The sequence below is a fragment of the Acidocella sp. genome (assembly GCF_013044125.1).
Lineage (GTDB): Bacteria > Pseudomonadota > Alphaproteobacteria > Acetobacterales > Acetobacteraceae > Acidocella.
Genome location: NZ_JABEVC010000220.1, coordinates 1 through 57267 on the forward strand (window position 1 = coordinate 1; position 57267 = coordinate 57267).

53 protein-coding genes and 1 riboswitch (1 of these 54 only partly in view) are annotated in these 57267 nt (G+C 63.2%); of the genes, 20 read left to right on the plus strand and 33 right to left on the minus strand.

Annotated features, from left to right (window positions below; genetic code table 11):
• From HKL97_RS13190 to HKL97_RS13205, 4 genes are all read right to left on the minus strand, one after another.
• Positions 1 to 800, minus strand: an 800-nt coding sequence (locus tag HKL97_RS13190; protein WP_291426120.1) for a carbohydrate ABC transporter permease, incomplete at its 3' end; no start/stop codon positions are given.
• A 9-nt stretch (positions 801 to 809) separates the two neighbouring features.
• Positions 810 to 1706, minus strand: a complete 897-nt coding sequence (locus HKL97_RS13195) for a carbohydrate ABC transporter permease (RefSeq protein WP_291426122.1) — start codon at positions 1704 to 1706, stop codon at positions 810 to 812.
• 85 nt (positions 1707 to 1791) lie between these two features.
• A complete protein-coding gene (locus HKL97_RS13200) occupies positions 1792 to 3099 on the minus strand; it encodes a sugar ABC transporter substrate-binding protein (protein WP_291426124.1) in 1308 nt (435 codons plus the stop codon).
• A gap of 578 nt (positions 3100 to 3677) precedes the next feature.
• Complete coding sequence (locus tag HKL97_RS13205; RefSeq protein ID WP_291426127.1) at positions 3678 to 4577, minus strand: LysR family transcriptional regulator; 900 nt, start codon at positions 4575 to 4577, stop codon at positions 3678 to 3680.
• A 140-nt stretch (positions 4578 to 4717) separates the two neighbouring features.
• Here HKL97_RS13205 and HKL97_RS13210 point away from each other — a divergent pair, with 140 nt between their 5' ends.
• Genes HKL97_RS13210 through gabT form a run of 5 tightly spaced genes read left to right on the plus strand, consistent with a single transcriptional unit; the run spans position 4718 to position 10761 of the window.
• Entirely contained in the window at positions 4718 to 5914 is a 1197-nt protein-coding gene (locus HKL97_RS13210; RefSeq protein WP_291426130.1) for an acyl-CoA dehydrogenase, read from the plus strand.
• Positions 5915 to 5917: 3 nt separating this feature from the next.
• Positions 5918 to 7132, plus strand: a complete 1215-nt coding sequence (locus tag HKL97_RS13215; RefSeq protein ID WP_291426132.1) for a CaiB/BaiF CoA-transferase family protein — start codon at positions 5918 to 5920, stop codon at positions 7130 to 7132.
• A gap of 58 nt (positions 7133 to 7190) precedes the next feature.
• Positions 7191 to 7940 (plus strand): gamma-glutamyl-gamma-aminobutyrate hydrolase family protein, encoded by a 750-nt coding sequence (locus HKL97_RS13220; protein ID WP_291426135.1) that lies wholly within the window; start codon positions 7191 to 7193, stop codon positions 7938 to 7940.
• 38 nt (positions 7941 to 7978) lie between these two features.
• Positions 7979 to 9409, plus strand: a complete 1431-nt coding sequence (locus HKL97_RS13225; protein ID WP_291426137.1) for an aldehyde dehydrogenase family protein — start codon at positions 7979 to 7981, stop codon at positions 9407 to 9409.
• A 50-nt stretch (positions 9410 to 9459) separates the two neighbouring features.
• Complete coding sequence (gene gabT, locus HKL97_RS13230) at positions 9460 to 10761, plus strand: 4-aminobutyrate--2-oxoglutarate transaminase (RefSeq protein ID WP_291426139.1); 1302 nt, start codon at positions 9460 to 9462, stop codon at positions 10759 to 10761.
• 52 nt (positions 10762 to 10813) lie between these two features.
• Here the strand turns inward: gabT and HKL97_RS13235 are convergent, their stop codons facing one another.
• Positions 10814 to 13846: an efflux RND transporter permease subunit gene (locus tag HKL97_RS13235; protein ID WP_291426141.1), complete on the minus strand. Its 3033-nt coding sequence runs from the start codon at positions 13844 to 13846 to the stop codon at positions 10814 to 10816.
• Between the two features lie 10 nt (positions 13847 to 13856).
• A complete protein-coding gene (locus tag HKL97_RS13240) occupies positions 13857 to 14906 on the minus strand; it encodes an efflux RND transporter periplasmic adaptor subunit (RefSeq protein ID WP_291426143.1) in 1050 nt (349 codons plus the stop codon).
• Between the two features lie 68 nt (positions 14907 to 14974).
• Between HKL97_RS13240 and HKL97_RS13245 the strand changes: the two genes are divergently transcribed.
• From HKL97_RS13245 to metF, 3 genes are read left to right on the plus strand one after another with little or no spacing between them, the layout of a single operon-like run.
• Positions 14975 to 15199, plus strand: a complete 225-nt coding sequence (locus tag HKL97_RS13245; protein WP_291426145.1) for a hypothetical protein — start codon at positions 14975 to 14977, stop codon at positions 15197 to 15199.
• A gap of 36 nt (positions 15200 to 15235) precedes the next feature.
• Complete coding sequence (locus tag HKL97_RS13250; RefSeq protein ID WP_291426146.1) at positions 15236 to 16198, plus strand: metalloregulator ArsR/SmtB family transcription factor; 963 nt, start codon at positions 15236 to 15238, stop codon at positions 16196 to 16198.
• Positions 16195 to 17130 carry a methylenetetrahydrofolate reductase [NAD(P)H] gene (metF, locus tag HKL97_RS13255; RefSeq protein ID WP_291426148.1) on the plus strand — a complete coding sequence of 312 codons (936 nt, stop codon included), beginning with the start codon at positions 16195 to 16197 and terminating at the stop codon, positions 17128 to 17130. The genes HKL97_RS13250 and metF overlap by 4 nt, the downstream gene beginning before the upstream one ends.
• On the opposite strand, the gene thiC is transcribed toward metF, so the two are convergent.
• Positions 17094 to 18923, minus strand: a complete 1830-nt coding sequence (gene thiC / locus HKL97_RS13260; protein ID WP_291426150.1) for a phosphomethylpyrimidine synthase ThiC — start codon at positions 18921 to 18923, stop codon at positions 17094 to 17096. The genes metF and thiC overlap by 37 nt on opposite strands.
• 39 nt (positions 18924 to 18962) lie before the next feature.
• Positions 18963 to 19084, minus strand: a riboswitch (TPP riboswitch).
• A gap of 173 nt (positions 19085 to 19257) precedes the next feature.
• Between thiC and HKL97_RS13265 the strand changes: the two genes are divergently transcribed.
• Both HKL97_RS13265 and HKL97_RS13270 read left to right on the plus strand, forming a co-directional pair.
• Entirely contained in the window at positions 19258 to 19461 is a 204-nt protein-coding gene (locus HKL97_RS13265) for a hypothetical protein (RefSeq protein WP_291426152.1), read from the plus strand.
• Between the two features lie 158 nt (positions 19462 to 19619).
• Positions 19620 to 20405 (plus strand): SDR family oxidoreductase, encoded by a 786-nt coding sequence (locus tag HKL97_RS13270; RefSeq protein ID WP_291426154.1) that lies wholly within the window; start codon positions 19620 to 19622, stop codon positions 20403 to 20405.
• A 36-nt stretch (positions 20406 to 20441) separates the two neighbouring features.
• On the opposite strand, the gene HKL97_RS13275 is transcribed toward HKL97_RS13270, so the two are convergent.
• The 13 genes from HKL97_RS13275 to HKL97_RS13335 all read right to left on the minus strand — a co-directional run bounded on the left by HKL97_RS13275 (position 20442) and on the right by HKL97_RS13335 (position 37275).
• Positions 20442 to 20855, minus strand: a complete 414-nt coding sequence (locus HKL97_RS13275) for a nuclear transport factor 2 family protein (RefSeq protein ID WP_291426156.1) — start codon at positions 20853 to 20855, stop codon at positions 20442 to 20444.
• A 2-nt stretch (positions 20856 to 20857) separates the two neighbouring features.
• Positions 20858 to 21259, minus strand: a complete 402-nt coding sequence (locus tag HKL97_RS13280; protein ID WP_291426158.1) for a nuclear transport factor 2 family protein — start codon at positions 21257 to 21259, stop codon at positions 20858 to 20860.
• 5 nt (positions 21260 to 21264) lie between these two features.
• Complete coding sequence (locus HKL97_RS13285; RefSeq protein WP_291426160.1) at positions 21265 to 23727, minus strand: RND family transporter; 2463 nt, start codon at positions 23725 to 23727, stop codon at positions 21265 to 21267.
• Between the two features lie 6 nt (positions 23728 to 23733).
• Positions 23734 to 24795 (minus strand): YCF48-related protein, encoded by a 1062-nt coding sequence (locus HKL97_RS13290; protein ID WP_291426162.1) that lies wholly within the window; start codon positions 24793 to 24795, stop codon positions 23734 to 23736.
• Positions 24796 to 24903: 108 nt separating this feature from the next.
• A complete protein-coding gene (locus tag HKL97_RS13295; protein ID WP_291426164.1) occupies positions 24904 to 26310 on the minus strand; it encodes a DUF1329 domain-containing protein in 1407 nt (468 codons plus the stop codon).
• A 28-nt stretch (positions 26311 to 26338) separates the two neighbouring features.
• Positions 26339 to 27961: a DUF1302 domain-containing protein gene (locus tag HKL97_RS13300; RefSeq protein WP_291426166.1), complete on the minus strand. Its 1623-nt coding sequence runs from the start codon at positions 27959 to 27961 to the stop codon at positions 26339 to 26341.
• Positions 27962 to 28186: 225 nt separating this feature from the next.
• Positions 28187 to 29227: an NADP-dependent oxidoreductase gene (locus HKL97_RS13305; protein ID WP_291426168.1), complete on the minus strand. Its 1041-nt coding sequence runs from the start codon at positions 29225 to 29227 to the stop codon at positions 28187 to 28189.
• A gap of 19 nt (positions 29228 to 29246) precedes the next feature.
• Complete coding sequence (locus tag HKL97_RS13310; protein ID WP_291426234.1) at positions 29247 to 31325, minus strand: acetate--CoA ligase family protein; 2079 nt, start codon at positions 31323 to 31325, stop codon at positions 29247 to 29249.
• A gap of 17 nt (positions 31326 to 31342) precedes the next feature.
• On the minus strand, positions 31343 to 32653 hold the full coding sequence (locus tag HKL97_RS13315; protein ID WP_291426170.1) for a dihydrolipoamide acetyltransferase family protein: 1311 nt from the start codon (positions 32651 to 32653) through the stop codon (positions 31343 to 31345).
• Positions 32654 to 32665: 12 nt separating this feature from the next.
• The gene (locus tag HKL97_RS13320; protein ID WP_291426172.1) at positions 32666 to 33679 is read right to left on the minus strand and encodes an alpha-ketoacid dehydrogenase subunit beta; all 1014 of its coding nucleotides are present in this window, start codon (positions 33677 to 33679) and stop codon (positions 32666 to 32668) included.
• Between the two features lie 11 nt (positions 33680 to 33690).
• On the minus strand, positions 33691 to 34659 hold the full coding sequence (locus HKL97_RS13325; protein WP_291426174.1) for a thiamine pyrophosphate-dependent dehydrogenase E1 component subunit alpha: 969 nt from the start codon (positions 34657 to 34659) through the stop codon (positions 33691 to 33693).
• A gap of 376 nt (positions 34660 to 35035) precedes the next feature.
• Positions 35036 to 35740: a GntR family transcriptional regulator gene (locus HKL97_RS13330; protein ID WP_291426176.1), complete on the minus strand. Its 705-nt coding sequence runs from the start codon at positions 35738 to 35740 to the stop codon at positions 35036 to 35038.
• A 152-nt stretch (positions 35741 to 35892) separates the two neighbouring features.
• Positions 35893 to 37275 (minus strand): aromatic ring-hydroxylating dioxygenase subunit alpha, encoded by a 1383-nt coding sequence (locus HKL97_RS13335; RefSeq protein ID WP_291426179.1) that lies wholly within the window; start codon positions 37273 to 37275, stop codon positions 35893 to 35895.
• Between the two features lie 397 nt (positions 37276 to 37672).
• Between HKL97_RS13335 and HKL97_RS13340 the strand changes: the two genes are divergently transcribed.
• From HKL97_RS13340 to HKL97_RS13365, 6 genes are all read left to right on the plus strand, one after another.
• Positions 37673 to 38848 carry an aromatic ring-hydroxylating dioxygenase subunit alpha gene (locus HKL97_RS13340; RefSeq protein WP_291426181.1) on the plus strand — a complete coding sequence of 392 codons (1176 nt, stop codon included), beginning with the start codon at positions 37673 to 37675 and terminating at the stop codon, positions 38846 to 38848.
• 74 nt (positions 38849 to 38922) lie between these two features.
• Positions 38923 to 39642, plus strand: a complete 720-nt coding sequence (locus tag HKL97_RS13345) for an SDR family NAD(P)-dependent oxidoreductase (protein WP_291426183.1) — start codon at positions 38923 to 38925, stop codon at positions 39640 to 39642.
• A 33-nt stretch (positions 39643 to 39675) separates the two neighbouring features.
• On the plus strand, positions 39676 to 40425 hold the full coding sequence (locus tag HKL97_RS13350) for an SDR family NAD(P)-dependent oxidoreductase (RefSeq protein ID WP_291426185.1): 750 nt from the start codon (positions 39676 to 39678) through the stop codon (positions 40423 to 40425).
• A gap of 1 nt (position 40426) precedes the next feature.
• Positions 40427 to 41182: an SDR family NAD(P)-dependent oxidoreductase gene (locus HKL97_RS13355; RefSeq protein WP_291426187.1), complete on the plus strand. Its 756-nt coding sequence runs from the start codon at positions 40427 to 40429 to the stop codon at positions 41180 to 41182.
• 12 nt (positions 41183 to 41194) lie between these two features.
• A complete protein-coding gene (locus HKL97_RS13360; protein WP_291426189.1) occupies positions 41195 to 42376 on the plus strand; it encodes an acyl-CoA dehydrogenase family protein in 1182 nt (393 codons plus the stop codon).
• The gene (locus tag HKL97_RS13365; RefSeq protein ID WP_291426191.1) at positions 42373 to 43422 is read left to right on the plus strand and encodes a phosphotransferase; all 1050 of its coding nucleotides are present in this window, start codon (positions 42373 to 42375) and stop codon (positions 43420 to 43422) included. The genes HKL97_RS13360 and HKL97_RS13365 overlap by 4 nt, the downstream gene beginning before the upstream one ends.
• A gap of 19 nt (positions 43423 to 43441) precedes the next feature.
• Here HKL97_RS13365 and HKL97_RS13370 read toward each other — a convergent pair whose 3' ends face one another.
• Positions 43442 to 44182: an SDR family NAD(P)-dependent oxidoreductase gene (locus HKL97_RS13370; RefSeq protein ID WP_291426193.1), complete on the minus strand. Its 741-nt coding sequence runs from the start codon at positions 44180 to 44182 to the stop codon at positions 43442 to 43444.
• Positions 44183 to 44283: 101 nt separating this feature from the next.
• Here HKL97_RS13370 and HKL97_RS13375 point away from each other — a divergent pair, with 101 nt between their 5' ends.
• Positions 44284 to 44880: a TetR/AcrR family transcriptional regulator gene (locus tag HKL97_RS13375; protein WP_291426195.1), complete on the plus strand. Its 597-nt coding sequence runs from the start codon at positions 44284 to 44286 to the stop codon at positions 44878 to 44880.
• Positions 44881 to 44933: 53 nt separating this feature from the next.
• Here HKL97_RS13375 and HKL97_RS13380 read toward each other — a convergent pair whose 3' ends face one another.
• Genes HKL97_RS13380 through HKL97_RS13415 form a run of 8 tightly spaced genes read right to left on the minus strand, consistent with a single transcriptional unit; the run spans position 44934 to position 51765 of the window.
• Positions 44934 to 45707 carry an enoyl-CoA hydratase-related protein gene (locus tag HKL97_RS13380; protein ID WP_291426197.1) on the minus strand — a complete coding sequence of 258 codons (774 nt, stop codon included), beginning with the start codon at positions 45705 to 45707 and terminating at the stop codon, positions 44934 to 44936.
• Positions 45708 to 45748: 41 nt separating this feature from the next.
• Positions 45749 to 46537 (minus strand): enoyl-CoA hydratase/isomerase family protein, encoded by a 789-nt coding sequence (locus HKL97_RS13385; protein ID WP_291426199.1) that lies wholly within the window; start codon positions 46535 to 46537, stop codon positions 45749 to 45751.
• Positions 46534 to 47313, minus strand: coding sequence for a ThuA domain-containing protein (locus HKL97_RS13390; RefSeq protein ID WP_291426201.1), 780 nt, complete (start codon positions 47311 to 47313; stop codon positions 46534 to 46536). Before HKL97_RS13390 ends, HKL97_RS13385 begins: the two co-directional genes overlap by 4 nt.
• Positions 47314 to 47850: a VOC family protein gene (locus HKL97_RS13395; RefSeq protein ID WP_291426203.1), complete on the minus strand. Its 537-nt coding sequence runs from the start codon at positions 47848 to 47850 to the stop codon at positions 47314 to 47316.
• A gap of 37 nt (positions 47851 to 47887) precedes the next feature.
• The gene (locus HKL97_RS13400) at positions 47888 to 48640 is read right to left on the minus strand and encodes an SDR family oxidoreductase (protein WP_291426204.1); all 753 of its coding nucleotides are present in this window, start codon (positions 48638 to 48640) and stop codon (positions 47888 to 47890) included.
• Between the two features lie 19 nt (positions 48641 to 48659).
• Entirely contained in the window at positions 48660 to 49850 is a 1191-nt protein-coding gene (locus tag HKL97_RS13405; protein ID WP_291426207.1) for an acyl-CoA dehydrogenase family protein, read from the minus strand.
• Complete coding sequence (locus HKL97_RS13410) at positions 49847 to 51016, minus strand: acyl-CoA dehydrogenase family protein (protein ID WP_291426209.1); 1170 nt, start codon at positions 51014 to 51016, stop codon at positions 49847 to 49849. The genes HKL97_RS13405 and HKL97_RS13410 overlap by 4 nt, the downstream gene beginning before the upstream one ends.
• Before the next feature lie 11 nt (positions 51017 to 51027).
• Positions 51028 to 51765 (minus strand): ThuA domain-containing protein, encoded by a 738-nt coding sequence (locus HKL97_RS13415; protein ID WP_291426211.1) that lies wholly within the window; start codon positions 51763 to 51765, stop codon positions 51028 to 51030.
• 139 nt (positions 51766 to 51904) lie between these two features.
• On the opposite strand from HKL97_RS13415, the gene HKL97_RS13420 reads away from it, so the two are divergent.
• On the plus strand, positions 51905 to 52954 hold the full coding sequence (locus HKL97_RS13420) for an NADP-dependent oxidoreductase (protein WP_291426213.1): 1050 nt from the start codon (positions 51905 to 51907) through the stop codon (positions 52952 to 52954).
• A 34-nt stretch (positions 52955 to 52988) separates the two neighbouring features.
• On the opposite strand, the gene HKL97_RS13425 is transcribed toward HKL97_RS13420, so the two are convergent.
• Genes HKL97_RS13425 through HKL97_RS13435 form a run of 3 tightly spaced genes read right to left on the minus strand, consistent with a single transcriptional unit; the run spans position 52989 to position 54863 of the window.
• Positions 52989 to 53366: a Rieske (2Fe-2S) protein gene (locus HKL97_RS13425; RefSeq protein WP_291426215.1), complete on the minus strand. Its 378-nt coding sequence runs from the start codon at positions 53364 to 53366 to the stop codon at positions 52989 to 52991.
• A 38-nt stretch (positions 53367 to 53404) separates the two neighbouring features.
• On the minus strand, positions 53405 to 53755 hold the full coding sequence (locus tag HKL97_RS13430; RefSeq protein ID WP_291426217.1) for an EthD domain-containing protein: 351 nt from the start codon (positions 53753 to 53755) through the stop codon (positions 53405 to 53407).
• 4 nt (positions 53756 to 53759) lie between these two features.
• The gene (locus HKL97_RS13435; protein WP_291426219.1) at positions 53760 to 54863 is read right to left on the minus strand and encodes an acyl-CoA dehydrogenase family protein; all 1104 of its coding nucleotides are present in this window, start codon (positions 54861 to 54863) and stop codon (positions 53760 to 53762) included.
• A gap of 167 nt (positions 54864 to 55030) precedes the next feature.
• Here HKL97_RS13435 and HKL97_RS13440 point away from each other — a divergent pair, with 167 nt between their 5' ends.
• Both HKL97_RS13440 and HKL97_RS13445 read left to right on the plus strand, forming a co-directional pair.
• Positions 55031 to 55888, plus strand: coding sequence for a helix-turn-helix transcriptional regulator (locus HKL97_RS13440; protein ID WP_291426221.1), 858 nt, complete (start codon positions 55031 to 55033; stop codon positions 55886 to 55888).
• Between the two features lie 138 nt (positions 55889 to 56026).
• Positions 56027 to 57235: an acyl-CoA dehydrogenase family protein gene (locus HKL97_RS13445; protein ID WP_291426222.1), complete on the plus strand. Its 1209-nt coding sequence runs from the start codon at positions 56027 to 56029 to the stop codon at positions 57233 to 57235.
• A gap of 8 nt (positions 57236 to 57243) precedes the next feature.
• On the opposite strand, the gene HKL97_RS13450 is transcribed toward HKL97_RS13445, so the two are convergent.
• Positions 57244 to 57267, minus strand: partial view of a TetR family transcriptional regulator gene (locus HKL97_RS13450; RefSeq protein ID WP_291426225.1) — the end only. It continues 684 nt past the right edge of the window; only the last 24 of its 708 coding nucleotides appear in the window; the start codon falls outside the window, past its right edge — the gene reads right to left on this strand; it ends in the stop codon at positions 57244 to 57246.

A 57267-nucleotide genomic window follows, 5' to 3' on the forward strand; every position in this document is an offset into this window, starting at 1 on the left:
AGGCCACGCACGAGCTGGCGCTGGGTCATCCAGCCGAAAACCAGGATCGGGGCGACAGCCAGGGTGGAGGCGGCGGAAAGCTTGGCCCAGAACAACCCCTGCGGGCTGGAAAAGGCGACGATGAAGGCGGTGAGGGGGGCGGCGTGCACCGCGGTGAGGTTGAGCGACCAGAAGGCCTCGTTCCAGGAGAGGATGACGGCCAGCAGCCCGGTTGAGGCGATGCCGGGACCGGCGAGGGGCAGCAGCACGACGCGGATCTGCGCCAGGGCGCCCGCGCCGTCCATGCGTGAGGCCTCGATGATGTCCCCTGGAATTTCCTTAAAGAAAGTATAGAGCATCCAGATGATGATCGGCAGGTTGGCGAGCATCATGATCGCGACGAGGCCGGTTTTGGTGTCCAGCAGGCCGGTGGATTTGCAGATGAGATAGATCGGCATCAGCACGCCCACCGCGGGCATCATCTTGGTCGAGAGAATCCAGAGCAGCAGATCCTTGGTCCAGCGATTGGGGAAGAAAGCCATGGCATAGGCCGCGGGCATGGCGAGCGCGATGGCGATGGCCGTGGAGCCGAAGGAGATGATGACCGAGTTCCAGACCGCGCCGCTGTAGTCGCCCAGCTGATTGACCTGGAAATAGTTCTGCAGGGTTGGGTGGAAGAACAGCAGCGGCGGGGTGGCGACGGCCTCAATCTCGGTTTTGAACGAGGTCAGCACCATCCACGCCACGGGGAAGAACATGGCGAGCGCCGCGCCCCAGCCGAGCAGCGAGATCCAGATGCGAAAAGCAAGTGAAGCTTTCATGGGCGGCCCCTAGATGTTGACGTTGCGTGCGATTGTGCGCACCAGGAAGAAGGCCATGATATTGGCCAGGATGATGGCCAGGACGCCGCCGGCCGAGGCGCCGCCGACATCGAAATTCACCAGCGCGCGCAGGTAGATCAGATAGGTCAGGGTTGTCGTTGCATCGCCCGGGCCGCCGGAGGTGGTGATGAAAATTTCCGCGAAAATCGCCAGCAGGAAGATCGTCTCGATCATCAGCAGGATGGAGATCGGCCGGGCGAGATGCGGCAGAATGACAAAGCGCAGCAACTGCGGGCCGCGGGCGGCATCCATGCGCGCGGCTTCCATTTGTTCGCGGTCCAGCGACTGCATCGCGGTGAGCAGAATAAGGGTGGCGAAGGGGATCCACTGCCAGGCGACGATGATGACGATGCCGGCCATCGGATAATTGGTGAACCAGTCAATGGCGCCAAAGCCGAGCTTGGTGGTGACCCAGGCGAAAACGCCGCTCACCGGGTTCATCAGCAGGTTTTTCCAGATCAGGGCGCTGACCGTGGGCATGACGAAGAACGGCGCGATGACGAACAGGCGCGCGATGCTGCGGCCCCAGAACTCCTGATCAAAGAGAATCGCGAAGGCGACACCGAAGACGATGGTGATTGCCAGCACCGAGCCGACCAGCACGACCTCGTTGAAGAGGGCCGCGAGCATCGCCGGATCTTCAAGCAGGAATTTGTAATTATTGAAGCCGGCAAAGCCGGTGATGGTGGGGTCCACCAGATTGTAGCGCTGGAAGGAGAACCATAGCGTCATCAACAACGGCACGATGGACCAGACCAGCAGCAAAAAAACCACCGGCGTTAGCAGCGGCCAGGTACGCATGAGCTTGGTGCCGCGATGCGCCATGGGGGTTTGGGGCCCTGACATGTCTCACGTCTCCTTTAAGAAAGAGCGGGGAATGAGGTGGGAAGTACCGGGAAGAGGTTTGGCCTCTTCCCGGATTTGCCGGATTTTACTTCAGATAACCGGCCTGCTGCATCGCCGCCGTCGTGCTGTCCTGCGCGCTTTGCAGGGCGGCGCTCACGGTGCTGCGTCCGGTCAGCGCGCCGGCCATATCCTGGCCGACCACCGTGCCGATCTGCTGGAACGGCGGGATGGCAACGAACTGCACGCCGGTGTAGGGCACCGGGTTGAGCGTGGGATGGTTGGGGTCGGCCGCGTTGATCGCCGCAATGGTGGCTTTCGCGAAGGGCGCCGCCTTCAGATAATCCGCATTGTCATAGGTCGAGGTACGGGTGCCCGGAGGTGCCACGACCCAGCCTTCGGTCTTGCCGACGAGATCGATATACTTCTGCGAGGTTGCCCAGGCGATGAAGGATTCAGCGGTTTTCTCGTGCTTCGTCGTGGAGGGCACGGCCAGCGCCCAGGCCCAGAGCCAGCCGGCGCCATGGGTGGTGACGGCGATCGGCGCCTTGACGAAGCCGATTTCGCCCGCGACCTGAGACTGCGTGGGGTCCTCAAGCTTGCCGGCGGCCGCGGTGGAATCAATCCACATCGCGCAATGGCCGGTTGAGAAAAGCGCCTGGTTTTCGTTGAAACCATTGGAATCGGCACCCGGAGGACCGTCTTTCTTCATCAGATCGACATAGAAATTAATCGCGTTTTCCCACGGTGCGGTGGTCAACTGAGGCTTCCAGTCCATATTGAACCAGCTGCCGCCGTAGGTGTTAACCAAGGTGGAGAGATAGGCCATGTTTTCGCCCCAGCCGGGCTTGCCGCGCAGGCAAATGCCGTACTGCTGCTTGGATTTGTCGGTCAGCTTGTCGGCAAACTGTTCAATCTGCGCGTAGGTCGGCTGCTCGGGCATGGTGAGCCCGGCTTTTGCGAAAAGATCCTTGCGATACATCGTGAAGGAGCTTTCGGCATAGAACGGCGCGGCGTAGAGCGTGTTGCCGACGCTCAGCGCCGAGCGCACCTGCGGCAGCAGATCGTTGTAATCATAAGACGCGGGGAAATTGTTGAGCGGGGCCAGCCAGCCCTGCTTCGCCCAGATCGGGGTTTCGTAGGAGCCGATCGTGATGACGTCAAACTGGCCGCCGTGGGTTGCGATGTCAGTGGTCACACGCTGGCGCAGGACGTTTTCCTCCAGAACCACCCAGTTGATTTTGTTGCCCGTCTGCTTTTCCCACTGCTTGGACAGTTTCTGCATGATAATCATGTCAGAATTGTTCACCGTGGCGATTGTGATGGTCGTGGCCGACGCCGCGCAGGGCGTGGCAAGAAGAAATGCGGCGAAAGCCGCGTTTTTAAGCAGACGCATATTACGTTCCCTCTGTTTCATTGCTGTTTGTTCGTACCCCGGCGCGCCGGGATGAAGGCGTTAGGCTTTACTCATGCGGTTGGACGGCGCCTTGCGGCCTGGACCCAGCCACACCGCGGATGAGCTTGCCCCCACCCTGGCATGAACAACGAGTACACACTCTCAACCTCAATTAACCTCAATCAACATCAACCTCCCGGCATCCTGGGCGGGCGCTTTGATTGGCCGCCGCATTGGAATGACACCAGACCCATGCTCCGCCACGAACCTGCGGCGGAGCGGCATGAATTAAACACAAACCAATTATTAAAGCAAATAGAATTATTATTAGCCGTTTGGCTAAGCCTAACCTCAGTTAGTACGGGGGGCAGGCGGGGCAAAACTCAACCTGTTAACATTAAACGCCCAGCGGGGCCTGCCCGGGACGGCATCCGCGAACAAACCTGCTTTAACACATTACGCGCCGGTAATACCAGCTGACGCGGGCCTGACTCACTGGAGAATTTCCGCGCCAGGGCGGCTCTAGCGGGCTGGGCGGCGGCATGATGCGGAGCGGCGGATGGGCTGGCTCGCTGGCGTCAACCGGGGGCAGGCTTTAACTGGCCCAGCAGCGCCATGAACTGCCTGACCGCGGGGGAGGCTTCGGCGTGGCGGGAGGCGAGCACCAGATCGGAGCTGAGATCCAACCCGCGCACCGGGCGCAGCACCGTGCCGGGGATGCGTAGATTGCCCACCGAGACGGGTACCAGCCCGAAGCCCAGCCCGGCGGCGACCGTGGTGATGACGGTGAGAAAGTCGCGCACCGGCTCCATGATGACCGGGTTGAACCCCCCGGCGCGGCCCAGCTCCTGGATGCGGGTGAGAAACCCCGCTTCCTCGCCGAAATGGGGCACCAGCAAAGGGATGCCCGCGAGATCCGCCGGGATGATCGCCTCCTGGCGCGCCAGCGGGTGGCCGGCCGGCAGGGCGATCAGCAGAGGGTCGCGGCTGAGACGGAACACCCTGATCTCGACCGGGTATTGCTTGCGCGCGCGGATGAAGCCGATGTCCAGCCGGCCGGTGGCGATGTCCTCGATCTGGCGGGGGGTTTCCAGCTCGCGCAGATGCACATCCACGCCCGGCGCCACCGCGCGGTAGCGGCGCACGAAGTCTGACACGGTGCCGGCCAGCGCCGCCGAGGCGACATAGCCGATCTCGATCCGGCCAAGCTCGCCCCGCCCGGCGCGCCTGCCCACCGTCTCCCCGCGCTCAGCCTGGCGCAGGATCAGCTTGGCCTCGGGCAGAAACAGCGCGCCGGTGGTGGTGAGGGTGACGCTGGAGCGCTTGCTGCGGTTGAACAGGCGGGCGCCGAGCAGGGCCTCCAGCGCCATGACCGTGCGGCTGACGGCAGATTGGGTCATGCCCAGGCGGTCCGCCGCGCGGGCGAAATGCAGCTCCTCGGCAACCATCTCGAAGCAGCGCAGCTGATGCAGTTCCACGGCTTGACCTCCGGCATCTGGAGTTTAATGCTAAAATAACATTAAACTTCCATTTTAATTCCTTTGCGCCGGTTTTGAAGGTGCGGCAAGAGTAACGCCGCCACCCCGCAAGCCGGGCGTTTTTCAGCAAGGAATTCACCATGACGCAGCCGCAAGCCACCAAAGGGAAAATGGGTCCGTTCAAGTGGAGCGACCCGTTGCGGCTTGAGAGCCTGTTGAGCGAGGAGGAGCGCGCCATCCGCGACGCCGCGCATGATTATTGCCAGGAAAAATTGCAGCCGCGCGTGCTGAAAGCCTTCCGCGAGGAGCATTTTGACCGCTCGATCATGAACGAGCTGGGCGAGCTGGGCTTCCTCGGCGCGACGCTTGGCACCCATGGCTGCGCCGATGTCAGCTATGTCGCCTACGGGCTGATCTCGCGCGAGGTGGAGCGCGTGGACAGCGGCTACCGCTCCGCTTTCTCGGTGCAGTCCTCGCTGGTGATGTACCCGATCTATGCGTTCGGCTCGCAGGCGCAGAAGGATAAATATCTGCCCAGGCTGCGCACGGGTGAATTTGTCGGCTGTTTTGGCCTGACCGAGCCGGATGCCGGGTCTGACCCCGCCTCGATGCGCACCAAGGCGGTGAAGGTGGATGGCGGTTATGTGCTCAACGGCTCGAAAACCTGGATCACCAATTCACCGCTCGCCGATGTGCTGCTGGTGTGGGCCAAGGACGATGCGGGCGATATTCGCGGCTTCCTCATCGAGCGCGGCGCCGCCGGGCTGAGCACGCCCAAGATCGAGGGCAAGGTGAGCCTGCGCGCCTCCACCACCGGCATGATCATGATGCAGGATGTGTTCGTGCCCGAGGAGGCGCTGCTGCCCGGCGTGAAGGGCCTGCGCGGCCCGTTCTCCTGCCTCAACAACGCGCGCTACGGCATCGCCTGGGGCGCGCTGGGGGCGGCGGAGTTCTGCTGGCATGCCGCGCGCGACTATACGCTGGGGCGCAAGATGTTCGGCCGCCCGCTCGCCGCGACACAGCTGGTGCAGAAAAAACTGGCCGATATGCAGACCGAGATCACCCTTGGCCTGCACAGCGTGTTGCAACTGGGCCGCCTGCTCGATGCGGGCCAAGCCGCGCCGGAGATGATCTCCCTGCTCAAGCGCAACAACTGCGGCAAGGCGCTCGATATTGCCCGCGTTGCGCGCGACATGCACGGCGGCAACGGCATCGCCGATGAGTATCATGTGATCCGCCACATGGTGAACCTGGAGACGGTGAACACCTATGAGGGCGCGCATGATGTGCATGCGCTCATCCTGGGCCGCGCGATGACCGGCATCGCGGCGTTTTAGAGCATGCCCGGCCCGCTGCACGGCGTTCGCGTTCTCGACCTCAGCCGTATTCTGGCCGGCCCCTGGGCGGGGCAGGTGCTGGCGGATCTGGGGGCTGAGGTTATCAAGGTCGAGCGGCCGGAGGTGGGCGATGATACGCGCAGCTGGGGACCGCCGTTTCTGCCACCCGCGGCGGGCGGGCCGGCGCGCGGCGAGAGCGCCTATTTCCTCTGCGCCAACCGGGGCAAAAAATCGGTGACGATCGACTTCGCCAAACCCGAGGGGCAGGCGCTGGTGAAGCGGCTGGCCGCGCAGAGCGACATTCTGCTGGAGAACTTCAAGGTGGGCGGCCTGGCCAGGCTGGGGCTCGGCCCCGCGGATATGGCGGAGGTCAACCCCAGGCTGATTTATTGCTCAATCACCGGGTTTGGCCAAACCGGCCCCTACCGCGCCCGCGCCGGCTATGATTTTTTGATGCAGGGCATGGGCGGGCTGATGAGCCTGACCGGGGAGCCGGACGGGGAGCCGATGAAGGTGGGCGTGGCCGTGACCGACGTGTTCACCGGCATGTATGCCGCCACCTCCGTGCTGGCGGCGCTGGCCGAGCGCGCGCGCAGCGGGCTGGGGCAGCATATCGATATCGCGCTGTTTGACGTGCAGATCGCCACGCTGGCCAACCAGATCATGAGTTATCTCGTCTCCGGGGAGCAGCCGCCGCGGCTGGGCAACGCGCATCCGAGCATTGTGCCTTATCAGGTGTTTCCGGCGCAGGATGGCCATGTGATCCTGGCCATCGGCAATGATGAGCAGTTCAGGCGCTTCGCGGATTTTGCCGGTGCGCCGGAGCTGGCGCTCGATGCGCGCTTTGCCACCAACCCGGCGCGGGTGAGAAACCGGGCGGCGCTGATCCCCCTGTTGGAAGCGCTGATGCGCCAGCGCCCGGCCCAGAGCTGGATTGCCGGGCTGGAGATGATCGGCGTGCCCTGCGGCCCGATCAACCAATTCGCCGATCTGGAGGGGCATGAACAGGTGCGGGCGCGCGGCATCTTCAAAACCGTGCCGCACCCCAGCGCCGGTTCGATGCGCAGCGTCGCCAACCCGATGCGCTTCTCGCGCACCCAAGTGGAGGATGAGCGCGCCTCTCCGCTGCTGGGCGCGGATACGCAGGATGTGCTGGGCGGGATGCTTGGAATTTCCGGCGAGGAGTTGGGCGCGCTGCGGCTGGCCGGCATTGTATGAGCGGGCGGATTTTTCATGTGCTGAACGGTATAAAAAACCAATGGTCCAAGGCTGATAAATGAAAACGGCACGCAGGCCCGTGGTGGGCGTTATTACTGACATGCGCGATCTGGGCGGCATGGCGTATCAGATCATCGGCGATAAATATGTGCAGGCGGTGTCGCAATTTGCCGGTTGCCTGCCGATCGCACTGCTGAGCGAGCAGGGGCGCGGCGGCGTGGACGACCTGCTGGCGCTGTGCGATGGATTTCTTTTCACCGGCAGCCCCTCGAACATCCGGCCCTGGCGCTACGGCGATACGGCGGCGGGGGATGGGCCGTTCGACGATGCGCGCGATGCGCTCTCGCTCATGCTCATCCCCGCGATTCTGCGCGCGCGGGTGCCCGCACTTTTCATCTGCCGGGGGTTGCAGGAATTGAATGTCGCGCAGGGCGGCACATTACAGACCAAAATCCCCGCGCGGGAGCCGGCGGTTGAGCATCACGCCCCGGAAGACGCCCGTTACGAGGACCGCTACGCGCCGCTGCACCGGGTGAGCCTGATTGAAGCCTCGCCTCTGGCCGATGTATTCTGCGCGCCGTCTTTCGCGGTGAATTCGCTGCATTATCAGGCTTTGGCAAAAATCGGCGCGGGGCTCACCGTGCATGGCTATGCCGAGGACGGCATCCCCGAGATTGTCGCTGCTGATGGGCATCCCTTCGCCATCGGCGTACAATGGCACCCGGAATACCGGCCCGAGCTGAGCGCGCCCAACCGCGCGCTGTTTGAGCATTTTGGCCAGGCCGTGCGCGCCCGGCGGGACGCATGAAACCGGCGTTTGAAGTTTTTTTATAAGGAATAACAACGATGGCACATGAGCGGCAGTTTTATATCAATGGCGAATGGGTGGACCCGGTGACGCCGCGCACGATGGATGTGATCAACCCCGCGACCGAAGAGGCGTTCACGCAGATCTCGCTGGGCTCCAAAGCCGATGTGGACCTCGCCGTGGCCGCCGCGCGCAAGGCGTTCGAGACATTCAGCCAGACGACGCGCGCGGAGCGGCTCGATCTGCTCAAGCGGATTCTCGCGGCCTTCCAGGCCCGCTATGAGGATATCGCCAACGCGATCACGCTGGAGCTTGGCGCGCCGGTGACGCTGGCGCATAAATCGCAGGCGGCCATCGGTGTTGGGCATCTGACCCAGATGATCTCGGTGCTGGAGACTTTCGAGTTCGAGCACATGCAGGGCACGACGCTGATCGCCAAGGAGCCGATCGGCGTGGTCGGCATGATCACGCCATGGAACTGGCCGATCAACCAGATCACCTGCAAGGTCTGCCCGGCGATTGCCGCCGGTTGCACCATGGTGCTCAAACCATCCGAAATCGCGCCGCTGGATGCCATCATCTTCGCCGAGGTGATGCATGCGGCGGGGGTTCCGCCCGGCGTGTTCAATCTGGTCAACGGCGATGGCCCCGGCGTGGGCACCGCGATGTCCGAGCATCCTGATATAGACATGATCTCCTTCACCGGCTCCACGCGCGCGGGGATTCTCATCGCCAAGGCCGCGGCGGATACGATCAAGCGCGTGCACCAGGAGCTGGGCGGAAAATCGGCCAATATCCTGCTCGACGATGTGGATATCGAAGCCGCGGTGACCACCGGCGTGGTGGATTGTTTCCAGAACACCGGCCAGTCCTGCAATGCGCCGACGCGCATGTTTGTCCCCGCACAGTTCCGCGGCGTGGCGGTGGACGCCGCCCGGCGTGCCGCCGAGGCCATCAAGGTCGGCGCGCCGGCGGACCCGCAGGTTTATATGGGGCCGGTGATCAGCCAGCTGCAATATGACAAGATCCAGGCGATGATCCAGGCCGGGATCGACGAAGGGGCGACGCTCGTGACCGGGGGCACCGGCCGCCCGGACGGGCTGAACCGGGGCTATTATGTCCGCCCGACCGTGTTTGCCGATGTGACGCCGGATATGCGCATCGCGCGGGAGGAGATTTTCGGCCCCGTGCTCTCCATCCTCACCTATGAGACCCCGGCGCAGGTGATCGCGCTGGCGAATGATACGGTTTATGGCCTGGCCGCCTATGTGCAATCAGGCAGCCGCGAACGGGCGCAGGAAATTTCGCGCAAGATGCGCAGCGGCAATGTGTACATCAATTATCCGAAAGGCGATCTGAACGCACCCTTCGGCGGCTACAAACAGTCCGGCAACGGCCGCGAATGGGGCCAGTGGGGGCTTGAAGAGTTCCTCGAAATTAAAGGCGTTGTCGGTTACGCCGCGGGATAAGGGCGGGGCTTTCACCAGAACCACTTTCACCAGAGCCAAGGAAATATCTCATGTTGAATACAGCTTCCAAACCAGACACCACCCAGAGCAACGCCGCCTGGGAGGCACGGCGCCAGGCCGCGACACCGCGCGGCGTGAGCGTGCTGGAGACTTTCTACGCCGAGCGGGCGCTCAATGCCGAATTATGGGACATCGAGGGCAACCGCTATATCGACTTCGCGGGCGGCATCGCGGTGCTGAACACCGGCCATTGCCACCCCCGCGTGATCGCCGCGGTTAGCGAACAACTCGGCCGCTTCAGCCACACCGCGTATCAGGTGGTGCCCTATGCGGGGTATGTCTCGCTCGCCGAGCAAATGAACCGCCGCGCGCCGGGGGCTGAGGCCAAGAAGACCATGCTGGTGACCACCGGCGCCGAGGCGGTGGAAAATGCCGTCAAGATCGCCCGCGCGGCGACCGGGCGTTCGGGCGTCATCGCGTTCGACGGCGCCTTCCATGGCCGCACGCTGCTCGGCATGGCGCTGACCGGCAAGGTGGTTCCCTACAAGACCGGCTTTGGCGCGATGCCGGGCGATGTCTTCCACGCCCCCTTCCCCAACCCGCTGCATGGCGTCAGCATCGAGGATTCGCTGGCCCATGTCCGCCGGCTGTTCAAGAGCGATATCGACCCCAAGCGTATCGCCGCGTTCATCTACGAGCCGGTGCAGGGCGAAGGCGGGTTCTACCCGGCGCCGGTGGCGTTTATTCGCGGCCTGCGCGAAATTGCCGATGAGCACGGCATTCTGCTGATCGCCGATGAAATCCAGTGCGGCGCGGCGCGTACCGGGACGTTCTTCGCCTCCGCGCAGCATGATGTGCGTATCGACCTGCTTACCTTCGCCAAGAGCATCGCCGCCGGGCTGCCGCTGGCCGGTGTGGTGGGCCGCGCGGCGCTGATGGATGCGGCGGCCCCCGGCGGGCTGGGCGGCACCTATGCCGGCAATCCGCTGGCGGTTGCCGCGGCCCATGCGGTGCTGGAGATCATCGAGGATGAGAAACTGGAGCACCGCGCCACGGTGCTGGGCGAGCGGTTGAAAGCCCGGCTGAACGCGCTGCGCGAGGCGGTGCCGTTCATCGCCGATGTGCGCGGGCCGGGCAGCATGGTGGCGGCCGAGTTCATCAACCCCAAGGATGGCGAGCCGCAGCCGGAGTTCGTGAAAAAGGTGCAGGCCATCGCGCAGCAGCGCGGGCTGATTTTGCTGGTCTGCGGCGTTTACAGCAATGTCATCCGCTTCCTCTACCCGCTGACGATCCAGGATAGCGTGTTCGCCGAAGCGCTCGATACGCTGGAATACGCGCTGCGCCACGCCTGAGCCAAGCCTGTTGAGAGAGATGGCCGGTATAAAAACCGGCCATACCCGGCGCTTATTTGCCGCGGTAGCGAATGTATAAAGCCGGGATCAGGTTGGTGCTGAGCAGCGCGCTCCAGACGATGCCGCCCGCGATGACGACGGCCAGCCCCTGCTCGGGCGCGGCGCCCGCGCCAAACCCCAGAGCGGTGGGCAGCATGCCCAGCACGGCGACAACGGTGGTGAGAAAAATCGGGCGGAAGCGCACATTCAGCGCTTCCTCCATGGCCTGCGCCGGGGCCAGCCCGGCATTCTCGTTTTGCTGGGCGCGGTCAAGCAGCACAATGCCGTGGTTCAGGCTGACGCCCACCAGGGTGAGGAAGCCGACCAGGCCGATCCCGTTCAGCCCCAGCCCGCTGGCCGCCAGGGCCAGCGCGCCGCCGGTCATCGCCAGGGGAATCTGCATCATCAGCAATCCTGGCGCACGCCGGCCGCCAAAACGCAGCACCAGCACGCCGGCCATGAGGATGACCGCGGCGAGCGAGGCGATGCCCAGGCCGAGGACGGCTCTCTCCAGCATGGGGTACAACCCGCCGAACGCAATGCGGTAGTCAGGCGGCAGCTTCAGGCTGGCCAGCGCCCGCTTGGCTGCGGCGATGGCGGTCCCCGGCGCGGTGGTGGGGGTTGCCAGAATATCGAAGGCGCGCGCGCCGTCGATATGGTGAAACTGGTTCGGGCTGGTGACGAGGCTGATGCTGGCGAGCTGGCCGAGCGGCGTGCCGCTCTGGCTGCCAACAGGCAGGGCGGCCAGGTCATTGAGGGAAAACGCAGCCGGATCAGGCAGGCGGATATAAACCGGCAGCGCGATGTTGCCGTCCGGCACGCGCGCCACCACCTGCCCGGCGAGCAGGGCGGCCAGCTCATGGCTCAACTGCGCGGGCGTGAGTCCGGCCGCGGCCAGGGCGGCGGGACGCGGCTGCACGTTGATCTGCGTTTCTGGATAGCCGTCGTTATTGAACACGCCAGAGAGGCCGTTCACCTTGTCCAGCCGGGAAGTGATCGCATCCGCCAGCGTGGCCATCTCAGCGAATTTCGTGCCGTACAGCTGGATTTCAAAGGGTTGCGGCAGGCCCGAGAGGCTCTCGCCCAGGCGCTCGACTGTCGGCGTGTCCACCCCGAGCTGCACCGAGGGGGTCTGGCTGGCGGCGAGTATCTGGGCGGCAATCGCATCCAGGCTGTTTGCCCCGGCGCCGGGTTTCAGCAGAATCTCGATCTCCCCAGCGTAGGCTGGCTCGGTGTAGTTGCTGCCCGCGGCCGAACCGATGCGCGCCAGGCTGTGGGCCACTGCGGGGTTGGCGTTGATGCGGGTGACGATTGAATTGACCGCCGCCTGCGTGTCCAGCAGCGCGGTGCCGGGAGGCAGGGTGAAGGATTCCAGCAGCACGCCCTCGTTCGGCAAGGGGAGAATATTCACCGAGACCAGGCTCATCGCCGCCAGGCTTACCAACAGCAGCAGGAAACAGCCGCCGATGGCCCAGCGCGGATGGCGCAGCACAAAGTTGAACAGGCGGCGGTTGTGGCGCCGCAGCGCGGCCAGGAGCTGCTCGCTGCGCCGCGAGGGCTGCGGGATGGCGCCGCCATGGCGCACCAGGCTGAGGCCGAGCGGGATGAGCGTGAGCGACACCAGCAGGGAGGCCAGCAGAGAGAACACCATGCCCAAAGCGAAGGGGATGAAAAACAGCCCGGCCAGCCCGCCGGTGAACAACAAGGGGACGAACACCAGGATGGTGGTCAGCGTGCCGATGATGTCCGGCGCCGCGATGTCGCGCAGGCCGCGCAAAACACCGGCGGCGGGGGCATCGCCCGCCTCCCAGCGGTGGCAGATGCTCTCCAGCACAATGATTGCGTCATCGGCCACCAGCCCCAGCGCCACGGTGATCGCGCCCAGCGTCATCAAATTGAGGCTCTGCCCGGCGGCATACAGCCCGGCGATGCCCAGCAGCAGCGAGACCGGGATGCTCAACGCCAGCAGCCACGCGCCGCTGCGCGCGCCCAGCACGAAGAGCATGACCGCAATCGCCAGCACGCCGCCGATGATGAGATTGCGCCGCAGATCCGCCCCCACCGCATGCACCAGATGCCCTTGGTCATAAATGCGGATGAACCGCACGCCGGGCGGGAGCTGGCCGCGCAACGCCGCCAGCCTGCGGGCGATGGCTTGCGTCACCGGCAGGGTGGAGGCGCCTTGTTGCTTGAAAATCGTCAGCGCGATGCTTGGCTGGCCGTCCAGCAATTCACGCTGATGGGTGGGCAGCGTGGCATGGATGATGCGCGCCAAGCTGCCCAGCGCCACCGGCCCGTTTGGCCCGGCGACCAGCGTTGCGTTTAAATCGGCAATGCGCGTGGGCAGGTTATGCAGCTCAATCAACGAATCCTGATGCCCGAGCGTGAGATACCCGCCGGGCGCCAGACTCACCTGCCCGGCCAGCGCGGCGGTGAGCGCGCTCACCGGGATATGCGCCTGACGCAGGGCGTTCAGGTCCGGCTGCACCCAGAGCGCCGCATCGCCAATGCCGGCGCTATCAACCAGCTGCACGCCGGATATCGCGCGCAAGGCGGGGACGATGGTGGCGGCGACCACGCGGGAAACCTCCTCATGGGGCACCCCGGCGGGGATTTGCAGCGCATAGTCGGCCACTTCGTTGATCGCGTTGCCCATAATCTCGGACAAAGGCTGGGCGGCGGGCGGCAGGCTGGCGCGCACGCGGTCAATCGCGCCGTTGACGGCCTGGAGATCGGCGTTAGGGTCCGTGCCCGCGCGGAAGCGCAAATCGGTTTCAACCACCCCATCGCCGATGGCCGAGCGCACCTGCGTCACATCCGGCAGGCCGAGCAGCTGGCCCTCAAGCGGGGTGGCGACCAGGGTTTCCATGCTGGTGGCCGTGGTGCCCGGCAGATGCGTGATGACGCTGATCGCCGGAAAATTGAACGCCGGCAGAACCTCGACCGGAATGTTCACCAGCGCGTAAACGCCGTAGCCGATCATCCCGCCGTACAGCAAAATCCACAGCGCGGGCCGCAGCAACACGCGGATGAATGAAGACATCATGGGCGCGGCGCTAATCAGGCGGCTGATACAAGGCGGCGATGCCGCGATGGTAAAGCAGATACGCGTTCACCACGACCACATCCCAGCCCGGCTTCAGGCCGGATTTTATCACCGTGTCAGCGCCTTGCGCCGGGCCCGGCACAACCGGGACCGGATGATCCCCCCACGCGGTGTGCAGCATCACCCACCATTGGCCTTTGTCGAGAATCAGGGCGCTGGAGGGCACCATGACCGCCTCGCGCGCCGGCAGGGCGAGCGTGACCGTGCCGAACACCCCCGGCGCCAGGGGGCTGCCCGGCGTTAAGGCCACCGGCTGGCCGCCATCGGCCTGCGCCGTGCCAAGCGCGCCGCGCACGCGCACCGGCACCGGGGCGCCGCCGCTGCCGGGTGTGAATATGCCCGGGGCGCCGGGGGCGATATCCGCCGCGGCGGCGTTGTAGAACACGGCGCGGAGCCAGTTGCCCGCTGCGGGCTGTATGGTGGCGGCAACCTGCCCCGCCGCCAGAAACCCACCGCTGACGGCCGGTACGCTCTGCACCACCCCCGCCAGCGGGCTGCGCAAAACCACCGCTTGCCGCAGCGCCGTTAAATCCGCCGCCGCCGTTGCGCGGCGCGCCGTTGCGGTGGCGAGCGCGGCCCTGGCCTGCGCGACCAGCTGGCGGGTGGAGAGGTGTTGTTGCAGCTTCTGCTGTTCCGCCGCCAGGGATATGGCCGCCGCATCCCGCGCGGCCGTGGCATCCACCAGCGCGCCTTGCGCCTGGGCCAGGGCGGCGGCAACCTGCGGGCCGCCCAGCCGGGCGATGACCTGCCCCGGCGCGACCCTCTGGCCGGGCAGCACGGCAAGCCCGGAAACAACCCCGGGCTGAACGGAGGTGACCATGACAACCCCGCCCGGCTGCTCACTTGCGAAGGCTGAAATTTCGGGAGTCTGCGGCGCCGATTTCGCCGCCACCCAGTCCACGCTGGCGGGAGCGGCCAGCGCGGCGCCGCCCGCGAAGGCGGCCAGCACGGCGCAAAAAACAACCCTGCACAGCTGGCGCGGCTTTACTGTTTCATCCATGCAGATTGATCACGCCAGTTCGCCCTTCGGTATTCCGCTGGCGCAATTTGTAAGCGCATAAAACTGGCATGGCCAGGGGGGCGAAACCTGTTAAAAAAATGGTAATGCCGCTGTCACCACAGCGCTCAGATATCAATATCTTTTCCAAACCAAGTGAAATCGCGGCCCAGCGCGGAAATACCAGGCCAGGCAAACAAAACCAGGAAACCGCCGATCCGCTGGTTTTTACCCGCATTGAAGACACCGCGATGCCCGGCCCCATGCTGCGGCTGGCGGCTTGCGGCCAGCGTTGACAAAGACATAAGCATATCTTTATATCTACAACTGATATGAACGATGCGCTTGAAATTTTCCGTGCCCTGGCCGATCCCACGCGGCTGCGGATGCTGGCCCTGTTGCGGGCGATGGAACTTTCCATCGGTGAGCTGGCGCAGGTGCTAGGGCAGAGCCAGCCACGTGTCTCGCGGCATGTAAAAATCCTGGCCGATGCCGGGATCGCGCGGCGGCGCAAGGAGGGGAGCTGGGTTTTTCTCAGCCTGGGCGATGCGGCGCGGATGGCGCCATTGCTGGCCGCCATCGACTCCTGGAGCGGGCTGGAGGAGGGCGATGACCGGGCGCTTGCGGATATGGCCCGCCTCGCCGCCGTGCGGGGCGAGCGCGCCCGCGCCGCGGAGGAATATTTCAACGCCCATGCCGCCGAATGGGACGAAATGCGCTCCCTGCATGTGGCGGAGAGCCAGGTTGAGGCCGCGATCCGCGCCACGCTGAGCGCCGCGCCCATCGGCCGGCTGGTTGATATCGGCACCGGCACCGGGCGGATGATCGAGCTTTTCGGGGAGACGGCGCGCAGCGTCATCGGGATAGAGCGCAGCCCCGAGATGCTGCGCCTCGCCCGCGCCAAGCTGGCCCGCGCCGGGCTGGAACAGGCGGAACTGCGCCAGGGGGATTTTCATGCCCTGCCGCTGCCGGGCGCCAGCGCCGATACCGTGATCATCCACCAGGTGCTGCACTACGCCCAGCAGCCCGAAACGGCGGTTGCCGAGGCGGCGCGCCTGCTTGCCCCCGGCGGGCGGCTGCTGGTGGTGGATTTCGGCCCGCACGAGAAGGAAGAGCTGCGCACCCGCCACGCGCACGCCCGGCTGGGCTTCACCGATGAGCAGATCGCCGGTTGGTTCGCCGGCGCGGGACTTGAGACCACGCCGCCCCAGCCGCTCGCGGGTGGCGAATTAACCGTGAAACTCTGGCTGGGCCAGCGCCCCGCCCTGGCTGATATGAAAGACATTGCCGCATGAACTCGCTCTCTCCGATGCGCCAGGGCGCCCCTGCTTTTGCTCACGCCGCGGGGGACATTGAGGTTTCCTTCGAGTTTTTCCCGCCAAAGACCGATAAAATGGACGCCGCGTTATGGGAGACCGTGCAAAACCTGGCGCCGCTCGGCCCGCGTTTTGTCTCCGTGACCTATGGCGCGGACGGCTCCACGCGCGAGCGCACCCATGCCACGGTTACCCGCATCGCGCATGAGACCCCGATACCGGCGGCGGCGCATCTCACCTGCGTGGGGGCCAGCAAGCGCGAGGTGCTGGAGATCGCGCAGAGCTACTGGGCGGCGGGCATCCGCCATATCGTCGCCCTGCGCGGCGACCCGCCACAGGCGGGCCAGCGCTTTACCCCGCACCCGCAGGGCTTTGCCAACGCCACGGCGCTGACCGCGGCGCTGAAAGCCGTTGCCCCGTTTGAAATCTCGGTTGCGGCCTATCCTGAATGCCATCCGGAGTCCCTCAGCATCCAGGCTGATCTCGACAACCTGAAGGCCAAGATTGACGCCGGGGCGGACCGCGCCATCACGCAGTTCTTCTTCTCGCCCGAGGCGTTCTTGCGCCTGCGAGACCGCGCCGCCGCCGCCGGTATCAACGCCGAGATCGTCCCCGGCATTCTTCCGGCCGCCAACGTCGCGCAGACGCGCAAATTCGCCGCCCAGTGCGGCACCGCAATCCCGCCATGGATGAACCGGCTGCTCGAGGGGCTGGATGAGCACCCCGAGACACGCCAGATCGTGGCCGCCACCATCGCCGCTGAAATGTGCATGAAGCTTTATGAGAGCGGGGTGCGCCACTTCCATTTCTATACGCTCAACCGCGCGGCATTATGCCACGCGATCTGCCATCTGCTGGGTAAAACCCCCGCCGCCTACACGCCAGAGCTGGCCGGCGCCACCGGCATGTAGAGCTGCTTGCCGGTCTCCTGGAACAAGGCTTTTTGCGTCTCCAGCCCGGTGATGCGCGCCGCCTCCTCGCGAATATCGTGGCTGATTTTCATGGAACAGAACTTTGGCCCGCACATGGAGCAGAAATGCGCGGTCTTGTGCGCCTCCTTGGGCAGCGTCTCGTCATGGAAACTGCGCGCCGTGTCCGGGTCCAGGCTCAGGTTGAACTGATCCTCCCAGCGGAACTCGAACCGCGCGCGCGAAACCGCATCATCGCGCAGCCGGGCGGCAGGATGGCCTTTTGCCAGATCCGCCGCATGGGCAGCGAGTTTGTAGGTGATGACGCCGGTTTTTACATCCTCGCGGTTCGGCAGGCCGAGATGCTCCTTGGGTGTGACATAGCAGAGCATGGCGGTGCCGAACCAGCCGATCATCGCAGCGCCGATGGCGGAGGTGATATGGTCATAGCCCGGCGCGATGTCGGTCGTCAGCGGCCCCAGCGTGTAGAACGGCGCTTCGCCGCAGGTGGCGAGCTGCTTGTCCATATTGGCCTTGATCTTGTGCATCGGTACATGGCCGGGGCCTTCGATCATCACCTGGCAACCCTTCGCCCAGGCGGTTTTCGTCAACTCGCCCAGGGTTTCCAGCTCGGCGAATTGCGCGGCGTCGTTGGCATCGGCGTTGGAGCCGGGGCGCAAGCCGTCACCCAATGAGAACGAGACATCGTATTTGCGCATGATGTCGCAAATGTCGCCGAAATGCTCATAGAGAAAACTCTCGCGGTGGTGCGAGAGGCACCAATGCGCCATGATGGAGCCGCCGCGCGAGACAATGCCGGTGACGCGCCGGGCGGTGAGCGGGATGTAGCCCAGCCGCACGCCGGCATGGATGGTGAAATAATCCACGCCCTGTTCGGCCTGCTCGATCAGTGTGTCCTTGAACACTTCCCAATCAAGTTTGCTTGCGTCACCGCCGACTTTCTCCAGCGCCTGATAGATCGGCACCGTGCCGATCGGCACCGGCGCATTGCGCAGAATCCAGCTGCGGATGTTGTGGATGTTGCGCCCGGTGGAGAGGTCCATCACCGTATCCGCGCCCCAGCGGATGGCCCAGACCAGCTTCTCCACCTCCTCGGCGGCGCTGGATGTCACCGCGGAGTTGCCAATATTGGCGTTGATCTTCACCAGAAAATTGCGCCCGATGATGACGGGTTCCAACTCCGGGTGGTTGATGTTGGCGGGGATGATGGCGCGCCCCGCAGCGATTTCCGCGCGGACGAATTCCGGCGTGACAAATTCCGGAATCGCCGCGCCGAAATCCTCGCCATCAGCCCGCAGGGCCGCCGCCTGCTCATGCGCGGCGTAGCGCCCCAGGTTTTCCCGGTGCGCGACATAGATCATCTCCTCGGTGACGATCCCGGCGCGGGCGAATTCGTATTGCGTGACCATCTGGCTATCGCGCGCCACATGAATCTGGTGCGGCGCCGGGCAAAGGGGCACCAGCCGGTCAACGGGCGTAAAACCATTGTCCTCGGGTTTAACCTCCCGCCCGGCGGCAGCCGCATAGCCGCGTCCGGCGATCCATCCGGCGCGGGGTTTGGGCAGGCCGGCGTCCAGGTCGATTTTTGCCGCATCTTCAGTATAGGGGCCGGAGGTGTCATAAAGCCGCAATGGCGGCTCGTTGGCGCTCGGGTGCAGCGCGATTTCGCGGAACGGCACCAGAATATCGGGCCTTTGCTGTGGCGCGGAATAGATCTTGCTCGAGCCGATGATCGGCCCGGTGGTCACTTCATGTAGCTTCTGCTGAATGGTCACGCGGTACGCCCTCCAAAAAACAGAGAGCGGGTGCAAAGATAAGCTGCAAACCCCCGTCCCTCCGCCGGTATGATCCGGATCAGGTTCAAAGGGTTTATCGCGGCGGGACATGTCCCCAAGCGACGTCTCAGTTCCTTCACGGAACACCCCTCGGTGCGCCCAGCAAACTATGCCGCGCGGCAGATGTCAAATACGGGCACGCCGGCCCGGCGCCAGGCCGCCCGAAAGAAGCGTGGCGCGGCTCAAGCCATGGCTATATGATGGCGCCCGGGGCGCTTGCCCGCGCGGCAAGGCCGCCTCAACCAGCAATGCGTGCCAAATTGAGGATGATGCCATGGACCTGAATGAAGCCTTGGAAGCCGACTGGATCAAGATCCGCGCGATTTTGAAGGACCAGTTGAAAAGCCTTGCCCAGGAGAAACATCCCCCGGTTGCGGGGCAGAGCGCCGAGGCCGCGCACGCCCAGGCGGTAGAGCGCGCCCACCGGCTGATCGCGGAATGCGAGAGCATCATCACGATTTATTCCCGGCGCGCATAGCCCCAACGGGAGGCTTCGCGGGACTCCGCGTTATGCGGCGCGCCGCGCTGCCGGCTTCATAAAATTTAGCCTTCAAATATATAATAAACAATTTTTTGTATATATTAAAACCGGGTTTTCGTATATTACAAAAACGCCGCATAACGAAAGGAAATACCATGAAGCAACTCGACGGCAAAACCGCGATCATCCTGGGAGCGAGCGCAAAGGGTAATCTCGGCCAGACACTGGCGAAACGTTTTCTCGCCGAGGGGGCGAATGTCGTCGTCTCCGGCCGGCGCGAGGATGAACTCACCACCTTCGCGAAAGATAACGGCTGCGCCTATAAGCCCTGCGACATCACCATGAAGTCTGACTGCGAGGCGCTGGCCGCCTTCACCCAGGACAAATATGGCCGTGTGGACATCGCCATCAACTCCACCGGCTGGGGCCTGCTGGTGCCCTTCCTTGAAACCACCGCGGAACAGCTTGCGAAAATGACAGCGCTGCAATTCATCGGCCCCTATTATTTCTACCAGGCGGTGATTCCGCACATGCCCAAGGGCGGCTCGCTCATTCAGATCTCATCGGCCACCGCCACCATCATGCTTGATAATCACGCCGCTTATATGGGAACGAAAGCCGGCACCGACCATGTCGTCAGATGCATCGCCAATGAGTTTGGTGAAAAGGGCATTCGCGCCAACTCCATCTCCCCGGGGCTGACGGATACACCGATGACGGAAGGTGCCTTCGCGAAAGCCGCTGTTGTTGCCTGCTTTGAACGGGAATATCCGCTTGGCCGGGTCGGCACGAAGGAAGACATCGCCGATGCCGCCGTGTGGCTCTCGCAGGACGGCTGCTTCATGACGGGGCAGAATTTGCAGGTGAACGGCGGGCTGACGCTGCGGCGCAATCCACGGGCTTCTGAAATTTCCGCGGCATTCATGGCTCCAGAAGCGTAGAATAAAATCGGCGCCGCAACCCGGCGCCGAACTTCATCAAACGGCCGGCTGGCCCTTTTCATACAAAACGCGCATCGCGTGCGTATCCCAGTAATGAGGCCAAACCTCGATCACCTTTCCGTCCTGCAAGCGCCAATGCTCCAGGATACGGGTCTGAAAATCCTCCCGGCCATCCGGGGATTTTCCAGACAAAATCATCAGTATCGCAAAATCCTCAGCATCATCGGCGCCCATGTACATCTCGGTCTTGATCGAAACATCCCGCCAGATGCCGGTGACGGTTGAAAAAAGCCGCTGCCAGCCTTCAAGACCACGATATTCACCGGCATAGGGCAGGCCCGCCGCCTCATGCACCACGAAGGCGGGATGCATCAGCGCCGCCACGGTTTTATCATCGAGAGTCTGCGCCGCGACGATGAATTTTTGCAAAATCTGCTTGTTGCTTTCCATGATCATCCCTCCATTCCCGACACCCGCCGCAGCAAATGCGTATCCCAATAATACGGCCGGACAAGGCTGATGAGCCCGTCGCGGAGTTCCCAGAGTTCCAGCATGCTGGTCTCAAAACGCTCACCGGTCTTAATCGAGCGGCCGGTAAGCCCTACCATGACGATCACGCGCGTCCCGGTTTCATCGGTGAGCGCATATTCAACCGACGGCATGAACTCGGTAAAAACCGAGCCGACGTTGGCGAGCAGGCGGCGCCAGCCTTCCAGGCCGTTGTAGGTGCCCGCATAGGGCAGGCTCGCCGCCTCCTCACCGTGGAAATCAGGGTGAACCAGCGCCTCCGCCCCGGCAAGATCCCCTTTAACGACGAGATCATAAAAACGAAAAATAATTTCCTGTGGTGACATGTGTTTCACTGGCTCATCAGCATGGAGTTGGAGGGCATCGTCTCAGATACGGTCTGCTCGGCTTTCTTGTCGTCATGAGTTGCAAAAAGGCGCGGCGGCAGCAGGAAATAGGCCAGCGCGGGCAGCAAAATCATCGCCCCCAGCATGTTCCACAGGAACATGAAGGCCAGCAGAAGACCCATGTCCGCCTGAAATTTGATCGGCGCGAAAACCCAGGTAACAACGCCCGCCGCCAGGGTGAAGCCCGTGAGCAGAACGACTTTTCCGGTAAAAAGCAGGGTTTGATGATAGGCGTCCGACAAGCTCGCGCCGGCACGCAATTGTTTGAGGACGATGGAGAGAACGTAGAGCGCATAATCCACGCCGATGCCAACACCCAAAGCAATCACCGGTAGCGTCGCCACCTTGATGCCGATATGCAGCATCACCATGAGCGCTTGCGCGAGGGTGGAAGTGAGCATCAGGGGCAGAACCGCGCACAGCACGGCGCGCCAGGAGCGGAAGGCAATGAAGCAGAAGAGAATCACCGTCGCGTACACCAGATAGAGCATCTGGCTGTTCGCCTGCTCGATCACGATGTTGGTGGCGGCCGCGATACCGGCGTTGCCACCTGCCAGGGTTATCTTGAAATTCGGGCTCTGGTTCTTCGGATTATTGATGAATGTCTGGACGGCGTTGGTCACGCTCGTTAGCGTTGCTGCCTTGTGATCATTCAGGTTGACATACAGCGGCAGGAACGAGCAGCCGAAATTTTCCAGCGATCGCGGCACAAATTGCGCGAAATCGTCAATCGAGGCCTGGTTGCGCACGATGGCGTACCATTTGGGCGAATTCTCGGTCATCAGCATGGTCGCCATCTGCGCGAAAGAGCCGATTGAACTGGTGGACTGCACCTGCGGCAGTTGATCCAGGCGCCATTCCAACGCGTTGAGCGTGTTGACTGTTTTGAAGTTGCTGCATTGATAGGGCTGGGTATCAACCATCACGACCAGCGTGTCCGAACCGGTTGAATAATGCGAAAGGATGTAGGCGTTGTCACGGTTATACTGCGAGTTTGCGCGCAGTTCGGGCGCACCCTGGTCCAGATCGCCAACCTGCACATGGCGCCCAATGGCCCAGCCCCCTCCGCCAAGTGCGACGCCACACACCAGCGCCACCGTGGCCCAGCGGCGGCGTGTGAAATGATCGAGGAAATCCCAGAGCAGATGCTTCACCCGCCCTTCGGCGCCCTCGCTGCGCAGGCTGCGAAGGGCGGCGGTCCTGCTGACGCCGGTATAGCTCAACAGCATGGGCAGCATGATGAGATTGGTGAAAATAAGGATCGCGACGCCAACGGAGGCAATCAGGGCCAGTTCGCGGATCGCTTCGATGCGGATGGTCATCAGCACCGCGAAGCTGGCGGCATCGCAGACCAGCGCGGCAAGGCCCGCGAGAAAGAGCCGCCGGAATGTATAGCGCGCGGCGATAAGCGGATGCGTGCCACGGCCGATATCCTGCATCACGCCGTTCATTTTCTGCGCGCCATGGCTCATGCCGATGGCGAAGATCAGAAACGGCACAAGGACGGAATAGGGATTCAGATCGAAGCCCATCAAAGGCACAAGCCCCATCTGCCAGGTTACCGCGACAAGAGAGGCGGTGACAACCAGCGCCGTTGAGCGAACGCAGCGCGTGTACCAGAAGAGCACGATGGTCGCGATGGCAATCGAGATCAGGAAAAAGACCAGAACCTTGTTGATCGCGTTGATCATGTCACCCATGACCATGGCGAAGCCGACGATATGCAGGCTCACACCCTGCGCGGCATATTTCGCGCGGATGGCGTTCAACTCGCGGGCGAGTTGGCCATAGTTGAGTGGCTTGCCTGTGAGGTTGTTGGTTTCCATCAAAGGCACATAGATCATGCTCGAGGTGAAATCGTTCGAGACGAGCTGGCCGATTTTTCCGGTTTTTTGAATATTCTGACGCACGATGTCGAGCGCCTTTGGCGATCCGTCATACGTCTCATCGATGACGGGTCCGCCTTCCAGCCCATCAGGCGTGACCGCGAGCCAGCGGGTCGATGGTGTCCAGAGCGAGGTCATGAAAGGACGGTCCACCCCTGGCAGCAGATAAATTTCGTCGCTTATATGCTCCAGCGTCGCCAGATACTTCTTGGAAATAATACTGCCATGATCAGCCGTTACCGCAATCTCGATGGCATCGCCCTGAGATTGGAGCTCGTTATAGTGCTTGAGAAAATTCACGATGAAAGGCTGATGCGTCGGAATCATGTTCTCGAAGCTTGCGTTGAGCTTCAACTTGTGAATTTGAAACCCCAGCGCCAGCGTGGTCAACAGGCATAGCAGCAGCACCACGGGGCGATTATTGAACAGCAAACGCTCGAGAAGCGAGCCGGACTGACGATCGAAATCGGCGATGTCGGCGATAACTGGCGCTGGACTTGAGTTGTGAGAAGCCAAAGCCAAGATTCCTTAATTATTTAGAAATTTAGCGGGAATAATGGAAACACCGCCGCTCCCGACCGCAACGAGATCGTTATCCGCGGCCTGGGTGATATCATACACTGACATCGGCGGCGCATCCGGCAACTGCGTGAAACTATGGCCATGATCGCGGCTGATGAACACACGCCCGGATTCAGCCGTGACCACCAGAATGCCCGAGGGCAACAGATGCGCGCTTGTCAGATTACTGCTTGAGCCGACTGAAATCTTTGTCCAGTCCTGCCCGCCATCTTCGCTGAGCGCGGCCCGCCCCGCGACACCGCAAACAAAAATCCCGCCATCACCCGTTGGCGATACCGCAAACAGGCTGGCATCAGTCGGCTGGGTTGTCTCGGGAAAAGTTGTGCCGCCATCGGTGGAGACAAATGTTAGTCCCGTCTCGGCGGCAATGAAGATCGAATTTCCATCCGTTGCGACATCGTATAAATTATGACTCAGCCGGTCATCAATGTGCAAGGACCAGTCCTGCCAGGTCTTGCCACCGTCCTGTGTACGCATGACCATGCGGTATGCACCGAATACCATCGCATCCTGCGGGCTTGTTGCCAGAATGGAAAAAAATGGCTTGTCCGGCCCGGCATCAAGAAAGAACTGCGCGCGGCGCATCGCCAGCGGCGCGCCCGGGCTTTGGTCGCCATCGGCCGCGGCCTGCTTCGCGGCGTCCATGGTCAACTGATTCGCCTGCAGGCCGTTCAACTGCTCCTGCCAGGTTCCGCCGCCGTCGTTCGTATGCAAAATAACGCCATAATGCCCGGCCGCCCAGCCATGCTGCGCATCAACGAAGGCAACGCAGGTCATGGTCACATCAACCGGCACCTGGGCCTGGGTCCAGCTGGTTCCGTTATCGTCAGAATAAACAATGCCGCCATGCTCGCCAGCCGCCACCAGCCGGTTGCCAGCCCGGGTGATCGCGATGAGAACGATCTTGCCGGGCGCTTTCAGCTTGATCGCCGGGGTATCAAGATCGCGGATTCCCGTGCCGGCCATCGCCAGAGTAGGCGGCGCTGCCAACAGAATACTGAATAACACACGCAGGAGACTCTTGAGAACCAACGCCAGGCTTCCTTTTGCAATCTTCAGAAAAACCAAACCCGCGGCAACCATCGGGGCCCTGACTGCCGCGGGGATAGGAGCGCCTTAGAAGGAGTCCTGGGCACCCAGGGTCTGGGGATTGAACGTGTTGGGCGTCAACGGCGCGAAGCTCACGGGCTCGTTGTAGGGCGCCGGCATATCCCACGCGCCGCCGCCTGAGACATATTCATCAGCCTGCAGATTATAAACCAGCGAGTTGCCATAGGCCGTGGAGGGCACATCAGGCCGCGTCTCCATGAACATGATCTGGTGATGATACAGATTGCCCTGGGCATCGTAAGCATCGCCCAGCACGGCATGCCAAGTGTCTTCATCAACATAGAACACGCGCCGCGGCAGCACGTTGCGCGCGCCCGGGTGGAGTGTGGCTTCAACAACCCATACGCGATGCAGCTCCCAGCGCACGATATCCGGATTCATGAAGTGCGGCTGATGTGCATTCTGCGGCGTGGAGAGGAACAGCGCGTTGTTGTTGTAGGGGATATACACTTCGCGCTTGCCGAGCAGCTTCCAGTCGTAACGATCGAGCGCACCGTAAAACACATAATACTCGTCGTACCCGCCGATGCCATCCAGCGTGGAGGCTGGCGTGTCATACGTCAGCTCCGGCGCCTTGCGCACGCGCCCTTGCCCGGCCAGATACTGCCAGACCTGCATCGGCTGGTTGGTGGTATTGGTGGGCTGCCACTCGATCAGCTCCTGCCCGTTGAAATTCGCCGGGGAGTAGAAATGCTCGTGATACTGGCGAATGTAGCCGTTGTAGTTTTCAAGCGTTCCATCCGGCTGATAATATGGGCTGGTCTCAATGTTGCGGTAGCCCAGCGCCAGCGTCAGTTGCCCCTGGCTGACCACCCATGATGAAATCATGCGGTTATAATTGCAGGACTCCCAGCGGGTGTTGTGGTTCCACATCACCTGTGCTCCGGCTTCCAGCGGGTCGCTCTGGTCGGGGATCGGGAAGGGGACGCCGCCGTAGGCATCCACGAACCCGAGACGCGAGCCGCCGGGAACCGGCTTGGTGCGCAGCGCGTTCTGATAGGTATTGTCATACACCCATTGCGGCGCGGCGGCCGTGCGATGTGTGGGATACACATCGATGCGGAACTCCGGCCACTTCTTCATCATGAACTTCACGCTCTCGCACAGCTTGTCCTCATACTGGGCCATGTTGCTGGCGTTGATCGAAACGACCTTGGCATCGGACTTGAACATGTCCGGCATCGGCTGGGCCGGAGTCCAGCCGTCGGGCGTGGTGGTCAGTCCGCCCGTCCAGGCGGGAATCGAGCCATCGGCATTGCCGGCGCGCTCGGCGCCAAAGGGGGTGAGCGTGGTTTTCAGCTGCGCCGCCATATCCGGCGTCACGGCCGCGCGGGCCGCTTTCGGCACCGCCATACCGGCGGCAAGCGCGCTGGCACTGCTGGTCATCAGGGTATTAAAAGTTCTTCTCTTCATGCGTCGTTCCTCGCCATTTATATTTTAGTTAGAATGTGCGCTGGATATTGAAGGCCACATAACCGCGATCCGCCAGCGGGTTCAGGCTGGGATCAGGCCGGCCCAGATATTCCTGGTAGGTTATGCCCGCAGTCCAAACGGAACGGTAGGTTCCTGTTACACCAAAGTTAATCGTCCCCGTGCCGTGATTCATGGTCGCGTCGATCTGTGAGCGGCCAAGGAAATTATACTTGAAGCCGATCGGGAAGGAAACCGTGAGGTTGGGCAGAACCTCGTAGTAGGTTGGCGAGAACACAACGTCGAAGGCAGCACCTGTCGCATCGCGATGCGGGGTCAATTCGGCGGCGCCGGAGTCAACCGAGAGCACATGGTTCATGGCAACTTCGCCATCAATCGTCATGCCGCCGGGGTCGAGCGGAAGGCCGGGCGAGACATAGATGAACGAGGCCTGAGCCGCCATCGTGCTGCCCTTGGCATAGAGCGCGCCGCCGTTGGCCGGGCCCACGGGGGTTGGAGTGAACGCCGCGCCGCTGACCAGAGGCATATTGCGGCGGCCCGAAATTTCACCCGCCACGTTCACCGGCCCAACCGTGGTGGACAATGCCGCGCCAAAGAGCTGAATATCGCGCGGATAAACCAGATAATAACTGCCAACGGAGTTGCTCGGCTGGCCAGGCTGCGGGCCGGTCAGGTAAAGCGATGGCGCTTTCGCATCAAAGCGTTCGGCGTAGAGGCCAACGTCATAATTGCCGTAGGTCGCCTGCACCGAGAGACCGAATTCGCCGTTATTGATCGGCGGCCGGATATCCTTGGTGCGGTACAGATACGCATTGTTGCCCGCGATCAGGCGCTGGCCGCCCTTGTCGAGGATATCGGCGCTGGAGAAGTAAGCGCCCACGCCCTGGAACGTGTCAGGCTCCCACTCGAACTGATAAAAACCCTGGATTGTATAGGTCATGTTCGGCTGATAGGTGACCACCGCCTGGCCGACCGGCAGGAAGATCTGCTGCGCCTGGGCGTTGGGCAGGCTTTCGGCCTTGATGACATCAATCGGCGCCTGGCCGGCGGAGATGCCGTTGGTCGCAAAGAACAGGCTCTGGCCCCAAAGCAGCGTCTGGCGGCCGAGCTTCACGGTGAGGGTCTGCTGGTCACCCCGGCCGAAGGAGGTCGAGCCATAGACGAAGGCGTCCAGCAGAACGGCGTTCTGGCCGTTGATGTTGCGCGTGGCGCTGGTGAAATCCTTATTGCTCGGCGTGGAGTAGGGATTGTAGGTCGCGGGCGAGTTGTTCTGCGTCGTGCCGAGATAAGGCGTGTCGAGATAGAACTCACCGCTGACATGCGCGCCGTAATTTCCATCCTTGATGTCAAGCACGGGCAGCAGATCAAATGTATTGTCAACGATGCCATGGCGGAAATTCAGATCGCCATCATTGCCATTTATATTGTTCGTGAGAATGGCCGAGGGATTGTTCACGCGGTATATGGCGGACCATTCAGCCGTCGTATCAAGGCTGATTTCCGTGCCGCCGCCATTGCTATATACATTGAACGCACAGGCAGGCGCGCCTGACATCAACAATCCGCCTAGCAGGGCCGTGCCGCCCAGCAATAGCGTCCGTAGATTATTCCCAGAATGTGGTTTGGTTATCATCCTTGAGCTCCTCGCTTCCCTTTTTGTTTTATATTGCAGTCTCTCTCCACCGCCCCGGTAAGAGGCAGAAGCCAAAAGAAACCGGGATCGCCGCTATCCTCCCCCGCTCCCCCAACGCCGGCCGCCCCTCGGGCGGAATCAGCTTCATTTATTTATATAAAGAATGCCAAATAGAAAATAATATTGCAAGACATTTGTATAATGTTTTGCGCTTTTTCTGTGCGGCTAAGCGACGCCCGGATCGATCCTGACCATCAACTTGCCAGTATGCCCGCCACCGGGCGCAAACAGGCTCTGGAAGACGCTCAACGTGTTTTCGATCCCATCGCGCACATCAACGTCATAAACCAGCTGGCCGGAGCGTATCCAGCCGGAGAGGGCGCTCACCGCCTCGGCCGCGCGCGGGAAATAATCAAGCACCAGGAAGCCCTCGATCGTCGCGCGGCGCATCAGGATCTTGGTCAAATCCACACCCTGCACTCGTTCCCTGGCGTTATACTGCGAAATCAGCCCGCACAGCATAACCCGGCCGCGCAGGGCGATGTTCTCGATGACGGCATTGCCGATCTCACCACCAACATTCTCAAAATACATATCAACACCGCCACCGCCATCCGCACGCGGCGGCGCCAGCTGTGCCAGACGCGCGGCTACGTCCTCATTTTTGTAGTCTATGGCTTCATCGAATCCAAACCGCGTTTTCAGATACCGGCACTTCTCAGCACCACCGGCAATACCGATCACGCGACAGCCCATGATCTTACCGATCTGCCCAACGATGGAACCCACCGCCCCCGCCGCCGCGGAGACCACCAGTGTTTCGCCAGCCTGGGGCTTGCCAACCTCGAGAAGGCCGAAATAAGCGGTGATCCCGGTGGCGCCCAGCACGCTCATCCACGCGCTCAGCGGCACGCCCGCAACCGGCGTTACGCGCCCCACCTCGGCAGGGGTGAAGAGATGATATTCCGCCCAGCCGCCAAGCCCTGTCACCAGGTCGCCCGGCGCGAAACCCTCCGCCGCGGAGGCCTCAACCGTGCCGATGATGCCGCCATACATCGGCCCGCCCAGCGGTACCGGCGGCATGTAGCTCGGCTCATCCTTCATCCATAAGCGATTGGCCGGATCAAGCGACAAATATCCGGTACGCACCAGCATCTGCCCAGGCTGCACCACCGGCTTCGGCTTTTCCTCAAAGCGCAAGCACGCATCAACATCATCGCCAACCGGGCGGCGGATTAAAGTCCATTGCTTATTGGTTGCAGACATCACTAACTCCCCCTGGCCGTCAGATTTGCGCGCTGATCAGCGCATCGACAATAACCGCCCCCTGCCCGTCCGGGCGCACGAGGACCGGATTGATTTCAACATCACGCAGGGCAGAACCCGCCTGCATCACCATATCGGAGAGCTTCAGCATGACCTCAATCAGCGCTTCCTCATCGGCGGGTTTGGCGCCGCGGAAACCGGTGAGCAGCGGGTGCGCCTTCAATTCCCGCAGCATCTCACAGGCAATATCGCGATTTATGGGCAGCAGGCGTAGCGAGATGTCCTTGTACAGCTCGGTCAGCACGCCACCCAAGCCCGCTGTCAGCACCGGGCCGAACACCGGGTCGCGGGTGACGCCCAGCAGCATGCCGACACCTTCACTAACCTGCTGCTGAACCGTCGCCCCCTCAATGCGCGCATCGGGCAGCGCCTTGCGCGCCGATTCTGTGACGCTCAGGAAAGCCTCACGCGCCGCCTCAGGCGTCTTCAAATCCAGCCGCACGCCGCCAACCTCGGTCTTGTGCAAGATATCGGCGCTCAGCACCTTCACCGCAACGGGGCAGCCAAGCTCTGCCGCCATCGCCACCGCTTCATCGGCCGTGGTGGCGATGCGCTCTTCCACCACCGGCAGACCGTAGCGCTTGAGGAATGATTTTGCCTCCGCCTCGTTCAGCGTCCTATAAGGGGCGGTGGAGAGCGGCGCATGCGGCACGGGCACCCAGCCGGGCTTGTGGGAGCGGGCCGCCCAGTCCAGATAGCCGCCGAGGGCGCGCGCCGTCTGGCCAATTTCAGGCAGCACGGCCACACCGGCCGCCTCCAGCTCCGCCACGCGTTCCGCACCGGTCGGGTCAATCGCCACCAGCAACTTGCCGGTTCTTCCTGCCGCCTCGATGAGCGCGGGGGACACCAGATCCAGCAGATAGCCCATGATATAAAAAACTATGCAATCCAGCGCATCGGTCTCGAGCAGCGCATTCAACGCGGCGGTGAAGAAGCTGAGGTCATTGGTCACCTGCCCGGTCAGATCAACCGGATTGGTCCACATGCCATAACGCGGCAGCAGCGCCGCGAGCTTCGCCTGCACCTCCGCTGGGAGCGTGGGAATTTCCAGCCCCGCTTCGGCGAAACGGTCAGAGAGAATGGCGCACCCGGCCCCCGAGACGGAGACGATGCAGGTGCGCAGCCCGGCCGGCCGCCGGCCCGTGCGCCACAGGCGCGCGAAGTCGATGATCTGGCCAGGATCTCCGCCCACCGCCGCCCCAGCTTGGCGAAGTGCTGCCTTGTAGACAACCGCATTCCCCGCCATCGCCGCCGTGTGCGAGGCCGCCGCCTCGGCCGCCTTTTCGGAATCGCCTACTTTGAGCAGAAACAATGGCTTGGCCTGTTCGCGCATGCGCGCGGCAGCCGCCAGAAAACGCGGGCCGTCGCGCAGCTGTTCAACATAGCCGAGCACCGCTTTTGTTCCAGGATCATCAGCAAGATACTCAAGATATTCCGAAAACTCGACGCACGCTTCGTTGCCGGTGTTGGCAAAGCAGGAATAGCCAAGCCCGGCGCGCGCGCCCATGATCATGAAAATAGCCGCCATGTTGCCGCTTTGCGCGATCACCCCCACCGGCCCGGCAGGCTGCGGCGTCTCAAATCCCTTCAGGAAGGTGGCGAAAAGCTGCGTGCGGAAATTGGCATGCCCCAGACAATTCGGGCCCGAGATGACCATGCCGGTCTCGCGCGCAAATTCAACCACCTCGCGCTGCAACGCCTCGCCCTGCTCGGTATGTTCCTCGGCAAAACCTGAAGCAAACAGAACGGCAGCGGGGATGCCCTTAGCATGGGCTGCGCGCAAGGTCTGCATGGTCTCGCTCGCGCGCACCGCCAGCACCGCCAGATCCGGCGTGAAGGGCAGCGAGGCGATATCAGAATGGCAGGCAAACCCCGCGATCTCGCGATAGCGCGGATTGACGAGCGCCAGCCGATCAGGCCCAAAACCGAGGCGCAGAGCGGTATTAACCGGAATCCCCCCGGTACGCTCATAATTCTGGCTGGCCCCTACGATGACAAGAGTCTTGGCATCAAAGAGTGGACGAAGCTTGTGGGACATCGCGTTCAAATCAAACCTCAAACCAGGAGGGAGAGCGGCGCTTCGACACGCGCCTTGAAATCAGCCAGGAACCGGGCGCCAAGCGCGCCGTCGATGGCGCGGTGGTCACAGGAGAGCGTGACCGAGAGTACCGTCACAAAACCAACGCCGCCATCCTTGGTCTCGCGCGCCTCGCGCCGGGTGGCGCCCACCGCGAGGATGCCGCCCTGCGGCGGGTTGATGATCGCCTCGAACTGACGCACGCCGAACATGCCGAGGTTTGAAACCGTGAAGGTGCCGCCTTGCAAATTTTCCGCCTGTAGGCCGCGCCCCCGGGCCTTCGCCGCCAGATCGCGCGCGCCGGCCGCGAGAGCGGAGAGCGAGAGCTGCGCCGCATCACGGATGACCGGCACCAGCAGGCCGCCCTCGATGGAAACGGCGACGCCCAGATCCACCCGCGCGAAACGGCGGATGCCCTCAGGCGTGAAATGCACATTCATATCCGGACAGGCGGTCAGGCTTTTCGCGGTGGCGCACAGCAAAAAATCATTAACCGAGAATTTTGCAGCACTTGCCGGCGCGTTCACCTCGGCGCGCAGCGCAAGCAACCGGTCCATCTCCACATCCATCGTCAGGTAGAAATGCGGGATCGTTTGCTTGGCCGCCTGCAACGTGCTGGCAATGGCGCGGCGCATGCCGCTCAGGGGCAGCAGCTCATCGCGCTGGGCCGCAGCACCAACCTTGGGCGATACGGGCGCGGCGGCATTTGCGCCGGGCTCTATATCCTCCCAGGTGATGCGCCCCTGACGGCCGGTGCCGGTGATGCCCGCCAGGGAAATGCCCAGCGCGGCGGCGCGCTGCAAGGCCCTCGGCGTGGCGCGGGGCGGCTGCGCCGCGGCCTGCACATCAGCCAGGCGAATCCGCGCGCCCTCCGGCGTGAGCCCTGCCAGGTCCACGCCAAGCTCAACCGCCGCCCGCTTGGCAAGCGGCGTCGCCTTGGGGGCTGCGGGCTCTTGCGCGGCCACCTGCGGCACAGGTGCCGCCTCCTGCAACGCGGCGCCGGTTTTCTGCGCAATGAAGGTGTCAACTTCCGCGGCGTTCACGCCCGCCGGTGCAATCACCGCCAGCAACGCGCCCACAGGGTAAATCTCGCCGGCCTTGCCGAGCAGACGCGCCACAACACCATCGTCCTCACACTCAAGCGTGTTGACGATTTTGGCGGTCTCGATATCGGCGAGCTCAACGCCCTTGGCCACGGCAGCGCCTTCGGCCACATGCCATGCGGCAAGCTGACCCTCGGTCATTTCCAGTCCCCACTTGGGCATGGTCACGGCAAATATTTGCGGCATATCTTCCCCCTCCTAGCGGCTGGCCATGGTGGCGCGCGCGGCCTGGACGATTTTTTCCGGCGACGGAATATAAAGGTTCTCAAGATCCGCCGCGAACGGTACCGGCGTATGCGGCGCGGTGACCTGGCGCACCGGCGCCTTGAGATAACCAAAGGCACGCTCTGCTACCATCGCGGCAACATCAGCGGCAAGCGAGCAGCGCGGCGGTGATTCGTCAACCACCACAAGCCGCCCGGTGGCGCGCACGCTCTCCAGGATCATATCCTCATCCAGCGGCGAGGTCGTGCGCGGATCGATCACATCGCAATGGATGCCCTCAGCCGCCAGCGTCTCCGCCGCCGCGCGCGCGAAGTTCACCATGCGGGCAAAGGCCACAATGGTCACATCATCGCCCGCGCGCACCAGCGCCGCCTCGCCGAAGGGCAGCGCATAAGGCTCATCAGGCACCTCGCAGGATTCGCCATAAAGCATCTTATGCTCAAGGAAGATCACCGGATCATCGTCGCGGATCGCGGCGATCATCAGCCCCTTGGCGTCATAGGCGTTCGAAGGGGTCACCACCTTGATTCCCGGAATCGCCGTAAAGAGGGGATAGAGCGTCTGGGAATGTTGCGCCGCCGCGCCCATACCGGCCCCCATGGTCATGCGGATGACCAGCGGCGCCTTCGCGTTCGGCCCGAACATGTAACGGAATTTCGCGGCCTGATTCAGAATCTGATCGAAACAGACGCCGACGAAATCAGCGAACATGATCTCCGCGACAGGACGCAGCCCCGCCAGCGCCGCGCCGTTGGCTGCGCCGATGATGGCGGATTCCGAAATCGGCGTGTCGATCACCCGCGCCTCGCCAAAACGCGGCAGCAGCCCCTTGGTGAGGCCAAACACACCACCCGCCGCCTCGCGCTGGCCAGACGTTCCGCCCGCCCCGCCGGAGACATCCTCCCCCAGCACGATCACCCGTGGATCGCGCGCCATCTCCTGGTGCAGCGCTTCATTGATAGCCTCTCGCATTGTCTTGACCGGCATTGACGATCTCCTCAGTAGCTGGCGTAAACGTTGGTCAGCAGTTCGGCCGGGGCATGCCCGCGCCCCGCTTTCGCCGCCGTCACTGAATGATCGACCAGCGCCCTGATTTCGATCTCGATTCCGTCCAGATCATCCACCGCCAGAAGCCCGGCCTGCGTCACGCGGCGGCGGAAATTTTGCAGGCAGTCGTTTCCGGCACGCAGCCGCTCCACCTCGCCCGGCGCGCGGTAGAGCATCGGGTCGCCCTCAAAATGCCCGTAATAACGTGTTGTTTGCGCGTAAACGGCCGTGGGTCCGCCGCCGTTGCGTGAAATTTCGAGCGCCTGGCGTACCGCGTCATGCACCGAGAAGAAATCAAATCCATCTGCTTCAAACACGGGAATTCCAAAACTACGGATGCGCTGCACCGGATCCTTCGCGCCGGTTGAGTAACTGCCGCCGGTGTGCTCCGAATAGCCATTCATTTCGAACACAAATACTTTTGGCACCTGGAGCACAACCGCAAGGTTCATCGCCTCGAACACCGTGCCCTGGTTGGCCGCGCCATCCCCGGTGAAAGAGGCGGCCACGGAACCATCGCCGCGCATCTTGCAGGCAATCGCCGCGCCAACCGCAATCGGCTGCCCGCCGCCGACGATGCCATTGGCGCCAAGCATGCCCTTGGTCACGTCCGCAATGTGCATCGAGCCGCCCTTGCCGTTGCAAAGTCCCTCGGCGCGGCCATAAATTTCCAGCATCATGGCCGGAATGTCGCAGCCCTTGGCAATGCAGTGGCCATGGCCGCGATGGGTGCTGATGATATAATCACGCTCGGTCAATTGTTCGCACAAACCCGCCGCAACCGCTTCCTGCCCGGCGTAAAGATGCAGAAATCCCGGGATTTCACCTTTGGGATTTTCGATGTGCAGACGCTCCTCGAACTCCCGGATCTTCACCATGCTGCGAAAAGCCTGGAGCAATTGTTCACGGCTTAGCTGCATGTGCATCCCGCCCCGCCGGCCACAACCAGCTGCTCGATTCTAGCTGTCATTCTGTTCGCTCCCTCACACGCGCCCGCATATTTGTTTTGGCGCAGGCGGTACTGTATCGTTAGCCACGTTTTAATATACAAAAATGTAGTTGTACATATATAAAAATGGCCAAGCTTTGTATGGGCGCAAAAAATCTGTGTGCAAACGGCCCAGATACACCCCGGCGGAACGGCATGCCGCCGCGGCCGGCGCGCAACCGGCCAAGCACAAGGTTTATCGGTACAAAAAGGGGTCCGGCGGATTTATCCGTGCCACGGGCAGGGGGTTACCCATATGGGCGGCATCTCCCCCGGCGCGCGGCGCCTGCAACGACTGGCTGAAAGCCTCAGGCCGCAGGTTTTGGCATGCGAACGGGCGAGGGCCGCATGGCGGCAACGGGCGAGGGCTCGGAGTGCAGCAGATACTCGGCGAGCACATCGCCATGGATGGTGGCGTGCTGGCGCAGCAACTCGTAGGCGAGATCACCGTCCTGGCGTTCGAACGCGCCCATCAGGGTGCAATGGTCGTGGTAATCCTGCTCGGCTTTTCCAGGATAGAACAGATGCGTGCGAAAATAACCGAGCAAGCGCAGACCGTAATTATGCGTTGTATCAAACATATAATTATTACGGGCGAGGCGCATGATGAACACATGAAAATCAGTGTTCATATCGGCATAGGCGTGAATATCGCCCTTGCCGAGCAGGGATTCCATCATTTTATGCATGGCGCGCAGTTCACGCAGATTATCAGGCGTCATGCGCCGCGCCGCGTATTTGCCGCAAATTCCTGAAAGTTCAGCCGTGAACTCGAACATCTGCACCATCTCGCGCAGCCCGAGGCTGGGCACGAAAGCGCCCTGGCGCGGCCGTTTTTCCAAAAGCCCATCCTGCACCATCTGCAGCACCGCCTCGCGCACCGGCGTGCGCGAAACTTCAAGCCGGGTGGCCACGCTATCCTCGTCAACCCGCGATCCCGGCGGCAGCTGGCCGCTGGCCATCTCGTTCTCAAGTATTTCACGGACTCGCTGGGCTTGGGTCTTGCGGCTCACGGCTGGTTGTCACTCCTGGGTTGGTCACGCGGTTCACAATCTGGCTACACCCCGCGCCCCCGCTTGTCATCGGTTTATTTCATACCTCCAAAAAAATACATATAACCCCGGTTTTTCCGGGATTATATGTAACTTGCGATATATTTAAGCGCTTAGCCAAGATACTTGTCCAGCGTCCGGGCGAAATGGCGCACGCGGCTTTCCTGATAATCCCCCAGCTCCAATTTGCGGTTCTTGGAGGCCTTCATGCCTTCCTGCACGAAAGGCAGGTTGAACATATCCTGGTCGAAAATAAACCCAAGCCGGCCAAGCTCGGGCGCATCGGCCCAGGCTTCATGCTCGCCCAGCAAGTGCATGGGCACGGCGCGCGCGGGTTTTTCTCCGGCCGGCGCGCGGCTGAGAATACGCACCTCCATCAGGCAACGCTCATGGTCCGGCCAGGGGCGCCAGCGATATACGATATTGAGCGAACGCCCGCCCCAGGGCGAGAAATTGGGGAATACGTTGTAGGTAAAGAGATCAACCATCTCCGTATCGGATACGCCGGAGAGATCATACCCCAGCTCCGTTCCGTAATGCTGGCGATTATATTCCGCCATGGCCTGCCGCGCGGTCTGGCCAGGCTTTACGATCACCCGCTCATAGCCTGACATCTTATCAAGCCCGGTGCGCTCGGCGGCGATATCTGCAATCTGCTGCTCGGTGAGCGTGCCCGCTGGAATATGCGGCGAATTGGTGATGTAGGGCGTCAGCGCGACATTCACGTTGTCGCCATAGATGTTATATTTGGTGTTGGCGTCGCCCAGATAATCCATCAACTGCGGGTGCGTCTCAATGGTATGCCACGCCTCCATGAAGGCCTCCGCCGTGGTCTTCCAGTTCGCATCAACAACTTTCGCAACCCAGATGGAGGTCCAGCATTGCTCCAGATGCCAATCCTTGAAATGCGCGGGCAGCGGCGCGAGATATTCCTCGATGCTTGGCCCCTCCTTGGCCTCGCGGATGAAAATGAACCCCTGCCAGCGCGCCACCGTGGCCTCCGGCAGCTGCATCTTCTCATCCGTCAGATGCGGAAAATCCCACCGGCACGGAATATCCTTCAGACTGCCGTCGATCTCCCAGGTAAAAGCGTGAAACGGACATTTGAAATCCGCCGCGCAGCCGTCCTCGGTGCGCAACTTGCGGCCCCGGTGCAGGCATACATTATAAAACGCCCGCACGCCGCCATCCTGCTGGCGCGTCACCAGATAAGAGCGCCCGGCGTTCTCATACACCACATAATCGCCGGGATCAGGCAGCTCTTCCTCGCGGGCGGCGAACTGCCACACCTGCGGCCACATCTTCTCGCACTCGGCGCGGAAAACATCCGGGCTGATATAACGCTCCACATCCAGCGGCTCGGAGCCGAGATAGACATAATCATCGCGTTTCAAAAACTCCGGCGCGCCGCGCGTGTCGCTGGCCATCAGGTCATCCCAGGAAATACCGGGGCAACGTGCCACCATGGGCGGCGGAGAAACGGTATCATCAGGCACGGGCGTTCCTTTCAATATTTTTTATGTTGCTTCAGATTACACATATAATAGAGTTTTGTATATAATTTTCAAATCAACTACCGAGATAATGCGCCCCCGCCTGCGCGAAATACCGGATTCGAACTCCCGGATCTCTCCCCAAACTCTATTTCGCAGATTTTGCCGGCCGCGCCCCAAGCTGCCCCTGCGTATCCCGCTCCAACAAACCGGCGGCAGGCTGGCCCGGATTCGCGATTTTCATCAACATGGGTCAAGATGTTTCTTCCGTTTTCGCCCCGGCGATGCCGCCGGCATTTTTATTTGACGATTTACACGCAGATAAATATAATACTAAAAGTCTTTTGTATACAAAAAATACGCCAACCACCGGCGCACAAAGGAAGGAACACCGTCCAAGATGAGCCTTATCCAAGCTTATGGGAACGCGGCGGAGGCAATGATCTCCTACGTTGACAACCACACCACCGATCTTGCCGATGGCGTGATGCCCGTGCCTGTGAAAAACTACACCGACCCCGAGATTTTCGAGCGGGAGCTCGACCTCATCTTCAAGCGGCTGCCGCTGCTTGCCGCGCTCACCATCGAGATGCCCAAGCCCGGCGATTTCAAGACGCTTACCATGGTCGGCAAGCCCGTGCTCCTCACCCGCGGGAAGGATGGCGTGGCGCGCGCGTTCCTGAATGTCTGCGCCCATCGCGGCAACAAGCTGGCTATGGAAAAATCCGGCAACTGCAGCCGTTTCTCCTGCGCCTACCATGCCTGGACCTATTCAAACGACGGGCGGCTGCTCGGCATCGCCGAGCGCGCCAAATTCGGCGAGGTTGATGCCAGCACCCTCAACCTTACCGCCCTGCCCTGCCAGGAAGCGGCCGGGCTCATCTTCGTGGCCCTCACCCCTGGGGTGGAGATGGACATGACCTCCTTCCTGGGCGGCATGCTCGAGGATCTCGAAGGGCAGAAGTTCAAGGATTGGTATTACGTCGGGTCCAAGGAGATCCACGGCGCCAACTGGAAGATCGCCTACGACGGCTATCTGGAGGGGTATCACTTCTCCGCCGCCCACCCCAAGACCATCGCGCCCCGCTCCTACACCAACATCATGCATTTTGATGTTTTCGGCCCCCATATGCGCGTCGGCTACCCGACCTTCAGCATCGGCAAGCTGAAGGATCTGCCGCGCGAGGAATGGGGTCAACATGAAAACGACGGTTATGATTTCGTGCGCACGCTCTTCCCCAATGTGTCTATTTTCGTGGCGCCGGAGCTGACGCAGATCGCCCAACTCCTGCCCGGCCCCACCGCCGGCGAGAATCGGACGGTGCTGCATTATCTGGCCAAGATTCCGCCAAAGAACGAGGAAGAAGAAGCGCGCCTGCAGAGCTTCAGCCAGTTCATCTGCGATGTGGTGAACGAGGAAGATTACATGCTGGGCTTGAGAGTGCAGGAGGGCCTGGCCTCCGGCGCGCTCGAGCATGTCGTGTTCGGCCGCAACGAGCGCGGCAATCAGGTGTTCCATAAATGGGTCGACTACTACCTCGCCAACAACCCCGCCGCGCCGCGCCCCAACCCTTAAGGCGGCCGCACCCGGCCCGGCGCGCCATCCGCGCATATTCAATCAAGCAAGCAAAACAAAAAAGGATTTTCATAATGGGGAGACTTGACGGCAAGGTGGCGCTCATCACTGGCGCGGCCGGCGGCATCGGCGCCGCCACGGCGAAGCTCTTCGCCAGCCAGGGCGCACAGCTCGTTCTGGCGGATGTAGCCCCCCTCGCCGCCGCGCCCGGCGTCCTCACACTCCAGCTTGATGTGACCGATGAGGCAGGCTGGAGCACGGCGGTGGAGCAGGCCATCAAGCGTTTCGGGCGGTTGGATGTGCTGGTGAACAACGCCGGGATATTCAAAATGGCGCCGCTGGAGGAAACCAGCGTCGCCATGTTCGAGCAGACCGTGCGCATCAATCAGCTCGGCGTGTTTCTGGGCATGCGCGCGGCCGCGCCGGTGATGAAGGCGCAAGGTGCGGGCAGCATCATCAACATCTCCTCGGTCGGCGGGCTGCTCGGTTCGCCCAACAACATCGCCTATTCCGGCACCAAATGGGCGGTGCGCGGCATGACCAAATGCGCCGCCACCGAGCTGGCCCCCTTCAAGGTGCGGGTCAACTCCATCCATCCCGGCGGGGTGGATACGCCCATGCTCACCGCCCAGATCCAGGGCGCGGCGCTGGCGGGCGTTGCCGCCGGCACGCCGCTCGGCCGTCTTGCCACGGCCGATGACGTCGCCGCCATGGCGCTGTTCCTCGCCTCGGATGACAGCAGCTATTCAACAGGCTCGGAGTTTGTTTGCGACGGCGGTATGTCCATGGCCTGAACGGCCCAATATAAAATGAAAATGGGGGGATGAATGACGATGCTGACTGGAAAAGTGGCGCTGGTGACCGGCTCGGGCGCGGGAATTGGCCGGGCCATCGCGGAGAGCTACGCGCGCGAGGGCGCCCGGCTGGTGATCTCGGATGTGAATGCGGCCCTGGGCGCCGGGACCGTGGCGGCAATCGAGGCTGCAGGCGGACAGGCCGTGTTCGTGAAGGCTGACGTCGCGGAAGCGGCGGGGCATGTGGCGCTGGTCGCCGCGGCGCATCAGCATTTCGGCGCGCTGCACATCGCCTGCAACAATGCCGGCATCGCCGGGGGCGGGCGCGCGCTCACCGAGACCACCGATGAAGACTGGGGCCGCGTCATCGCGGTCAACCTCACCGGCGTGTTCCTCGGCATGCGCGCACAGATCCCCGCCATCGCGGCCGCCGGGGGCGGGGCCATCGTCAACATCGCCAGCGTCCTCGGCAGCGTCGCCATCCCCAATTCCGCCCCTTATGTCGCCTCCAAACATGGCTGCGTCGGGCTCACCCGCGCCGCGGCGCTTGAAGCCGCCGGGCAGAAGGTGCGCGTGAATGCCGTCGGGCCGGGTTTCATCGCCACCCCCATGGCGGCCTCGCTCGATCAGGCGAGCATTGACGCCATCGCCGCCAAGCACGCCCTGGGGCGCTGGGGCACCGCGCAGGAGATCGCCGAAGTGGCGCTGTGGCTCGCCTCCGATAAGGCAAGTTTCGTCACCGGCGCCTATTACACCGCCGACGGCGGCTACTCGGCGCAATAGCGTGAGCACCCTCTTCGGCCTCACCGGCAAAACAGTGCTGGTAACCGGCGCCTCCTCGGGGCTTGGCGCGCATTTCGCCACCGTTCTGGCCAAGGCGGGGGCCAGCCTCATCCTGGCGGCGCGGCGCCAGGGCGCGCTGGAGGAGACCGCCGAAGCCGCGCGCCGCCTTGGCGCCACGGTCACCGCCCTCCCGGTGGATGTCACCTCCTCAGCCTCGGTGGCGGCACTCGCCCCGGCCATCGCGCAGGTGGACGTGCTGATCAACAACGCCGGCATCGTGCGCAGCGCCCCCGCTCTGGCCCAAACCGAAGAGGACTGGGACACGGTGATCGACACCAACCTCAAAGGCATGTTCCTCCTCGCGCAGGCAGCGGCGCGGGCGATGAAGGCGCATGGGCGCGGGGGAGCCATCGTCAACATCGCCTCCATCCTGGGGTTGCGCCAGGCGGGCGGTGTGGCGCCCTATGCCATCTCCAAGGCAGGCGTGGTGCAGATGACCAAAACCCTCGCCCTGGAGCTGGCGCGCTACAATATCCGCGTGAACGCCCTGGCGCCGGGCTACCTGGACACCGCGCTCAACCGCGAATTCTGGGAAACCGAAACCGGCCAGGCGCTGATTAAGCGCATTCCCGCGCGCCGCCTCGGCCAACTCGCGGAGCTTGACGGGCCGCTGCTGCTACTCGCCTCCGAGGCGTCGGCCTATATGAGCGGCGCGGTGCTCGCCGTCGATGGCGGACACCTCGTCAACACGTTGTAAGGAGTTAATCGGATGTCCAACCCAGACCCCGAACTGGCCGCCCGGCTGACGCGCGATGTCGAGCGCTTCGTGCGCGAGGTGGTGATCCCCTATGAGACAGACCCGCGCCGCGGCCCGCACGGCCCGCTCGATTCACTGGTGCTGGAACTGCGCGAGAAAGCCCGCGCGGCCGGGGTGCTCACCCCGCACATCCGCCCCGGCGGCGCGCATCTCACCCAGCGTGAAACCGCCGCCATCCTCAAAAAATCCGGCCTCTCGCCGCTTGGCCCGCTGGCGTGCAACACCGCGGCCCCCGATGAAGGCAACATGTTCCTCATGGGCCGCGTGGCCAGCGCCGCGCAAAAGGCGGAATTCCTGCAGCCCGTCGTCGAGGGGCGGGCGCGCTCAGCCTTCCTGATGACCGAACCCGCCGCCGAGGGCGGCGCCGGCTCCGACCCCTCGATGCTCAAAACCCACGCGGTGCGCGCGGGCGATGAATGGGTCATCAACGGCCGCAAGGCTTTCATCACCGGGTTTGACGGCGCGCATACCGGCATCGTGATGGCCCGCACGCGCGACGGCGAGCGCCCGGCCGCCACCATGTTCCTCGTCAGGCTCCCGCACCCGGCCATCCGCATCGAGCGCATCCTGAACACCATCGACAGCTCCATGCCCGGCGGCCATGCGGTGCTCGACATCGAAAATCTGCGCGTCCCGGCCGCCAATGTTCTGGGCGAGGTGGACGAGGGCTTCAAATACGCCCAGGTCCGCCTCTCGCCCGCGCGGCTTTCGCATTGCATGCGCTGGTGGGGCACCGCCGCGCGCGCGCAGGAGATCGCCAGCCAATACGCCTGCACGCGCGAGGCCTTCGGCAAAAAACTCATTGAGCATGAGGGCGTGGGCTTCATGCTGGCGGAAAACCTCATCGCGCTGAAGCAGGCGGAGCTGATGATCGACTGGTGCGCCGATGTGCTCGATACTGGCGAATCCGGCACGGTGGAGAGCTCCATGACCAAGGTTGCGGTCTCCGAACTACTCTTTGCCATCGCCGATCGCTGCGTCCAGGTGATGGGCGGCACCGGCGTCACCGGGGATACGATCGTCGAGCAGGTATTCCGTGAAATCCGCGCGTTCCGGATTTATGACGGTCCGACCGAGGTGCATAAATGGTCTCTCGCGCGCAAAATCCGCCGCGACCACGCGAAGCAGCCATGAGCGGGACTGAAAACGAGGGGACCACCGCGGTCCGCCCCGGCTTCGGCTTCGATGAAGCTCGTCTGGCCGGGTGGATGGAAGCGCATGTCGAAGGGTTTTCCGGGCCGCTCAGCGTACGCCAGTTCAGGGGCGGGCAGTCCAACCCCACCTACCAGCTCGTCACACCCGGGCGGCGCTATGTGCTGCGCCGCAAGCCGCCGGGGCAGTTGCTCAAGGGCGCCCACGCGGTGGAGCGCGAGGCGCGGGTGCTGAGCGCGCTCTCCGGCTCCGGCCTGCCGGTGCCCCGCGTCTTTGGCCTCTGCACCGATGAGAGCGTGCTCGGCACCTGGTTTTTCATCATGGAGATGGTGGAAGGGCGGATCTTCTGGGACGCGACCTTCCCCGATGTCGCGCGCGCATCCCGCCCCGCCTATTTCGCCGCGATGAACGGCGCCATCGCCGCGCTCCACAAGGCTGATTACACGGCGCTCGGTCTGGGTGATTTCGGCCGCACGGGGAATTATTTCTCCCGCCAGATCGAACGCTGGGCCGGGCAGTATGAGGCAGACCATGAGGCCGGGCGCGACGCCAACATGGACCGGCTGATCAGCTGGCTGCGCGCCCATATCCCCGCTGACGACACCACCAGCCTGGTCCATGGCGATTTCCGGTGCGACAACATGATCTTCCACCCCACCGAGCCGCGCGTGCTCGCCGTGCTGGACTGGGAGCTCTCAACCCTCGGCCACCCGCTGGCTGATTTCGCCTATCACGCCATGATGTACCGCATGCCGCCGCATATCGTGGCGGGGCTGAAGGGCGCGGATCTCGCCGCGCTCAACATTCCCGCCGAGGCAGACTACATCGCCGCCTATTGCGCCAATACCGGGCGCGCGAGCATCCCGGATTACAAATTCTACGCGGCGTTCTCGTTCTTTCGCATCGCGGCGATCTTTCACGGGGTGAAGGGGCGCGTGCTGCGCGGCACGGCGGCCTCTGCGCAGGCGCTGGAGCGGGTGCAGGTGCTGCCCGAGCTGATGGCCCTGGCCGGGGCGCAGGCGGCCTGAGCCGCCTGCGCCGCCTGCCTCACGGGGCCAGAAACCCGCCATCGACCGCCAGCAGCGCGCCGCTGACATAGGCGGCCTCATCCCCCGCCAGCCAGAACACCGCCTTGGCGATATCCTCTGGCATGCCCAGCCGGCCCAGCGGCACATCGCCCACGATCGCCGGCGGCCAGGCATCCCCCGCCGCCGCGCGCAGCATCGGCGTGTCGATCGGCCCCGGCGCGATCGCGTTCACGCGGATATTGCTGGAACCATTCTCCAGCGCGGCCGCGCGCGTCAATGCGACCACGGCCGATTTGCTGGCGGCATAAAACGCCGCCCCCGGATAGACGACCCGCACCCCCTGCACCGAGGCGATGTTGACAATCGCCCCCCGGCCCGCCGCGCGCATCGCCAGCAGCGCATGCTTCATGCCGAACACCACGCCCTTCACATTCACCCCCAGCACGGCATCCAGCGCCTCGGCGCTCTGCTCATGGATCGGCACCCACGGCCCGAGGATGGCGGCATTGTTGACCATGACATCCAACCGGCCAAAACGCTGTTTCGCGGTTTCCACCAGCGCGGCCACATCGGCCTCCTGCGCGACATTGGCCCGCTGCGCAATCGCGCGCCCGCCCGCCGCCTCAATCGCGGCCACGGTCTGCGCCAGCCCGGCCTCGTTCAAATCCGCCACCAGAACCCTATCCCCGGCTTTTGCAAAAGCCTCGGCAATGGCCCGGCCCATGCCGCCGCCAGCTCCCGTTACGATGACACCACGCATGATATTTTCAATCCTTTCCTGTTGAATGCAACACGATTACAATTCAGGCAAAGCCCCGCCCCAGCGTGCGCCCGCCAGAACCATCAGGCCCGGAGACACAGATGCCCGCCATAGTCGACCATGATGAGCGCCGCCGCGAGGTGACAGAGGCCGCCTTCCGGCTGATCGCGAAAGGCGGTCTGGCGGCGCTCACCGTGCGCGCCGCCGCCGATGAGGTTGGCTATTCGACCGCCGTGGTCAGCCATTACTTCGAGAACAAGCGCCAACTCCTGATCCAGACCTACGAGCTGAGCGCCGAGGGCGCCGCCGCGCGGTTTTTCGCCGCGCGCGAGGCCGGAGCGGATCTGGCCGGCTGCCTCGCCGTGTTGCTGCCGCTCGATGCAGCGCGCGCGGATGACTGGAACGTCTGGTTCTGCTTCTGGGGCGAGGCGGTGGCCGACCCGGAGCTCGGCATGCGCCAGCGCGCGCGGGTGAGCGACACCATCGGTTTCATCGGCGCGCTGCTGCGCCGCGACCGGCCCCACCTGCGCACCGCCGATGAGGCCATGATCGAGCACCTGGCCAGCCGGATTCTCTCCGTCTTGCTCGGCGTGGCCGTGCAGGCGCTGTTCTCCCCCGCGCTCTGGCCACCCGCCCGCCAGCTTCAGATCATTGCCGACGAACTGGCCAGTCTCGATCATCATGGCGCCTCATTGTAGCCTGTCATAAGCCTGGCGCCCGGGCCCAGCCCGCAAAGCGCGCCGCCGCACGCTCACGCGCCGTGCCACTGCGGGGCGCGCTTCTCTACAAAGGCGGCCATGCCTTCCACCTTGTCCTGCGTGGCGCAAAGCCCGTTGAACAACCGGCGCTCAAACAGCAGCCCGTGCGCCAGCCCGGTCTCAAACGCGGCGTTCACCATTTCCTTGTTGGCCATCGCGGCCAGCGGCGCCATCGCGGCGATCGCCTGCGCCTGCGCCAGCGCCTCCTCCAGCAGCCGCGCCGCCGGCACGACCTGCGCCACTAGCGAGGCCCGCTCCGCCTCCTCGGCATTCATCATGCGCCCGGTGAGGCACATCTGCATCGCCTTCGCCTTGCCGACCGCCCGCGTCAACCGTTGCGAGCCACCCATGCCCGGTGCAACCCCCAGCTTGATCTCTGGCTGGCCAAACTTCGCGGTGTCAGCGGCAATAATGTAATCAGCCATCATCGCCAGCTCGCAACCGCCGCCCAGCGCGAACCCGCCCACCGCCGCGATCCAGGGTTTGCGCGCGGCGCTCACCCGCTCGAATCCGGCAAAAAAATTCTCGCCGTACATGGCCGAGAAGCCCTTGGGCTGCATCTCCTTGATATCCGCCCCGGCGGCAAACGCCTTCTCGGAACCGGTGAGCACCAGGCAGCGCTGGCTCTCATCGGCATCATAGGCGGCAAACGCGGCGATCAGCTCACGCAGCACCTGGCTGTTCAACGCATTCAGCGCGTTAGGGCGGTTCAACCGCAGCAGGGTCACCGCGCCATGCGTCTCGGCAAGCAAAGTCTCGTAGGTCACATCACACCCTTTCAAAAACAAACACATCCCCGCGCCGCGGCTCAGCCCCCGGCCGGAAAATCCGGCTTGCGCCTGGCCAGAAACGCGGCAATCCCCTCGCGCGCCTCGGCGTCATTGCCACTCTGCGCAATGGCGCGCGCCTCGGCGTCAAGCTGGGCGGGCAAGGTGGCGGCAAAACTCTCAAGCAACAGGGCGCGCGTGCGCCCCCAGGCGCGCACCGCCCCGCCCGCCACCCGCGCGGCCATCTCGTCCGCCTCGGCCTGCAACGTCTCATCGGGGTAAAGCCGGGTGATCATCCCCTCGGCCAGCGCCTGCTCAGCATTCAGGCGAAGCCCCAGCAGCAACATCTCCTGCGCGCGGCGCAACCCCACCAGCCTGGGCAACAGCCAGCTCGCCCCGCCATCGGGCGAGAGGCCAATGCCGCCATAGGCCGGCGCGAACACAGCACTTTGCCCCGCCAACACCAGATCGCCCGCCAGCGCCAGGCTGAATCCCGCCCCCGCCGCCGGCCCGTTCACCGCCGTGATCAGGGGCTTCTCCATCCGCGCGAAAATCGCCATCGCGGCGTGCAAATCGGCGGTCAAAGCCCGGGTGAGCGCGCCCAAATTCTCAAGCTGCGAGGAAAACGCCCCGATATCCCCGCCCGCGCAAAACATCCGCCCGCCCGCGCCCAGCACCACGCAGCGTATCGCCAGGTCCTCGGCGCACACAATCGCCGCCTCGCGCAGCGCCCTGGCCATGGCGGGGTCTATGGCATTTCCAGCCTCGGGGCGGTTCAGCGTCAGCCTCGCCACAGCGCCCGCGCGCGTCAGCAGAACCGGATCCGTCATGCCGCATCCCCCAGCAGCCAGGCCAGCCCGTTGCCGAGCAGGCGCCGCAGCCCCTCATTGGCGTAGGCCTCGGCTGAATCACCGCATTGGATGTAGAGGATCGGGCTGTTGCGCTCGCGCCGCGTCCAGGCGATCAGATGACTCCCCGGCGGATGCGTCCACCCCTCGCGGCTATGGAACGCGCCGCGCATCGCCGCCGCCGCGGACCAGAAATTCTCCGCGGCAAACACATGGTCACTGGCCAGCAGAGGAACGATGCTGTCATCGAACACCTCGAACAGATAAAGCTCGTCGGTAATCTCAAACCCCTGTTCCAGCCCCTCCAGCACGGGGTGGCGCGCCAGCGGGCGCACATGATGCCTCACCGCATGGCGATAACCGGAATCCGGGCGCAACCGCCCCCGGACCTCACCCGGCTGGTAGAGAAACCGCCCGCCGATAATCTCGCCATAACGCGGCCAGGCGGGCCATCCGGCGATGGCGTGGTGCAAAAACAGCAGCGGCTTGCCCGCCGCGAGCAGCGCCTCTACATGCGCCCGATACGCAGCGCCCGGCGGTTCAAAAACCGGCGGCTCAGGAACCCGGAAGTCAATTCCAGGCATGTCGTAGAACAGCACGGTATCGAAACGGGTCACGAAATCCGGCGCCAGGGCCGCCTCCACCGCCGGATGCTCAACCAGCGTGAACTCATGCCCGCCAGGCAGCGCCGCCAGCATCTGCGAAAATGCATTGCGGTCATAAGGATGGCCTTTGACCGGCACCAGAATCGCGGCCATTCAGCCAAGCCTCCGCACCGGGCCGGTGCCATCCCAGTCCACTGACAGACTCTTAATCCGGGCAAACAAATCCAGCACCGCCTGGGTTGGCTGCAACACCTCCACCACCGAGCCCGGCCCGCCGCCCGTCTCGGCATAAATCACCTCGGCGCCGCCAGGCAGAAACGCTTCCTGCACCACGGTGCCTCCGGCATCGGCGATGATCCGCCGCGCCCCGGGCATGTCACTGGTGACCAGGCACACATGGTGCAGCCCCTCGCGCCCCTCATCGCGCCACGCCTTGTAGATCGAGGGCGCATCGTCATGCTGCACGATGATCTCGATCTGCAAATCGCCCCAATAGCCGATATACGCGCTGAAATCGATCGCCGCCGGCGCGCCCTTATAGGTTGCGGCATCCATCTGGAGATGCTCCAGCGCCACGAATGGCCCCGCGCCCATGGTCTGCGTCCAATATGTCAGCGCCGCGTCCACATCCCCCGGAACAAAAGCCAGCTGCATGGCGCCGCCAATCCCGCCAATCAGATTTTCGCGCATCCATCCGCGTCCTTTTGTTTTTCCTGGCTCTACAAAACTACTTCGCCGTCACCGCGTCATCGATGACGAGTTCCGCGGCATTAACCATGCGGCTCTCATCGGAGGCCAGATACAGCACCAGATTCGCGATATCCTCAGGCTGGCCAACCTTTGGCGCCTTGGCGGGGTCGGCCGCCGGCACTTCCAACCCGCGGCGTTTCACCTCCTCGGCGGCCGCAGCGGTCATATCGCTGGCGATAATTCCAGGCAAAATCGCGTTCACCCGGATATTGTAGCCCTGCTCCTGGCAATACACCGCGATATTGCGCGACATCGAACGCACCGCCCCCTTGGCGGCGGCATAGGAACATACGATCGGATAGGCGTTCAGCGCCGCCACCGACGACATATTGATAATCGATCCGCCGCCCGATTTGCGCATCAGCGGTATGGCTGCCTGGCACCCCAGAAACGTCCCCTCGGCCGAGATGGCATAGACCCTTCTGAAATTCTCCAGCGTCGATTCCTCGATGGTCGTGAAATCGACAATCCCGGCGTTATTGACCAGCACATCCAGCCGCCCGAATCTGGTCTCCGCCAGCGCGATCACTTCCGCCCAGCCTTCCGGAGAGCTGACATCCTGCACAACCCCGATCGCGCCTTCAATCCCTGCCGCGGTTTCCATAACGCCCGGGCTGATGTCAGTGAGGATAACGCTCGCCCCCTCCTTGGCGAGCAAACGCGCATCCGCGGCACCGAGCCCGCGCGCCGCACCCGTCACAATGGCAACCTTGCCTGATACCCGCCCCATGTCCCATTCCTTCTTGTTTCTAAAGTTTCAGCAATTGCTTGGCGATAATGGTTCTTTGAATTTCAGATGACCCGCCGAAAATCGTATTCGCCCTGGTGTTCAAATACCGCGACAGCGCCGGCTTGTTGGCGTCCTCATCAGGCGTTGAACAAATTTCATGAAACGCCCGGCGTGTTTCCCAGCGCAGCGCGGATTCGCCCGCCAGTTGCAACGCCATTTCCGTCACCTGCTGCTGCAGTTGGCTGACACGCAGCTTGAGAATGGAGGATTCCGCACCCGGCGGCTCCCCGCGCGCGAGGCCGGAGAGCATTCTCAGCTCCATCATCTCCAGCGTGTCGATATCAATCCCAAGCCGTGAGAGCGAATATTCAATGTCCGGGTCGTCGATGTCGATGGCCAGCGCCCGGTCAAGCAATTCATTGAGCGAGCGCCGCAGCGCCGCAGCCGCCATCACGCTGCCGCGCTCGAATTCCAGCAGATATTTCGCAATCGCCCAGCCCTGGCCTTCATCGGCCACGAGATTGGCCACCGGCACGCGCGTATCGCCGAAAAATACCTCGTTGACCTCATGATCTCCGCCGATGGTGCGGATCGGGCGGACCTGCACCCCCGCCGCGCTCATGGGCACCAGCAGGCATGAGATTCCCGCCTGCGGCTTTGGCCCGTCGGATGTGCGCACAAGCGCGATCATCCAATTGGCCACATGGGCGTGCGTGGTCCATATCTTCGAGCCGTTCAGCACATAATCATCGCCCTGCCGCACCGCGCGCAGCTTGAGCGATGCCAGGTCAGACCCCGCCCCCGGCTCGGAGAATCCCTGGCACCAATAATCCTGCGCCTGAAGAATGCGCGGCAGAAACCGCTTCTTCTGCGCGGCGGTGCCGAACTTGATCAGCACCGGGCCGACCATATGCAGGCCGATGGGTGAAATATAGGGGCTCGCCGCGCGTTCCATTTCGGAGGCGAATATATACCTGCGGGTCGCATCCCAGCCGGTGCCGCCATGTTCAACCGGCCAGTCAGGCGCCGCCCAGCCCTTGCGCGCCAAAATCTCATGCCAGGGGTGGGAGAGTTCGTATTCGGAGAAAACCGTCGTCGTCAACCGCTGCGCCCGCGCCATCTCCGGCGCCAGCTTCGCCTCCAGAAAAGCCCGCACCTCCTCGCGAAACGCCGCCGCATCCCCATCGAGCGTCAGATTCATTTTGTTCATAATGCATACTCCGGGCGTGTCTCGGGAACCGAAAGCAGCCCCTCGCGCAACACCCCGCTGCGCCCCACCCAGGCATAGCGGCGCAGGTGAAAATTAATGTCGCCCAGCACCAGCTCAAACACGGTCAGGCGCTTGAAGTAGGCGCCAACCGGCAACTCATCGGTCACGCCCATGCCGCCGTGCAGCTGCACGGCCTGCTGGCCGATGAAACGGGCACATTCGGCGATCTTCACCCGCGCCGCCGAAACCGCGCGCACCCGCTCGTAATGCGGCGCCTCCGCCTTGAGCGCGCCCAGCAGCAAAATCGCCTCGGCCTCCGCACGTTTCACCGCCATATCCGCCATGCGGTGCGTCAGCGCCTGAAACGTGCCGATCGGCTTGCCGAACTGCACCCGCGTCTTGGCATATTCAACCGTCGCGCTCAGCAACACCTTCATCGCCCCCACCGCATCCGCGCACAGCGCAATCGCCGCGCGGTCGAGCGCCGCCTCCACATAGGGCAGAACATCGCGCCTTGCGCCAAGCAACGCAGAGGGCGGCACGGTCACGTTGCGAAATTCCATATCCGCGAAATCCGCTCCATCCGCCCCTTGCCAGGCCCTGCGCGTCACGCCTGGCGCATCGGGGCCGATCATGAAAAGGCCAAACCCGCCCATCCCGTCCAGCCGCGCCAGCACCAGCAGCGTATCGGCCAGCCCGCCGCCGCGCACAGCCGTCTTGGCGCCGTTGAGCACCCACGCCCCCTGGCTGTGCGCCGCACGCGTCGCGATTGCCTCCAGCGCGGCGCGGCGCGGCGTCTCGCCAACAGCCAAGGCCAGCAAATGCGTCCCGGCCAGTACGCCCTCCAGCACCGCATGCTGCGCCGCGTCTCCCAGCTTGGCGATCAGCTGCGCGCTGATGATAACCGGAATATACGGCTCAACAACCAGCGCCGCGCCGAACTGCTCGGCGATGATCACAACATCTTCCATCTTGCCGCCAAAGCCGCCAACCGATTCAGGAAGTGCGAGAGCCAGCCAGCCCATTTCCGCAAACCCCGCCCAGGCACCCGGCGCAAAGCCCGGCCGCGCACCCGGCGCCTCGCGAAACCTCGTGTATTGCTCAGCGAGAAACCGCCGCGCGCTTTCCTTCAGCAGGAGTTGCTCTTCCGCGGGAAGCAGATCCATAGTCTTTCGCCTTACAGCTTGGCAGCCCAACGCAGGGCGCGACGGAGAATTTCGTAATAGCTCGGGGCGTTCCAGGCGCCGCGCTCGATATAGGGATACACAGCGATCAGCTCCGGCACATCAAACTTGCCGCGGCAATGGCCCAGCGTGCAGTACACAATCTCGCCGCCTGAATGCGCGCGATGGTACAGCACCGGATGATCCGTCTCCGGCCACTCGTTGCGCACGAACGGATCGGCATTGCCGCCGTAGCGCGTGGTCATCAGCACATGGTTGCCGGGGTGGCAATCAGCCAGATACAGCTCATCCTCGACCCAGAAATCCGCAATGCCGCGGCTCAGATCATGGCCATCATCGCAAACCCTTACCTGGAATTTGCAAATCGGCGGATGCGCCTTGAACTGGCTGCCCAGCACCTCCATGAACTCCGGATGCGTGTCCGGCGCGTCGAACCGGCCATCATCGCGCTGCACCAGAACCGAGTTGGTGCCGTGCAGCGCCAGCCAGCGGCGGCCCTTGCCCAGGAAGGTTTTCAGCGCCGCCAGGCCGCGCGGGCTTGGCTGCACATCGCATGTGTAGCTCACCACCACATCGGCGCTCTCAATGGCGTCGTAATTCTCGTAATCATCAACCACCTGAACACGCAGACGTTCATGCTCAGCCATCAGCTTCAAAAGCTCGAGCCGGGCGAAATCAAAATCGTGATACTTGCCGCCAGCGATGAGCAGCAGTTTGATCGGCGTTTCCACGGCAGCGCCTCCTCCCGGAATTTTTTGACTTTATGACAGGTGAGCCGATGATATATAGTGATTGTTTTTTTGTATATATTAAAATCACGATTTTATATAATAACGCCGAAGCATAATAACACAGAGAGGACCCCGCGCCATGAAAACCCGCCGCATCGTGCTCGCCTCACGCCCCTCGGGCGTGCCGGTTGCCAGCAATTTCAAAACGGTGGAGCAAGAGATCGCCCCGCTCCAGGAAGGCGAAGTGCTGACCGAAAACCTCGTGTTCGCCATCGACCCCGCGGTGCGCGGCATGCTCGATGAAAAAGAGGACAGCTACCTGCCCGCCGTGCCGCTGGACGGGCTGATCCCGACCATGGTGCTCGGCCGGGTCATCGAATCGCGCAATCGCGGCTTCAAGGTTGGCGATTATGCCCGCGGCTTCATCGGCTGGGAGGAGCACAGCATCATCCCCGCTGACAATTTCGCCACCGAGAACGTCCATGTCGATCCCACCATACCGCTGAGCGCCTATATGGGCGCGCTCGGCTGGTCGGGCATCACCGCCTATATCGGGCTCAAGCGCATCGGCGAGATGAAGGCTGACAACGTCGTTGTTGTTAGCGCCGCGGCCGGCGCGGTGGGCAGCGCCGCTGGCCAGATCGCGCGGCTGAGCGGCTGCCGCGCCGTCGGCATCACCAGCACGGACAAACTGGCCGATGTCACCGGCCTGCTCGGCATGCACGCCGCCGTTGACTACAAAACCGCCCCCGATCTCGCCGCCGCCATCCGCGAGGCCTGCGGCGGCAAGGGCGCCGATGTTTTCTTCGATAACGTCGGCGGCAAAATCCTGGACACCATGCTGCCGCTGATGGCGGCCTTCGGGCGCATCGTGGTCTGCGGCATGGTGGCTGATTACAACCAGGGCAAGGATGTCTACGCCTTCCGTAATTTGTGGCAGGTGCTGGTCCACCGTGTCACCATGCGCGGCTTCCTGGCCTATGAGCATCTGGACATGCTGGCCGAAGCGGAATCAACGCTGGCCGGCTGGATCAAATCAGGCCAGCTCAAAGCCACCGAAAACGTCGCCACCGGACTTGAGCGCGCGCCGGATGCCTTTATCCGCCTGATGTCGGGCCAGACCAAAGGCAAAACCATCGTGCGCCTGCGCGATGATGTCTCAACCCTGGCCGATCTCAAACTTTCCTGAGCGCCGGATAAAAAACAGCCAGAGCCCGGCCGCTTTAAAGGCGATCAGGCTCTGGCCGGGTCACCGGCAGATGCTCAGGCCCCGGCGCCTCATCGGGCACGGCAACCTCGATCCAGCCTTGGGCATCCTCGCGTAGTTCGAAGCGCATCAGCGGCTTGTAGTCCACCGCCCCCATGCAGCTGCCATCCTCAAGCTTGAAGCGCGCTCCGTGCAACGGGCACATGATGGCGCCGCGCCGCACCCGCCCATCGGGCGCAAAACTCGCGGCCTGGTGCGTGCAGCGGTTGATGAGGGCATGGAGCCTTCCCTCATCGCGCACCACCAGCACCGGCCAGCGGTTGACGACAAAAGCCTGCAACGACCTCTCCGCAATGGCGGCGGCCATGATAACCCGATGAAAACTATGAGACATTCTGGTATTCCACTCCGGCGTGACTGCTTCTCAACAATTCACGTCTCTAGCGCACTCTCTGCTTCTTCAACCGTGAAGACCCGCATCGCCGCGCGGTCAAACAGGCGGTCCTCATCGGCCATCACCCATTGCGCCACCGCTGGCGCGCTGAGCGCGGCGATGCAACGGTCATGCGCGGCGCGGTCGGGGAAGCTGATCTCGGTGATCACGTCGAAATCGGGCAGCTCCAAATCCGGGCCAACCGGCGCAACATACCGGCGGACATAGCGCCGCGCGTACCCGGCCAGCACCCGCTCGCCAACCAGCCGGTGGTGGGTCTCATAATAATCCCGGAACGCTTCAGCCGTCATGCCCGGCCGGCGCTTGAGCAAAGTGATGCGCGTGAACACGGTCTCAGGCCGCCTTCGTCAGTTGCACATAATGGCGCAGGTCCCACTCGGAATCTCCCAGCAGCGAGGCGAGCAGCAGCGTGCGCTTGAAGGCCTGGCCCACCATCAGCTCCTCGGTCGTGCCGATGCCGCCATGGAGCTGCACCGCCTCCTCGGCGATATTGCGGGCGAACCCGCTGATCAGGGCCTTCGCGCCAATGATCGCGCGATGCGCCTCGGCCGTGCCCGGCGTCTGGGCGGCGGCGCGGTAGAGCTGCGAGCGGCTGAGCTCCAACAGCACATAGCCGTCAGCCAGGCGGTGCTGCACGGCCTGAAACCGGCCGATCGGCTGGCCGAACTGCTGGCGCGTCTTCACATATTCCAGCGTCGCCTCGAACATATGGGTCATCAACCCCACCAGCTCGGCACAGATCGCAAGCCGCGCCTGGTCCAGCACCTCCTCGAAACACGCCGCCGCGCCTGGCATGTATTGCGCCGGGGTCTCCTGAAAGCTGATGTCGCTGGCAACCGCGCCATCAACCAGCCGGTAGTCCGTGCGCCTCACCCCGGCGGCCTGTGCCTCCACCCGGTACAGCCCGGTCACCCCCGCCTCATCGCAGGCGCTCACCAGCAGAACATCCGCGAACCCGCCGCCGATCACGCAAATCTTCTGGCCGTTGAGCCGCACCGCACCGCGCAGCCCCGCCGCCCTCGTTTGCGGCCGCGCCGGCAAAAACCGGCCCGCGCGCTCCAGATGCGCCAGCGCCGGCAGGCAATCACCGGCAATAATCCGGGGCAGCAACTCCGCCTTCATCGCCTCGGACCCGCCACGTTCGATCAGCGAAGCGGCGATGAGAACAACAGGCAGAAACGGCTCCACGGCCACCCCCTTGCCCAGCGCCTCGGCAACAGTGATCAACTCAACAGCCCCCCCGCCGATCCCGCCGTTCGCCTCCGAAAACGGCAAGGCCAGCAGACCCGTCCCGGCCAGAATTTTCCAGTTTTCCGGCAAATAACCCCGCGGCCCGGCAATATAGCCCAACCGGCGGATCGGATCGTAATGGCCGGCCACAAACCGCTCCACCAGATCCCGCAGCATCATCTGTTCTTGGTTCAGATCGAAGTTCACGCTGGTGTCTCCCCTAACGCTTCCCAATCCGGCAGCCGCCGTTTGAGGGCCCTTTTGTCCGCGACGTTATGCTAAATCTGACCCTGTCAGCTTGCCATTCCTACCTGCCACTAGTTATAGGTTTTGAACGCTTGTCTAAGTAAGTTGGGGAGGATAGCGTCACCACCATGGAGCGAACGCGCGAACCCGTGTCCGCCGGTACGGACCACATCATCCCGGCCGATCCGCTGCCATTCGGGCGGCGCGGCATTGACATATCCTCGCTCCAGGACATCCGCCCCGCCGCAGAGGCACTGCGCGACATGGCGCGGGATCTGAGCAACTTCCGGGTCGCCGTCTGCGCCAACATCGCCTCCAAACTGCCGGTGACTGACGCGCAGGGCAACGCCCTGGCCCAGACCGTTTTCGGCTGGCCCTGCTCCAAAGACCAATGGTGGAAAAAACCGCTGCTGGCCCTCAGCTCGCCCCTCATCTTCGTCTGCCGCTATGAGAGCGAACCCTTCTGGGCCAATGCGCGCGGCATCCATACGCGCGCGCCCAATCCGCTGCTCAGCCAGATTGATTTGTCGCATTTCCGGGAGTCGGTGAACGCCGAATCCTTCATCGTGGTGCCCGTGCATTTGCCCTTCGGCCAGATCGGCGCCATCAGCTACTCGCCCATGGAGCCCGGACGCGAGGATCTCTCGCGCGAATTCGCGCTCTATGCCGATATTCTGGAATATCACGGCCGGCGCTTCATCAACGGCTATTCGCGGGTCACCAGCCAGCGCCCGTGGATCGCGCGCAACTGCCGTCTCTCCAAGCGCGAGGTGGAATGCCTGCGCTGGGCCGCCCTGGGCAAGACCGATGCGGAAATCGCCACGATTCTGGGCCGCAGCTGCGCCACGGTGCGCTTTCACATCCATAACGCCGCAACCAAGCTGGAAGCCGTGAACCGTAGCCAGACCGTCTTCAAGGCAACGCAGCTTGGCTATCTCGGCAGCGTCGCGGCCATATCCTCAGCGCCCGCGCAGCCGCACGGCTGAGCGGCGCGCCTGCGCGGGCAACCCACTTAAACAACCTAGCTAAATTCACAGAAGCCAGCGCGGCGCAGGGCTTGCATAATCGGCCGCAGCGCGCGCGGGCGGGCAATCATTTTCGGTATGACAGGAATTTGAGGAAAAATGGATCTGCAGTTCACGCATGAGGAAGACGCCTTCCAGCAGAGCGTGCGGGCGTTTCTGGCAACGCATCTGGCGCCGCATCTGCGCGCGGGCGCGGTGGCAACACCCGGCGGGTTCGTGGAGCCTGACATCGGCCGCGAATGGCAGCGCATCCTGCATGAAAAAGGCTGGCTTGCCTCCAACTGGCCGGCCGATTGCGGCGGTACGGGCTGGACGCCGGTGCAGCGCTACATTTTCGAGAAGGAATGCGCCCTCGCCGGCGCGCCAAGCCTGCCGCTGCTCAGCCTCAAGCTGCTAGGGCCGGTGATCTGCAAGTTCGGCACCCCCAGGCAGAAGGCGGAGATTCTGCCCCGCATCCTCGATGGCAGCGACTACTGGTGCCAGGGCTTCTCGGAGCCGGGCGCGGGGTCGGATCTCGCCAGCCTCAAAACCCGGGCGGAGCGGCGCGGCGATGTCTACGTCATCAACGGCCGCAAATTATGGACCACCCACGCGCACCATGCGAATAAAATCTTCTGCCTGGTCCGCACCGACCCCGGCGCCAAGCCCCAGAAGGGCATCAGCTTCCTGCTGGTGGACATGAACCAGCCCGGCATCGAGGTCCGCCCGATCAAGGGTCTGGCCGGCGACCATGAGGTGAACGAGGTATTTCTCGATGATGTGGTGACCCCGGTTGAAAACCTGGTCGGCGCGGCGGGCATGGGCTGGACCATCGCCAAATTCCTCCTTGAGAATGAGCGCGGCGGCGCCTGCTACGCGCCCAAGCTGCTCTGGGGTATCCAGAAGCTACGCCTCTGCGCCGCCCGAGAGCCCAATGGCGAGGGCGCCACCATGGCCGATGACCCCGCCTTCATGGCCGATCTCGCCCGGCTGGAGCTGAGCGCGCAAGCACTGGAAATGACCGAGCTGCGCGTCCTGGCCGATCTGGCGCAGGGCCGGCCGCCCGGTCCGCAAACCTCGCTCGCCAAACTCACCGCCTCGGGCCTGCGCCAGCAAATCGACGCGATGGCCGCCCGGCTCTACGGCTATGCCGGGCTGGCGCTGGAGCGGCAGCGCCCGCTGTATGGCGAAAATGCCCCCGCCCCGCTGTACCACAAGGCCGCCCAGCTTGCCGCCCCGCGCTATCTCAACAGCCTCGCCTGGACCATTTTCGGCGGCACCAACGAGATCCAGCGCACGATCATCGCCAAAACCGTGCTCGGCCTGTAGGCTCCCCCTCAGTCGCGGGCGCCAAAGCCCAG

Bases quoted from the DNA above. Each gene is read 5' to 3' on its own strand.
- HKL97_RS13195 (WP_291426122.1), bottom strand. From the start codon at position 1,706: ATGTCAGGGCCCCAAACCCCCATGGCGCATCGCGGCACCAAGCTCATG.
- HKL97_RS13200 (WP_291426124.1), bottom strand. From the start codon at position 3,099: ATGCGTCTGCTTAAAAACGCGGCTTTCGCCGCATTTCTTCTTGCCACG.
- HKL97_RS13210 (WP_291426130.1), top strand. From the start codon at position 4,718: ATGACGCAGCCGCAAGCCACCAAAGGGAAAATGGGTCCGTTCAAGTGG.
- HKL97_RS13215 (WP_291426132.1), top strand. From the start codon at position 5,918: ATGCCCGGCCCGCTGCACGGCGTTCGCGTTCTCGACCTCAGCCGTATT.
- HKL97_RS13220 (WP_291426135.1), top strand. From the start codon at position 7,191: ATGAAAACGGCACGCAGGCCCGTGGTGGGCGTTATTACTGACATGCGC.
- HKL97_RS13225 (WP_291426137.1), top strand. From the start codon at position 7,979: ATGGCACATGAGCGGCAGTTTTATATCAATGGCGAATGGGTGGACCCG.
- gabT (WP_291426139.1), top strand. From the start codon at position 9,460: ATGTTGAATACAGCTTCCAAACCAGACACCACCCAGAGCAACGCCGCC.
- HKL97_RS13235 (WP_291426141.1), bottom strand. From the start codon at position 13,846: ATGATGTCTTCATTCATCCGCGTGTTGCTGCGGCCCGCGCTGTGGATT.
- HKL97_RS13240 (WP_291426143.1), bottom strand. From the start codon at position 14,906: ATGGATGAAACAGTAAAGCCGCGCCAGCTGTGCAGGGTTGTTTTTTGC.
- HKL97_RS13245 (WP_291426145.1), top strand. From the start codon at position 14,975: ATGGCCAGGGGGGCGAAACCTGTTAAAAAAATGGTAATGCCGCTGTCA.
- HKL97_RS13250 (WP_291426146.1), top strand. From the start codon at position 15,236: ATGAACGATGCGCTTGAAATTTTCCGTGCCCTGGCCGATCCCACGCGG.
- metF (WP_291426148.1), top strand. From the start codon at position 16,195: ATGAACTCGCTCTCTCCGATGCGCCAGGGCGCCCCTGCTTTTGCTCAC.
- HKL97_RS13265 (WP_291426152.1), top strand. From the start codon at position 19,258: ATGGACCTGAATGAAGCCTTGGAAGCCGACTGGATCAAGATCCGCGCG.
- HKL97_RS13270 (WP_291426154.1), top strand. From the start codon at position 19,620: ATGAAGCAACTCGACGGCAAAACCGCGATCATCCTGGGAGCGAGCGCA.
- HKL97_RS13275 (WP_291426156.1), bottom strand. From the start codon at position 20,855: ATGGAAAGCAACAAGCAGATTTTGCAAAAATTCATCGTCGCGGCGCAG.
- HKL97_RS13280 (WP_291426158.1), bottom strand. From the start codon at position 21,259: ATGTCACCACAGGAAATTATTTTTCGTTTTTATGATCTCGTCGTTAAA.
- HKL97_RS13295 (WP_291426164.1), bottom strand. From the start codon at position 26,310: ATGAAGAGAAGAACTTTTAATACCCTGATGACCAGCAGTGCCAGCGCG.
- HKL97_RS13300 (WP_291426166.1), bottom strand. From the start codon at position 27,961: ATGATAACCAAACCACATTCTGGGAATAATCTACGGACGCTATTGCTG.
- HKL97_RS13305 (WP_291426168.1), bottom strand. From the start codon at position 29,227: ATGTCTGCAACCAATAAGCAATGGACTTTAATCCGCCGCCCGGTTGGC.
- HKL97_RS13310 (WP_291426234.1), bottom strand. From the start codon at position 31,325: ATGTCCCACAAGCTTCGTCCACTCTTTGATGCCAAGACTCTTGTCATC.
- HKL97_RS13315 (WP_291426170.1), bottom strand. From the start codon at position 32,653: ATGCCGCAAATATTTGCCGTGACCATGCCCAAGTGGGGACTGGAAATG.
- HKL97_RS13320 (WP_291426172.1), bottom strand. From the start codon at position 33,679: ATGCCGGTCAAGACAATGCGAGAGGCTATCAATGAAGCGCTGCACCAG.
- HKL97_RS13325 (WP_291426174.1), bottom strand. From the start codon at position 34,659: ATGCAGCTAAGCCGTGAACAATTGCTCCAGGCTTTTCGCAGCATGGTG.
- HKL97_RS13340 (WP_291426181.1), top strand. From the start codon at position 37,673: ATGAGCCTTATCCAAGCTTATGGGAACGCGGCGGAGGCAATGATCTCC.
- HKL97_RS13345 (WP_291426183.1), top strand. From the start codon at position 38,923: ATGGGGAGACTTGACGGCAAGGTGGCGCTCATCACTGGCGCGGCCGGC.
- HKL97_RS13350 (WP_291426185.1), top strand. From the start codon at position 39,676: ATGACGATGCTGACTGGAAAAGTGGCGCTGGTGACCGGCTCGGGCGCG.
- HKL97_RS13360 (WP_291426189.1), top strand. From the start codon at position 41,195: ATGTCCAACCCAGACCCCGAACTGGCCGCCCGGCTGACGCGCGATGTC.
- HKL97_RS13365 (WP_291426191.1), top strand. From the start codon at position 42,373: ATGAGCGGGACTGAAAACGAGGGGACCACCGCGGTCCGCCCCGGCTTC.
- HKL97_RS13370 (WP_291426193.1), bottom strand. From the start codon at position 44,182: ATGCGTGGTGTCATCGTAACGGGAGCTGGCGGCGGCATGGGCCGGGCC.
- HKL97_RS13375 (WP_291426195.1), top strand. From the start codon at position 44,284: ATGCCCGCCATAGTCGACCATGATGAGCGCCGCCGCGAGGTGACAGAG.
- HKL97_RS13385 (WP_291426199.1), bottom strand. From the start codon at position 46,537: ATGACGGATCCGGTTCTGCTGACGCGCGCGGGCGCTGTGGCGAGGCTG.
- HKL97_RS13390 (WP_291426201.1), bottom strand. From the start codon at position 47,313: ATGGCCGCGATTCTGGTGCCGGTCAAAGGCCATCCTTATGACCGCAAT.
- HKL97_RS13395 (WP_291426203.1), bottom strand. From the start codon at position 47,850: ATGCGCGAAAATCTGATTGGCGGGATTGGCGGCGCCATGCAGCTGGCT.
- HKL97_RS13400 (WP_291426204.1), bottom strand. From the start codon at position 48,640: ATGGGGCGGGTATCAGGCAAGGTTGCCATTGTGACGGGTGCGGCGCGC.
- HKL97_RS13405 (WP_291426207.1), bottom strand. From the start codon at position 49,850: ATGAACAAAATGAATCTGACGCTCGATGGGGATGCGGCGGCGTTTCGC.
- HKL97_RS13410 (WP_291426209.1), bottom strand. From the start codon at position 51,016: ATGGATCTGCTTCCCGCGGAAGAGCAACTCCTGCTGAAGGAAAGCGCG.
- HKL97_RS13420 (WP_291426213.1), top strand. From the start codon at position 51,905: ATGAAAACCCGCCGCATCGTGCTCGCCTCACGCCCCTCGGGCGTGCCG.
- HKL97_RS13425 (WP_291426215.1), bottom strand. From the start codon at position 53,366: ATGTCTCATAGTTTTCATCGGGTTATCATGGCCGCCGCCATTGCGGAG.
- HKL97_RS13440 (WP_291426221.1), top strand. From the start codon at position 55,031: ATGGAGCGAACGCGCGAACCCGTGTCCGCCGGTACGGACCACATCATC.
- HKL97_RS13445 (WP_291426222.1), top strand. From the start codon at position 56,027: ATGGATCTGCAGTTCACGCATGAGGAAGACGCCTTCCAGCAGAGCGTG.